Source organism: Serratia sp. B501, from assembly GCF_051172315.1.
Lineage (GTDB): Bacteria > Pseudomonadota > Gammaproteobacteria > Enterobacterales > Enterobacteriaceae > Serratia > Serratia ureilytica.
This window is the reverse complement of record NZ_JBPIZB010000003.1, coordinates 569,420-623,831: the sequence shown is the minus strand read 5'-3', so window position 1 is coordinate 623,831 and position 54,412 is coordinate 569,420. Positions and strand designations below refer to the sequence as shown.

Annotated in this window: 54 protein-coding genes and 1 pseudogene (1 of these 55 only partly in view); 35 read left to right on the top strand and 20 right to left on the bottom strand. The window is 60.9% G+C overall.

Annotated features, from left to right (window positions below):
* From ACSBQV_RS13570 to rpiB, 3 genes and pseudogenes are all read right to left on the bottom strand, one after another.
* Positions 1-253, bottom strand: a pseudogene (locus tag ACSBQV_RS13570) (transketolase); the annotation flags it as partial.
* A gap of 18 nt (positions 254-271) precedes the next feature.
* Entirely contained in the window at positions 272-1,222 is a 951-nt protein-coding gene (gene tal / locus ACSBQV_RS13565) for a transaldolase (protein WP_016926754.1), read from the bottom strand.
* 193 nt (positions 1,223-1,415) lie between these two features.
* Positions 1,416-1,874 carry a ribose 5-phosphate isomerase B gene (gene rpiB / locus ACSBQV_RS13560; RefSeq protein WP_033643988.1) on the bottom strand — a complete coding sequence of 153 codons (459 nt, stop codon included), beginning with the start codon at positions 1,872-1,874 and terminating at the stop codon, positions 1,416-1,418.
* A gap of 318 nt (positions 1,875-2,192) precedes the next feature.
* Here rpiB and ACSBQV_RS13555 point away from each other — a divergent pair, with 318 nt between their 5' ends.
* The 6 genes from ACSBQV_RS13555 to ACSBQV_RS13530 all read left to right on the top strand — a co-directional run bounded on the left by ACSBQV_RS13555 (position 2,193) and on the right by ACSBQV_RS13530 (position 8,195).
* Positions 2,193-3,305, top strand: coding sequence for an MDR/zinc-dependent alcohol dehydrogenase-like family protein (locus tag ACSBQV_RS13555; protein WP_033643987.1), 1,113 nt, complete (start codon positions 2,193-2,195; stop codon positions 3,303-3,305).
* A 66-nt stretch (positions 3,306-3,371) separates the two neighbouring features.
* Positions 3,372-4,640, top strand: a complete 1,269-nt coding sequence (locus ACSBQV_RS13550) for an MFS transporter (RefSeq protein WP_004936588.1) — start codon at positions 3,372-3,374, stop codon at positions 4,638-4,640.
* Between the two features lie 35 nt (positions 4,641-4,675).
* The gene (locus tag ACSBQV_RS13545) at positions 4,676-5,446 is read left to right on the top strand and encodes an SDR family oxidoreductase (protein WP_099782497.1); all 771 of its coding nucleotides are present in this window, start codon (positions 4,676-4,678) and stop codon (positions 5,444-5,446) included.
* 29 nt (positions 5,447-5,475) lie between these two features.
* Positions 5,476-6,477 carry a dihydroxyacetone kinase subunit DhaK gene (locus ACSBQV_RS13540; RefSeq protein ID WP_099782498.1) on the top strand — a complete coding sequence of 334 codons (1,002 nt, stop codon included), beginning with the start codon at positions 5,476-5,478 and terminating at the stop codon, positions 6,475-6,477.
* Positions 6,478-6,480: 3 nt separating this feature from the next.
* Positions 6,481-7,137: a dihydroxyacetone kinase subunit DhaL gene (dhaL, locus tag ACSBQV_RS13535; RefSeq protein ID WP_099782499.1), complete on the top strand. Its 657-nt coding sequence runs from the start codon at positions 6,481-6,483 to the stop codon at positions 7,135-7,137.
* 95 nt (positions 7,138-7,232) lie between these two features.
* Positions 7,233-8,195, top strand: a complete 963-nt coding sequence (locus tag ACSBQV_RS13530; protein WP_004936575.1) for a sugar-binding transcriptional regulator — start codon at positions 7,233-7,235, stop codon at positions 8,193-8,195.
* A 63-nt stretch (positions 8,196-8,258) separates the two neighbouring features.
* On the opposite strand, the gene ACSBQV_RS13525 is transcribed toward ACSBQV_RS13530, so the two are convergent.
* Positions 8,259-8,852, bottom strand: a complete 594-nt coding sequence (locus ACSBQV_RS13525) for a lytic polysaccharide monooxygenase (RefSeq protein WP_046896233.1) — start codon at positions 8,850-8,852, stop codon at positions 8,259-8,261.
* Positions 8,853-9,256: 404 nt separating this feature from the next.
* Between ACSBQV_RS13525 and ACSBQV_RS13520 the strand changes: the two genes are divergently transcribed.
* Positions 9,257-10,198 (top strand): LysR family transcriptional regulator, encoded by a 942-nt coding sequence (locus tag ACSBQV_RS13520; RefSeq protein ID WP_025303805.1) that lies wholly within the window; start codon positions 9,257-9,259, stop codon positions 10,196-10,198.
* 85 nt (positions 10,199-10,283) lie between these two features.
* Here the strand turns inward: ACSBQV_RS13520 and ACSBQV_RS13515 are convergent, their stop codons facing one another.
* On the bottom strand, positions 10,284-11,783 hold the full coding sequence (locus ACSBQV_RS13515) for a glycosyl hydrolase family 18 protein (RefSeq protein WP_099782500.1): 1,500 nt from the start codon (positions 11,781-11,783) through the stop codon (positions 10,284-10,286).
* A gap of 293 nt (positions 11,784-12,076) precedes the next feature.
* On the opposite strand from ACSBQV_RS13515, the gene ACSBQV_RS13510 reads away from it, so the two are divergent.
* The 5 genes from ACSBQV_RS13510 (at position 12,077) to maeB (ending at position 15,820) form a co-directional block, all read left to right on the top strand.
* On the top strand, positions 12,077-12,403 hold the full coding sequence (locus ACSBQV_RS13510) for a phage holin, lambda family (RefSeq protein ID WP_033643982.1): 327 nt from the start codon (positions 12,077-12,079) through the stop codon (positions 12,401-12,403).
* Positions 12,393-12,794 (top strand): M15 family metallopeptidase, encoded by a 402-nt coding sequence (locus ACSBQV_RS13505; protein WP_033643981.1) that lies wholly within the window; start codon positions 12,393-12,395, stop codon positions 12,792-12,794. Before ACSBQV_RS13510 ends, ACSBQV_RS13505 begins: the two co-directional genes overlap by 11 nt.
* The gene (locus ACSBQV_RS13500) at positions 12,791-13,171 is read left to right on the top strand and encodes a DUF2570 family protein (protein WP_099782501.1); all 381 of its coding nucleotides are present in this window, start codon (positions 12,791-12,793) and stop codon (positions 13,169-13,171) included. Before ACSBQV_RS13505 ends, ACSBQV_RS13500 begins: the two co-directional genes overlap by 4 nt.
* Complete coding sequence (gene lysC, locus ACSBQV_RS13495; RefSeq protein WP_004936544.1) at positions 13,152-13,325, top strand: Rz1-like lysis system protein LysC; 174 nt, start codon at positions 13,152-13,154, stop codon at positions 13,323-13,325. Before ACSBQV_RS13500 ends, lysC begins: the two co-directional genes overlap by 20 nt.
* 215 nt (positions 13,326-13,540) lie before the next feature.
* The gene (gene maeB, locus ACSBQV_RS13490; protein ID WP_016926766.1) at positions 13,541-15,820 is read left to right on the top strand and encodes an NADP-dependent oxaloacetate-decarboxylating malate dehydrogenase; all 2,280 of its coding nucleotides are present in this window, start codon (positions 13,541-13,543) and stop codon (positions 15,818-15,820) included.
* Positions 15,821-15,869: 49 nt separating this feature from the next.
* Here maeB and mmuM read toward each other — a convergent pair whose 3' ends face one another.
* Together mmuM and mmuP are read right to left on the bottom strand one after the other, a co-directional pair.
* Positions 15,870-16,808 (bottom strand): homocysteine S-methyltransferase, encoded by a 939-nt coding sequence (gene mmuM / locus ACSBQV_RS13485; protein ID WP_099782503.1) that lies wholly within the window; start codon positions 16,806-16,808, stop codon positions 15,870-15,872.
* Positions 16,798-18,207 carry an S-methylmethionine permease gene (gene mmuP / locus ACSBQV_RS13480; RefSeq protein WP_099782504.1) on the bottom strand — a complete coding sequence of 470 codons (1,410 nt, stop codon included), beginning with the start codon at positions 18,205-18,207 and terminating at the stop codon, positions 16,798-16,800. The genes mmuM and mmuP overlap by 11 nt, the downstream gene beginning before the upstream one ends.
* 177 nt (positions 18,208-18,384) lie before the next feature.
* On the opposite strand from mmuP, the gene ACSBQV_RS13475 reads away from it, so the two are divergent.
* The 4 genes from ACSBQV_RS13475 to ACSBQV_RS13460 all read left to right on the top strand — a co-directional run bounded on the left by ACSBQV_RS13475 (position 18,385) and on the right by ACSBQV_RS13460 (position 24,667).
* Positions 18,385-19,224 carry a ChaN family lipoprotein gene (locus ACSBQV_RS13475; RefSeq protein WP_099782505.1) on the top strand — a complete coding sequence of 280 codons (840 nt, stop codon included), beginning with the start codon at positions 18,385-18,387 and terminating at the stop codon, positions 19,222-19,224.
* Positions 19,225-19,326: 102 nt separating this feature from the next.
* Positions 19,327-20,124 carry an energy transducer TonB family protein gene (locus ACSBQV_RS13470; protein WP_099782506.1) on the top strand — a complete coding sequence of 266 codons (798 nt, stop codon included), beginning with the start codon at positions 19,327-19,329 and terminating at the stop codon, positions 20,122-20,124.
* Between the two features lie 54 nt (positions 20,125-20,178).
* Entirely contained in the window at positions 20,179-22,305 is a 2,127-nt protein-coding gene (locus ACSBQV_RS13465; RefSeq protein WP_099782507.1) for a S9 family peptidase, read from the top strand.
* A gap of 121 nt (positions 22,306-22,426) precedes the next feature.
* A complete protein-coding gene (locus ACSBQV_RS13460; RefSeq protein ID WP_089192101.1) occupies positions 22,427-24,667 on the top strand; it encodes a TonB-dependent receptor domain-containing protein in 2,241 nt (746 codons plus the stop codon).
* Positions 24,668-24,689: 22 nt separating this feature from the next.
* On the opposite strand, the gene ACSBQV_RS13455 is transcribed toward ACSBQV_RS13460, so the two are convergent.
* The 3 genes from ACSBQV_RS13455 to amiA all read right to left on the bottom strand — a co-directional run bounded on the left by ACSBQV_RS13455 (position 24,690) and on the right by amiA (position 27,012).
* The gene (locus ACSBQV_RS13455; protein ID WP_099782508.1) at positions 24,690-25,145 is read right to left on the bottom strand and encodes a YaiI/YqxD family protein; all 456 of its coding nucleotides are present in this window, start codon (positions 25,143-25,145) and stop codon (positions 24,690-24,692) included.
* The gene (hemF, locus tag ACSBQV_RS13450; protein ID WP_069100654.1) at positions 25,145-26,065 is read right to left on the bottom strand and encodes an oxygen-dependent coproporphyrinogen oxidase; all 921 of its coding nucleotides are present in this window, start codon (positions 26,063-26,065) and stop codon (positions 25,145-25,147) included. Before hemF ends, ACSBQV_RS13455 begins: the two co-directional genes overlap by 1 nt.
* Positions 26,066-26,130: 65 nt before the next feature.
* On the bottom strand, positions 26,131-27,012 hold the full coding sequence (gene amiA, locus ACSBQV_RS13445) for an N-acetylmuramoyl-L-alanine amidase AmiA (RefSeq protein WP_033652564.1): 882 nt from the start codon (positions 27,010-27,012) through the stop codon (positions 26,131-26,133).
* Positions 27,013-27,216: 204 nt separating this feature from the next.
* On the opposite strand from amiA, the gene ACSBQV_RS13440 reads away from it, so the two are divergent.
* Complete coding sequence (locus ACSBQV_RS13440; RefSeq protein WP_004936504.1) at positions 27,217-27,642, top strand: GNAT family acetyltransferase; 426 nt, start codon at positions 27,217-27,219, stop codon at positions 27,640-27,642.
* Positions 27,643-27,684: 42 nt separating this feature from the next.
* On the opposite strand, the gene ACSBQV_RS13435 is transcribed toward ACSBQV_RS13440, so the two are convergent.
* Positions 27,685-28,083: a YgiW/YdeI family stress tolerance OB fold protein gene (locus ACSBQV_RS13435; RefSeq protein WP_099782509.1), complete on the bottom strand. Its 399-nt coding sequence runs from the start codon at positions 28,081-28,083 to the stop codon at positions 27,685-27,687.
* Positions 28,084-28,257: 174 nt separating this feature from the next.
* On the opposite strand from ACSBQV_RS13435, the gene ACSBQV_RS13430 reads away from it, so the two are divergent.
* The 10 genes from ACSBQV_RS13430 to ACSBQV_RS13385 all read left to right on the top strand — a co-directional run bounded on the left by ACSBQV_RS13430 (position 28,258) and on the right by ACSBQV_RS13385 (position 37,790).
* Positions 28,258-28,722 (top strand): DUF2919 domain-containing protein, encoded by a 465-nt coding sequence (locus ACSBQV_RS13430; RefSeq protein WP_033652563.1) that lies wholly within the window; start codon positions 28,258-28,260, stop codon positions 28,720-28,722.
* Between the two features lie 157 nt (positions 28,723-28,879).
* Complete coding sequence (locus tag ACSBQV_RS13425) at positions 28,880-29,467, top strand: RpoE-regulated lipoprotein (protein WP_004936494.1); 588 nt, start codon at positions 28,880-28,882, stop codon at positions 29,465-29,467.
* A gap of 182 nt (positions 29,468-29,649) precedes the next feature.
* Complete coding sequence (locus tag ACSBQV_RS13420) at positions 29,650-30,549, top strand: Dyp-type peroxidase (RefSeq protein ID WP_033643968.1); 900 nt, start codon at positions 29,650-29,652, stop codon at positions 30,547-30,549.
* A gap of 200 nt (positions 30,550-30,749) precedes the next feature.
* On the top strand, positions 30,750-31,772 hold the full coding sequence (locus ACSBQV_RS13415; RefSeq protein WP_033652562.1) for a sulfate ABC transporter substrate-binding protein: 1,023 nt from the start codon (positions 30,750-30,752) through the stop codon (positions 31,770-31,772).
* Positions 31,773-32,612, top strand: coding sequence for a sulfate/thiosulfate ABC transporter permease CysT (cysT, locus tag ACSBQV_RS13410; RefSeq protein ID WP_033652561.1), 840 nt, complete (start codon positions 31,773-31,775; stop codon positions 32,610-32,612).
* Complete coding sequence (cysW, locus tag ACSBQV_RS13405) at positions 32,612-33,487, top strand: sulfate/thiosulfate ABC transporter permease CysW (RefSeq protein WP_099782510.1); 876 nt, start codon at positions 32,612-32,614, stop codon at positions 33,485-33,487. Before cysT ends, cysW begins: the two co-directional genes overlap by 1 nt.
* On the top strand, positions 33,477-34,565 hold the full coding sequence (cysA, locus tag ACSBQV_RS13400) for a sulfate/thiosulfate ABC transporter ATP-binding protein CysA (RefSeq protein WP_033643965.1): 1,089 nt from the start codon (positions 33,477-33,479) through the stop codon (positions 34,563-34,565). Before cysW ends, cysA begins: the two co-directional genes overlap by 11 nt.
* Positions 34,566-34,645: 80 nt before the next feature.
* Positions 34,646-35,527, top strand: coding sequence for a cysteine synthase CysM (cysM, locus tag ACSBQV_RS13395; protein ID WP_033644334.1), 882 nt, complete (start codon positions 34,646-34,648; stop codon positions 35,525-35,527).
* A 250-nt stretch (positions 35,528-35,777) separates the two neighbouring features.
* Entirely contained in the window at positions 35,778-36,458 is a 681-nt protein-coding gene (locus ACSBQV_RS13390; protein WP_033652557.1) for a response regulator transcription factor, read from the top strand.
* Positions 36,459-36,464: 6 nt separating this feature from the next.
* Positions 36,465-37,790 carry an ATP-binding protein gene (locus ACSBQV_RS13385; protein ID WP_099782511.1) on the top strand — a complete coding sequence of 442 codons (1,326 nt, stop codon included), beginning with the start codon at positions 36,465-36,467 and terminating at the stop codon, positions 37,788-37,790.
* A gap of 76 nt (positions 37,791-37,866) precedes the next feature.
* Here the strand turns inward: ACSBQV_RS13385 and crr are convergent, their stop codons facing one another.
* The 5 genes from crr to cysZ form a co-directional block, all read right to left on the bottom strand.
* Positions 37,867-38,376, bottom strand: coding sequence for a PTS glucose transporter subunit IIA (gene crr / locus ACSBQV_RS13380; RefSeq protein WP_004936467.1), 510 nt, complete (start codon positions 38,374-38,376; stop codon positions 37,867-37,869).
* A gap of 49 nt (positions 38,377-38,425) precedes the next feature.
* Positions 38,426-40,153, bottom strand: coding sequence for a phosphoenolpyruvate-protein phosphotransferase PtsI (ptsI, locus tag ACSBQV_RS13375; protein WP_099782512.1), 1,728 nt, complete (start codon positions 40,151-40,153; stop codon positions 38,426-38,428).
* A gap of 46 nt (positions 40,154-40,199) precedes the next feature.
* A complete protein-coding gene (ptsH, locus tag ACSBQV_RS13370) occupies positions 40,200-40,457 on the bottom strand; it encodes a phosphocarrier protein Hpr (RefSeq protein WP_004936458.1) in 258 nt (85 codons plus the stop codon).
* A gap of 399 nt (positions 40,458-40,856) precedes the next feature.
* Entirely contained in the window at positions 40,857-41,825 is a 969-nt protein-coding gene (gene cysK, locus ACSBQV_RS13365) for a cysteine synthase A (RefSeq protein ID WP_016926786.1), read from the bottom strand.
* 185 nt (positions 41,826-42,010) lie between these two features.
* Positions 42,011-42,769, bottom strand: a complete 759-nt coding sequence (gene cysZ / locus ACSBQV_RS13360; RefSeq protein ID WP_047574154.1) for a sulfate transporter CysZ — start codon at positions 42,767-42,769, stop codon at positions 42,011-42,013.
* Positions 42,770-42,990: 221 nt separating this feature from the next.
* Between cysZ and zipA the strand changes: the two genes are divergently transcribed.
* The 3 genes from zipA (at position 42,991) to ACSBQV_RS13345 (ending at position 46,326) form a co-directional block, all read left to right on the top strand.
* Positions 42,991-44,010 carry a cell division protein ZipA gene (gene zipA / locus ACSBQV_RS13355; RefSeq protein WP_099782514.1) on the top strand — a complete coding sequence of 340 codons (1,020 nt, stop codon included), beginning with the start codon at positions 42,991-42,993 and terminating at the stop codon, positions 44,008-44,010.
* Between the two features lie 79 nt (positions 44,011-44,089).
* Positions 44,090-46,111, top strand: a complete 2,022-nt coding sequence (ligA, locus tag ACSBQV_RS13350; protein WP_072627217.1) for an NAD-dependent DNA ligase LigA — start codon at positions 44,090-44,092, stop codon at positions 46,109-46,111.
* Entirely contained in the window at positions 46,111-46,326 is a 216-nt protein-coding gene (locus ACSBQV_RS13345) for a DUF3820 family protein (RefSeq protein ID WP_004936441.1), read from the top strand. Before ligA ends, ACSBQV_RS13345 begins: the two co-directional genes overlap by 1 nt.
* Before the next feature lie 27 nt (positions 46,327-46,353).
* On the opposite strand, the gene ACSBQV_RS13340 is transcribed toward ACSBQV_RS13345, so the two are convergent.
* Positions 46,354-47,346 (bottom strand): bile acid:sodium symporter family protein, encoded by a 993-nt coding sequence (locus tag ACSBQV_RS13340; protein ID WP_047574159.1) that lies wholly within the window; start codon positions 47,344-47,346, stop codon positions 46,354-46,356.
* Between the two features lie 97 nt (positions 47,347-47,443).
* On the opposite strand from ACSBQV_RS13340, the gene ACSBQV_RS13335 reads away from it, so the two are divergent.
* Positions 47,444-48,364 carry a LysR family transcriptional regulator gene (locus tag ACSBQV_RS13335; protein ID WP_117189037.1) on the top strand — a complete coding sequence of 307 codons (921 nt, stop codon included), beginning with the start codon at positions 47,444-47,446 and terminating at the stop codon, positions 48,362-48,364.
* 1 nt (position 48,365) lies between these two features.
* Here ACSBQV_RS13335 and ACSBQV_RS13330 read toward each other — a convergent pair whose 3' ends face one another.
* Both ACSBQV_RS13330 and ACSBQV_RS13325 read right to left on the bottom strand, forming a co-directional pair.
* Positions 48,366-48,833: a FlxA-like family protein gene (locus ACSBQV_RS13330; RefSeq protein WP_043140327.1), complete on the bottom strand. Its 468-nt coding sequence runs from the start codon at positions 48,831-48,833 to the stop codon at positions 48,366-48,368.
* A gap of 52 nt (positions 48,834-48,885) precedes the next feature.
* Positions 48,886-49,434 carry a nucleotidyltransferase family protein gene (locus tag ACSBQV_RS13325; protein WP_099782516.1) on the bottom strand — a complete coding sequence of 183 codons (549 nt, stop codon included), beginning with the start codon at positions 49,432-49,434 and terminating at the stop codon, positions 48,886-48,888.
* A gap of 159 nt (positions 49,435-49,593) precedes the next feature.
* Between ACSBQV_RS13325 and ACSBQV_RS13320 the strand changes: the two genes are divergently transcribed.
* Positions 49,594-50,979: an ethanolamine ammonia-lyase subunit EutB gene (locus ACSBQV_RS13320; protein WP_099782517.1), complete on the top strand. Its 1,386-nt coding sequence runs from the start codon at positions 49,594-49,596 to the stop codon at positions 50,977-50,979.
* Entirely contained in the window at positions 50,976-51,767 is a 792-nt protein-coding gene (gene eutC / locus ACSBQV_RS13315; protein ID WP_099782518.1) for an ethanolamine ammonia-lyase subunit EutC, read from the top strand. The genes ACSBQV_RS13320 and eutC overlap by 4 nt, the downstream gene beginning before the upstream one ends.
* Here eutC and ACSBQV_RS13310 read toward each other — a convergent pair.
* The gene (locus ACSBQV_RS13310) at positions 51,746-52,648 is read right to left on the bottom strand and encodes a LysR family transcriptional regulator (RefSeq protein WP_033652550.1); all 903 of its coding nucleotides are present in this window, start codon (positions 52,646-52,648) and stop codon (positions 51,746-51,748) included. The genes eutC and ACSBQV_RS13310 overlap by 22 nt on opposite strands.
* A 449-nt stretch (positions 52,649-53,097) precedes the next feature.
* Here ACSBQV_RS13310 and budA point away from each other — a divergent pair, with 449 nt between their 5' ends.
* Both budA and alsS read left to right on the top strand, forming a co-directional pair.
* Entirely contained in the window at positions 53,098-53,877 is a 780-nt protein-coding gene (gene budA / locus ACSBQV_RS13305; protein ID WP_033643951.1) for an acetolactate decarboxylase, read from the top strand.
* A 32-nt stretch (positions 53,878-53,909) separates the two neighbouring features.
* Positions 53,910-54,412: the 5' end (the start) of an acetolactate synthase AlsS gene (gene alsS / locus ACSBQV_RS13300; protein ID WP_033643950.1), read on the top strand. It continues 1,183 nt past the right edge of the window; 503 of the gene's 1,686 nt are visible here — the first part of the coding sequence; its start codon is at positions 53,910-53,912; its stop codon lies beyond the right edge, outside the window.

Sequence of the window (54,412 nt, the reverse complement as noted above, 5' to 3'; positions counted from 1 at the left end):
GCATCGGCAGGTCGTAGCCGGTGAGGTGCAGGAGGCTGTAAATCAACATGGAGCCGTGGCCGTTGGAGAGCACGAAACGGTCGCGGTCAGCCCAGTGCGGGTTAGTCGGGTTGTGGTTGAGGTAGTCACGCCACAGGACTTCGGCGATGTCCGCCATGCCCATAGGGGCCCCCGGGTGGCCGGAATTTGCTTTTTGTACGGCGTCCATGCTGAGTGCGCGGATGGCGTTGGCAAGCTCTTTACGAGAAGACATAACGAAACTCCAGTGCGATTACAGTTGAGCGGCCAACATGTCTTCCAGCTTCTGCTGGTCGACGGCGAACAGGCGGATGCCTTCGGCGAGTTTTTCTACCGCCATGGCGTCCTGATTGTGCAGCCAGCGGAATTCCGCTTCGGCCAGCGGAGCGGGTTGGTGGAAGCCCTCGGTCGACGGGGTCAGCTTGCGCTCGACCGGCTGTTCGCTGTTTTTCAGCTGCTCCAGCAGGTTCGGCGCGATGGTCAGGCGATCGCAGCCGGCCAGCGCCAGGATCTGCTCAACTTTGCGGAAGCTGGCGCCCATGATCACCGTCTGGTAACGATGACGCTTGTAGTATTCATAGATGGTGCGCACCGATTTCACGCCCGGATCCTGATCGGCGTCGTAGTCGGCGGCAGGCTGTTTAGCCTGGTACCAGTCATAGATGCGGCCGACGAACGGCGAGATCAGATACACGCCGGCTTCGGCGCAGGCGCGGGCCTGAGCGAAGGAGAACAGCAGCGTCAGGTTGGTGTTGATGCCTTCTTTTTCCAGCTCTTCGGCGGCTTTGATGCCTTCCCAGGTGGAAGCCAGCTTGATTAGGATGCGCGATTTGTCGATGCCCTGTTCCTGATACATGCCGATCAGTTTGCGCGCTTTGGCGACGCACATGCCGCGGTCGAACGACAGGCGGGCGTCCACTTCGGTGGAGATGCGGCCCGGCACGCTTTTGAGGATCTCGACGCCGATATTGACGGCCAGTTTATCGCTGGCGTTGATCAGCTGGGTTTCCTTGCTGCCGCCCTGGCGGCGGGCATACTCCAGCGCTTCGGTGATCAGCGCTTTGTACTGCGGCAGCGCGGCGGCTTTCAGGATCAGCGAAGGGTTGGTGGTGGCGTCCTGGGGTTCGAACTGGCGGATGGATTCGATATCGCCGCTGTCGGCGACCACCGTGGTCAGCTGCTTGAGTGCGTCTAATTGATTCATTGATAAGCTCCTTGACCAAGCTCAACGTAGGGAAATGAGAACCTTTTTCATCATAGGGGGAACACACTGCATCATCGGATCGAGAATGAAAATGCGCTTTTTCTGATTGTTGCGATGGATAATAACAATGAATGACGAATAAACCCAGGCGGAGCGCGGCTTGCGCGCGACCGCCATCGAGACTGCAGGCGGTTTAACGCCGACCGACCGCGTTTTCGTAATAGCCGATCCGCTCGACTTTCGGCGCCGAACCTCCCCCTTCAAACTCCGATTCCAGCCAGGCATCGACGATGGTTTTCGCCAGTTCGGCGCCGATGACCCGCGCGCCCAGCGTGATGATCTGCGCATCATTGCTTTTGCGCGCCCGTTGGGCGGAGTAGGTATCGTGACATTGCGCCGCGCGAATGCCGGGCACTTTATTGGCCACGATGCTCATACCGATGCCGGTGCCGCACAGCAGGATCCCCCGCCGATGTTTTTCCTCCCGTATCGCCTGCGCGACGCGATAGGCGATATCGGGATAGATCCCCGTTTCTGCGGTGCGATCCGTCGTGTAGTCAATGACGGGAATGTCCCGTCGTTGCAGGTGGGCGACGATCAGATCCTTCAGTTCAATGGCGGCATCGTCGGCGCCGATGGCGATAGGCAGCATAGCGGTCTCCTGATTGGTAACGAAAAGGGCGGCGATCCTCGGTGGCGCCACGTTCATTACCGTATCCCTGTTTAATCAAATGTTCAATTGATGTTCTTTTGTTTTTTGCCTGATTTTTCTGTTCCTCCCTTTAAAAGGTGACATTCGTCACTAAAAAAGAGGTTTTAATCGTTATTTATCCTCATGTAGACGGGTTTTTGAGCGATATCACAGTTTGGCAAGTTCTCTGTGGGCAAATTGAACGCGTGACGTTAGTGTTCATTTGTTCTTTGTTTGTGTTATTGATCATAAAGAGTCACCCTACCAGAGGAGAGTGCTATGTGTCAGACCTGCATGACAGAGGCGAAAATGGCGGACGGTATCCCCGAGATCATGAAGGCGGTTGTGGCGTACGCCCCGAAAGATTACCGCCTGGAACAGGTGCCGGTACCGAAGATCGGCCCGAAAGAGATCCTGGTGAAGATCGAGGCCTGCGGCATCTGCGCCGGCGATGTTAAAGCGTTCGAAGGGGCGCCCAGCTTCTGGGGAGATGAAAAACAACCGGCATACATCAAGGCGCCGATGATCCCCGGTCATGAGTTTATCGGCCACGTGGTGGGATACGGCGAAGGCGTCGAGGGCTTCAATCTCGGCGATCGGGTGATATCAGAACAGATCGTTCCCTGTTGGCAATGCCGCTTCTGCAACCGCGGCCAGTATTGGATGTGCGAAAAGCATGACCTGTACGGTTTCCAGAAAAACGTCAATGGCGGCATGGCCGAGTACATGAAGTTCACCAAAGAGGCGATTAACTATCATGTACCGGCCGATCTGCCGATCGAAAAAGCCATTCTGATCGAACCCTATGCTTGCTCCTTCCATGCGGTGCAACGCGCCAATATCAAACTGGGCGATGTCGTGGTGCTGGCCGGCGCCGGCACCCTGGGGCTGGGCATGATCGGGGCGATCAAAAAGTCCGGGCCCTCGAAGCTGGTGGTGCTGGATCTGTCCGACGAGCGTCTGGCGCTGGCGAAGCGCTTCGGCGCGGATGTGACGCTGAACCCGACCCGTGACGACGTGCCCGCGGCGGTTAAAGCGATGACCGACGGCTACGGCTGCGACATCTACATCGAGGCGACCGGCGCCCAAAAGTCCGTGGAACAGGGCCTGACGCTGATCCGCAAGCTCGGCACCTTCGTGGAATTTTCCGTGTTCAAGGATCCGGTGACCGTCGACTGGAGCATCATCAGCGACCGCAAGGAGCTGGACGTGCTCGGTTCGCACCTCGGCCCTTACTGCTACCCGCTGGTGATCGAAGGCATCGCCAATGGCGATCTGCCGACCGAAGGCGTGGTGACGCATACGCTGCCGCTGGAACAGTTCGCCGAGGGCTTCGAGCTGATGAAGCGCGGCATCGGTTCAATCAAAGTGGTGCTTAATCCAAACCTCTGAAACCTGCATCGTTCTTCGGGTGCGGGCGAGCCTGCGCCTCCATAATCACATGTGCTGGGGTGTTCTATGTTGCATGGACTGATTCATCGCATTGGTCTGTCACCGAAACTGCTGCTGGGCTATGCCGGCGTGTTGGTGTTCATGATGGGCGAAGGGCTGGAACAAGGATGGCTGTCGCCTTATTTGATCGGCAAGGGGCTGAGCATTCAGGAATCGGCGCTGCTGTTCAGCGTTTATGGCTTTGCGGCCGCGATCGCCGCCTGGTTTTCCGGCGTGCTGGCGGAAATCTTTACCGCCCGGCGGGTGATGTTGGCCGGCCTGCTGCTGTTTCTGTTCGGTTCGGTGTGCTTTTTGACGTTCGGCCTGCCGAGCAACAACCTGGCGATCATGGTGCCGACCTATGCGCTGCGCGGCTTGGGTTATCCGTTGTTCGCCTACGGTTTTCTGGTGTGGGTGGCGTATGAGGCGCCGCCGGAAAGGCTGGGGTCGGCGGTGGGGATTTTCTGGTTCGTCTACAGCGGCGGGCTCAGCGTGCTGGGCGTGTTGTATTCCAGCATCATGCTGCCTTATCTCGGCGAGATCCACACGCTGTGGAGCGCGCTGATTTTCGTCGTGCTGGGCGCGGTGATTGCGCTGATGCTCAATCGCGACGACGGCGCGGCACAGAGCGGCAACCGGGAAAAAGCGTCGCTGGGTTACGTCTTGAAGGGCATCACCATCGCGTTTGAAAACCCGAAGATCGGCCTGGGCGGCATCGTGCGCACCATTAATACCTCCGCGGCATACGGCTTCGTCGTATTCATGCCCATGTACATGATGGATATGGGATTCACCCGCACGCATTGGCTGCAGATGTACGCCGCGCTGTGGACGGTCAACATCATTTTCAACCTGATTTTCGGCGTGATCAGCGACGGGCTCGGCTGGCGCAATGTGGTGATGTGGTTTGGCTGCGTCGGCTGTGCCTTGACCACGCTGATGTTCTACTACGTGCCGCAATTCTTCGGCGCCAACTACCTGCTGACCGTTTGCGCCGCCGGTTTGTTCGGCGCCTGCCTGGCGGCGTTCGTGCCGCTGTCGGCCATCATGCCGTCGCTGGCGCCGGACAATAAGGGCGCGGCGATGTCGATTCTCAATCTGGGCGCCGGCCTGAGCACCTTTGTCGGCCCGGCGGTGGTGGGGCTGTTTATCGGCAGCCTCGGCACCGTTGGCGTGATCTGGATCTTTACCGGTTTGTACCTGTTCAGCGGCGTGCTGATGAAATTTGTCACGCTGCCGAAAGAAAGCGCGACGGCGCAGGAAGAACGCGGCGCGAGTTTGGCGAAAATATCCTGACCGAGGGTGAAGTTCACAGTTTTAAGGGGAAATTTATGATTAATCATCAAACTACGGCGCCGCGCGAGCTCTCGCTAAAGGGCAAGGTGGCGCTGATTACCGGCGGTGCTGCGGGGATCGGCCTCGCTATCGCCGAACGCTATCTGCAAAACGGCGCGCGCGTGGCGCTGCTCGATCGTGCGCCGCAGGTTGCTGAAGTGGCGCGACAGCTGGACGCCGAGGCGGCGGTGGGCGTCGTGGCCGACGTCACCGATGCCGCGTCGGTGGAGCGGGCGGTGGCGCAGATTGAGGCGCATTTCGGGCAGCTGGACGTGCTGGTCAACAGCGCCGGCATCGTCGCGCTGCATCCCGCTGAGGAACTGCCGGAAGCGGCGTGGGATGCAACCCTGGCGGTCAATCTGAAAGGCGTGTTTCTTACCTGCCAGGCGGTGGGCCGCCGTTTCATTAGTCAGCGCGGCGGCAGCATCATCAATCTCGCCTCGCAGGCCGGGGTGGTGGCATTGCCGAATCACCTGGCCTATTGCGCCAGCAAAGCGGGCGTGATCGGGTTGACTCAGGTGCTGGCGCTGGAGTGGGGGCCGCACAACGTGCGGGTCAACGCCATTTCACCCACCGTCGTTTTGACGGAGCTGGGCCGTAAGGCCTGGTCTGGCGAGGTGGCTGAGCAGATGAAGCAGAAAATCCCGCTGCGGCGCTTCGCCGAGCCGCAAGATATCGCCGCCAGCGCCCTGTTTTTGGCCGGCGACGCGGCGGCGATGATCACCGGCGCCAACCTGGTGGTCGACGGCGGTTACACCATTCAATAATTTCTTATTCAGGCGACAGAGAGGCCGCGATGAACAGAATCATTAACGATCCCGATCACGTAGTGGAAGACGCCATTCAGGGCTATAGGCTGGCCCACCCGGACTATTACGCCGCCACCGACAATGCGCGGGTGTTGAAATATCCGCCGGCGCCGATCGCCGGCAAAGTGGGCATCGTCACCGGCGGCGGTTCCGGCCATGAGCCGGCGTTCCTGGGCTATGTCGGCAAAAACATGCTGGATGCCGTCGCGATTGGCGAGATTTTTTCATCGCCTACGGCGGGGGCTTTTCTCGATGCCTTCAAGGCGGCGGACAGCGGTGCGGGCGTCGCTTGCCTGTACGGCAACTACGCCGGCGACAACATGAACGTCAAGATGGCGATCAAGAAGGCCACGGCGGCCGGCATACGGGTGAAAACCGTGGTGGCCAACGATGACGTCGCCTCGGCGCCGGCCAGTGAGATCGATAAACGGCGCGGCGTGGCCGGAGAAATTCTGATGTGGAAGGTCGGCGCGGCGGCGGCGGCCAAGGGATACGATCTGGACGGCGTGATCGGCGCGGCGCAAAAAGCCATCGACCGGTGTCGTTCGATCGGCGTCGGCCTCAGTTCCTGCACCATTCCCGCGGTCGGCAAACCCAATTTTCATATCGAAGACGGCAAGATGGAGATCGGCATTGGCCATCACGGCGAACCGGGCATTGAGGTGTCGCCGATCCAGTCGGCGTCGGCGATGGCCGGCACCATGCTCGATTTCGTGCTCAACGACATGCCGCTGGAACAGGGGCAGGAGGTGGCGTTGCTGATCTCCGGGCTTGGCGCCACGCCGGTGATGGAGCTGTATATCTATTATGCCGAAATAGAGCGTCGGTTGACGGCGAAAGGCGTGCGGGTGCATCGGCGCTACGTCGGCAATTACTTCACGTCGCTGGAAATGATGGGCGTGACGCTGACGCTGATGACGCTGGATGACGAACTGAAAACGCTGCTGGACATGCCGGCGCAATCTTTAGGCTTAACCAAGGTGGAGTGAATCATGACGGAACAAATTTCAACCCGGTACGGCAGTGAGATCGTTACGGGGCTGATAGAAACCATTGTCAGCAACCGCGAATACCTGAGCGAAATCGACGGCGCCATCGGCGACGGCGACCACGGCATTAACATGTCGAAGGGATTCGCGATGTGCGGCGATGCCATTCGCGGCCGCGAGCTCACGTTGGCGCAGGCGTTCGATGCGGTTTCCGATGCGCTGATGGAGGGCATCGGCGGTTCGATGGGGCCGTTGTACGGCAGCCTGTTCATGGGCATGGCGGAGAGCGTGCGCGAGCGCAGCGTGCTGGATAAGCAGGCATTTTTGGCGATGTTGCACGGCGGATTGCGCGAACTGCAGGACATCAGCAGCGCGGGCGTGGGGGACAAGTGTCTGATGGATACGCTGATACCGGCGGTAGCGGCGTTTGAGCAGGCGGCGGGGCGCGGTGACGACTTCGCCGCTGCGCTGGAACAGATGAGGAGCGCCGCGGCGCGCGGGCGCGATTCCACGCGCGAGCTGGTGGCGAAAATCGGCCGCGCCAGCCGCCTGGGCGAGCGTTCGCGCGGCGTATTGGATGCCGGCGCGGTATCTTGCTGTCTGCTCTTGACCCGATTGGCGGACGAGGTGGAGCAACGACTGAATACCGTTGCCGCCTGATCGCGTTATACTAGCGGGCATTCAGCATTGTCGGAGGGGCGTGTATCGTCCCTCCGCCATGATTAACCGGCCTGCCGTGGGGAAACGTCTAACGGATGGAAAAACAAACTGTGTCCCAGGATAACGAACTGCTGACCGAAATCGCCGTTGCTTATTATCAGGATGAGATCACGCAGGAAGAGATCGCCAAAAAGTTCGGCATCTCACGGATCAAAGTCGGTCGTTTGCTCAAGCGCGCCAAGGAAGAAGGCATCGTCGAGATCAACGTGCGTTATCACCCGGTGTTCAGCACCCGGCTGGAACAGCAGATGATGGAACGTTTTCCCATCAGCCGCGCGCTGATCGCGCTCGATCATCAGGACGAAGAGGAACAGCGTCGGCAAGTGGCGGCGCTGGTGTCCAACTACCTGGCGATGTCGCTGAAAGACGATATGGTGTTGGCGGTCGGGCAGGGGCGCAACGTGGCGGCGATCGCCGATCACGTCGGCAGCGTGACGGAGCGCAACTGCAAGTTCATCTGCGGCATCGGCGGCACTCACCGTCCGGGCGATGCGATCAACGCCGACCATATCAGCCGGCGTCTGGCGAAGAAGTTCGGCGGCAGCAGCGAGACGCTTTACGCGCCGGCCTACGTCGAAAATCGCGCGCTGAAAGACGCCTTCATGCAGAATGGCACGATCAAGGAAACGTTGGATCGCGCGCGTAAGGCCGATGTGGCGTTAGTCGGCATTGGCGACATGAATGAAAACAGTTATATGGTGAAATTGGGGTGGTTTACGCCGCACGAGATTATCGACGCCAGCCTTAATCAGGGCGTGATCGGCGACATCGCCGGCTATGACTTTTTCAATGCCCAAGGGCAGCATGTCGATACGGTGATGAATGACCGTGTGATTGGGCTGAGCATTGATGAGCTGCGCAAAATTCCGTGCGTGATCGCCATTGCCTCCGAGAATACCAAGGCGCTGGCGATTTTGGGCGCGTTGCGCACCGGCGCCATCGACATTATCGCCACCAGCGCGCTCAATGTGCGCACTATCCTCAATATGTCGCAATAGCGACACCCGCAAAAAAGGGTTCAGCGCCAGGCTGAACCCTCAACGATCTCCTCATTTGACCGATTATTTGCTCAGGTTGACGTCGATCGCCTGATAGAAGGCGTTGGCGGTGTCGGCTATGTCCCACACGGCAAGGATCACGTGCGAACCGCTGCGATCTGCCGGTATGTTGCACTGGTGGGTGACCTGCGCGGCAGGGATGGCGCCGCCGTCGTTGAACTGGCAGAACGGCGTCAGGTCAAAGGAAGCGCGGGTCAGCGGTTGAGAAGCGTCCCAGTTCGGCTTGGTGATGAAATAGCGCCAGCTGGTGGTGCTGTGACGCGCGGTCAGCTTCCAGGTAAAGGAGTTCGGGCCGGTTTTCAGGTTGAGCTTGTTCCAGCGCGTCGGCGTTTGCTGATCCAGTTCGAAGAAGGTGGACTTGTTGGCGCTGGCGATATGGCCGTCAACCGGGCCGGCCTGCGGGAAGCCTTTCAGGCCTTCGACGCTCTGCGGTTCGTACTGCACGCTGCCGCACTGGGTGTTGAGCTGCAGTTTGCACTGGTAGGCGCGGCTGGCCGGTGACTCGACATAACCGTGAGCATTCGCCTGTTGCGAAACGCCGAACATCGCCGCGCTCAGCAGGCCCAGAGAGAGCAGGGTACGGGAAGTTTTGTTCATAAGTCACTCCTGACTGAAATTATGTTGTAAGTTGAGCGTATTTCACCGACAAAATGAGAGACTAATAACGCAATTAGAAATAACCCTTCTTGTCGGCTTGTTTTATTTTTATCATTCTGGTCGTGCGATAGAGCGGAATGTTTTAACGGCTATTAACGAAAATTATTATGATGACGATCTTTGATCGTTAGGCTGAATTTATTTAACTGTCGCTGTGTAAAAGTAGGGCGCTATGATGAATTTTATATCAGGTCGTGATGAATAGTATTTAAGATAGCGCTCTCATTTATGAAGTATATTGCTTGTTGCTATGAGTACCCTTGTTCGATTTGATCGATTTTTGTGCGCCACCACCTTGGGAATTTAGTGTCATTTTTCTTATTTTATTTTAAAGAGGAATTTGTATGACTAGATTATCCCTGGACGCGATTAAAATAATCAGCACCATCAAGAGCACCGGTTCTTTCTCTATGGCGGCGGAGGCGCTGCATAAAACGCCTTCGGCGATCTCTTATCGGGTTTCCAATATTGAAAGCAAACTCTGCGTGAAACTTTTTCATCGCAATGGCCCCATGATTACCCTGACGGATGAAGGGGAATTTCTCCTGCAGGAAGGCAGCTGGATATTAAATGCGGTGCAGGATCTGGAAAGCCGGGTGCGCAACATCCCCAAGCTGGACAATAATATCCGCCTGGCGGTAGACACCTTCTTCCCGTTGGAAACCCTGACGCAGGATATCCGCGACTATATTCAGCATTGCCCGAACGCCAGTATCTCGGTGCAGCGAGAAGCGTTGAACGGCACCTGGGATGCGCTGAAGAACAACCGGGCGGATCTGATCATCGCCATCGGCCAAATTCCCGACAGCGTGCAGGCCAAAACCCTGATGCTCGGCAAGCTCAACTTTGTGCTGTGCGTGTCGCCTTCGCACCCGTTCGCGGCGCAGAGAAAGCCGGTGTGCAAGAAACAGCGGTTGAACGACATCGTGGTGGTGATCGCCGACAGCAGCCATGAGCTGCCCAAACGCAATCACGGCACGCTGCCCTTGCAGCGTCAGTTGGTGGTATGCGATGTGGAAAGCAATCTGGCGCTGCTCAAGCGCGGCATCGGCCACGCTTTTCTGCCGCCTGCGCTGATTGAAAAGGAACTGGCCAGCGGTGAACTGGTGACGGTGCCGGTGGAGATGCAAAAGGGGGACGAAATGATTTGGCTGGCGTGGCACCCGGCCAGCAAGGGCGCCGGGTTTAACTGGTGGCATGAGCGGCTGACGCGCAAAAGCGATGTCTACAGCCTGATGGGCCGCGAAGTGGTGCGGGATGGCGGTTATCCTTGGTGCCACAACTGAAGGAATAGAGACGAAGGGACGCGAAAATCAAACGGTTAGCTCAATGAAAACCCCGCAGCATTCGGCTACGGGGTTTTTTTACGGCTTACGCCACGCGGCCCACCTTCAGCCAGGCGCCGTCAGAACCGGGCGCCGAGGTGATGTAACCCCATTTGGTTTGCCAGACGTAACCCTGGTAGGACACCAGCGCGCCCTGCGCGTAAGTGGTGCCCGGCACATAAGCCGGCGCGGTCATGATCGGCAGGTTGCCGGGGCCGACGCCGGTGTAGCGCAGCCCGGTGCCCATATCCAGCTGGCTGTCGTCGTAGTCCGCGGCGTTGAAATAGCGATCCAGCGAGGCCAGCAGGTCGCCGTTGCGGTTGTCTTGCCCCAGATGCCAGAACATCACGCCGCCCAACTGCTGCTGCTTGATGTATTTCGCTTTGTATTTGAAGCTCTCGGTATCGTCATAGGTGACGAACAGCCCTTTCTGCGCATGATACAGGTAAGGCGTTTTGGTCTTGTCGTTCCACAGCCGCTGATAGCCGTAGTTGCCCAGCAGCATCTGCTCCAGCTGGCGATAGGAGGCGATGCGCGGATCCTTGTCGCGCACGCACTCTTCGCAGCCCACCAGCCAGTAATCGGTGTTCGGATACGGATCTTCGCCCGGCGTGCTGTGGCTGCTGTATTGCCCGCCGTTGCCGCCGCTGACGCCCTTGAAGGCGCGGCCGTAGAAGGGCACGCCCATCACGATTTTGGCGCTCGGTACGCCTTCCATCATCAGGTGTTGCTGCACCGCGGCGTCAACCGTCAGGCTGAACGGGCTGGGGAAGGCGCGGGTCAGCTCTTCCCAGCTCCAGCCCAGGTTGGCTTCGCGCAGCGCATTGTAGAAGGTCGGCCCGGCCGCATCGCCGAACAGCGCCGCCTGGTGGTTGGTTATCTTCTCCCAGGGGCCGGCCAGATCGTAGGTCATCAGGTTGATGTAATCGAGCGGCGCGACGATCTGCGCCAGCTTGCTGTAATAGCGCGACAGGAAGAAGGCGCCGCCGGCGCCGGCGATGGTCAACTGGTACGGCAACGCCTGGCGGCCGTCGGCGACGGTTTGCTGGTTCAGCAGGGTGCGGATCTCCTGCAGCGCGGCGATGAAACCGTCCACTTCCGAGGCTTGCGGGTACTCCCAGTCGATGTCTACGCCGTCGAAGCCGTAATCCTTCATGATGCGCACGCAGGATTGTGCGAACTTGGCGCGCGACGCCGGGGTTTTCACCGCGTTGACGTAGTTGGCGTGCGACACCCCCAGATCGTTGGAGTAGTACCAGCCGCCGATGGAGAACATGATGCGCAGGCTGGGGTTGTGCGCTTTGAGCGCGGTCAGGCGGTTGACCACATCGCGCGCCTTGGCGTCGTTGGTGGCCGGATCCCAGGCGCATTCCAGATTGCTGTTGATATCCAGGAACGAGAAGTTAATGTGCGTCAGCTGTTTGGCTTTGGCCGGCGTGATGTTGGAAACCGGGAACGGCACGACAGACGTATCGGTCTCGGTGTAATTATTGATTTGGTTGGTCGGAATAAAATAATACCCAATAACGGCTTTACGTGTGGACATGGCATTTCTCCAGAGTGGATGTTTTTGAATGGGGAAATATTTCCCGTTGCCATTAATGTTTATTTTTCGCAGAAATAACAGTCGAAACAAATCACGATAAGAATAAATTTTTTATTCACTGCCGCCTGCCTTGGCGTTTATGTGTTGTGCCAGCATTCAGCATGAATGAATTCGACCATAGGGCCTGTATTTATTCATTTGCTTTGTAATAGCATCCTTAACTAGATTCTGAGTATCCGATGTCCCACCGGCCGTGATTGGCATTTAATTAAAAATAAAAAAGGAGATGAGCTATGTCCAGCATAGAGCCTGACGCTGTTGGCTTAATAGTCCAGCGAGTATGTGAATATCTTCAGCCGGTATTGAACGCCATTCTGGCCGGCGTGATGGCGCTATTACACGGCGCCTATCGCAACGTGGGTATTCGGCGACGTTTATTGAATGCGGCGATGTGCGCGTTATTGGCCTGGACGGTGCGCGATGCGCTGGCGTTGATGGGCCTGGAATTAAACTGGGCGAATTTGGCCAGCGTATTGATTGGCTTTATGGGGGCGGATTACATCAACGCCTTAATTAAAAAATTCATCGGCAAAAAAACGGGGTTTAAAAATGTTAAATGACATCGAAGAGATTCGCTTTACCGCCCGCAGCGAAGAGAACCTGCGCGGCGTGCATCCGGATCTGGTGCGCGTTATTCGTCTGGCGCTGCGCTATTCCCTGGTGCCATTTTCCGTCAGCGAGGGGCTGCGCAGCATGGCGCGCCAGCGGGAAATGGTGCGCGCCGGCAACAGCCAAACGCTGCGCAGCCGCCATCTGACCGGACACGCGGTGGACGTGGTGGCGATGCCGGCGGGCGTGGTCTCCTGGGAGTGGGATTACTACGCGCAAATTGCGGTGGCGGTGCGGCGCGCGGCGCGTGAATGCGGCATCAACGTCGAATGGGGTGGCGAGTGGAAAACCCTCAAGGATGGCCCGCACTTCCAACTGCCGTTCCGGGACTATCCGGCATGAGCGGCTGGCTGCAAAAACTGATGCAGGGCGGGTTGCTGCTGTTGTTGCTGGCGGCCATCTGCCTCGGCGGCTACAGCTCGCTGTTGTCGCACCAGTTGGCGTCCGCGCGACAACAGGCGGCGGAACTGCAAAAAAGCCTGGCGCAGCAGGCGGGGCTTATCGCCACCTTGCAGACACAGGACGCGCAAAACCGCGCGCTGATGGCGGCGCAGCAGCAGCAGGAACAGCAGCTGCGCCAGCAACACGAGGCTTATCAGAGGAAATACCGTGAAGCGATTAAAAACGATCCCTGCGCCGCTCGGCCTCTGCCTGGCACTGTGCTTGAGCTCCTGCGCCCGGCCACCGGCGCCGCAGGCCATGCCGCTGTTGCCCCCTGAGTCGGTATTCGCTCCCTGTGAGCAGCCGCAGTTGCAGGGGGAGACCTGGGGCGATGCGGTGAGCTATGCCCTGGCATTACAAACCTCGTTACACATTTGCGCCGGCCAGGTGGAGACGCTCAACGCCTGGCGCGCCACGCTGCCGCCGCGCTGACGGCGGCGCTTGTCTGACTTGTCCCGCAGGCCTTCTTTTTTTACTTTTAAAACGGTCTTTCGACCAAGGTTATGGCGCGCTTCAAAGTTTGTGATGTTTCTCTCACTATACTTCAAGGCTGTGCCCTGTCATTGTACCTGGGCGCCATGGCCCACGGCAGGGCGCAGCCTCAAAGCCTTACCTCAACATAAAAGCAAAAAACAAAGGAATCCATAATGGACGAACAGCTCAAACAGAGTGCCCTTGATTTCCATCAGTTTCCTGTCCCAGGGAAGATCCAGGTTTCCCCAACCAAACCGTTGGCGACCCAGCGCGATCTGGCGCTGGCCTATTCGCCGGGCGTCGCCGCGCCTTGCCTCGAGATCGCCGAAGATCCGCTGGCGGCCTACAAATACACCGCGCGCGGCAACCTGGTGGCGGTAATTTCCAACGGCACGGCGGTACTGGGTCTGGGCAATATCGGCGCGTTGGCCGGTAAGCCGGTGATGGAAGGCAAGGGCGTTTTGTTCAAGAAGTTTTCCGGTATCGATGTATTTGATATCGAAGTGGATGAGCATAACCCTGACAAATTAATCGACATTATCGCCGCGCTGGAACCGACCTTCGGCGGCATCAACCTGGAAGACATCAAGGCGCCGGAGTGTTTCTACATCGAACAGAAACTGCGTGAGCGCATGAAGATCCCGGTGTTCCACGACGACCAGCACGGCACGGCGATCATTACCACCGCCGCGGTGCTCAACGGCCTGCGCGTGGTGAAGAAGAACATCTCCGACGTGCGGCTGGTGGTGTCCGGCGCCGGCGCGGCGTCCATCGCCTGCCTGAACTTGCTGGTGGCGCTGGGGCTGCGTCAACAGAACATCACCGTCTGCGACTCCAAGGGCGTCATCTATAAAGGCCGCGACGCCAATATGGAACAGACCAAAGCCGCCTACGCCATCGAGGATAACGGCCAACGCACGCTGGGCGACGCCATCCCGAACGCCGACATCTTCCTCGGCTGCTCCGGCCCGGGCGTGCTGACGCAGGATATGGTGAAAACCATGGCGCGCGATCCGCTGATCATGGCGCTGGCCAACCCGGAACCGGAAATTCTGCCGCCGCTGGCCAAAGCGGTGCGCCCGGACGCCATCATCTGTACCGGCCGTTCCGACTACCCGAACCAGGTGAACAACGTCCTGTGCTTCCCGTTCATTTTCCGCGGCGCGCTGGACGTGGGCGCCACCACCATCAACGAAGAGATGAAGCTCGCCTGCGTGCATGCCATCGCCGATCTGGCGCTGGCGGAACAGAGCGACGTGGTGGCCTCCGCGTATGACGATCAGGATCTCTCCTTCGGGCCGGAATACATCATTCCGAAACCGTTCGATCCGCGTCTGATCGTCAAGATCGCGCCGGCGGTGGCCAAGGCGGCGATGGACTCCGGCGTGGCGACGCGCCCGATCGAAGACTTCGACGCCTACGTGGAGAAGCTGGCGGAGTTCGTCTACAAAACCAATCTGTTCATGAAACCGATCTTCTCCCAGGCGCGCAAAGAGGTGAAGCGGGTGGTGCTGGCGGAAGGCGAGGAAGAGCGCGTGCTGCACGCCACGCAAGAGCTGGTGTCGCAGGGGCTGGCCTTCCCGATCCTGGTCGGCCGTCCGAGCGTGATCGAGATGCGCCTGAAAAAGCTGGGCCTGCAATTGACGCCGGGCAAAGATTTCGAAGTGGTGAACAACGAGTCGGATCCGCGCTTCAACGAATACTGGGGCGAGTACTACCAGATCATGAAACGCCGCGGCGTTTCGCAAGAGCAGGCGCGCCGCGCGGTGATCGGCAACCCGACGCTGATCGCCGCCATCATGCTGCACCGCGGTGAAGCGGATGCGATGATCTGCGGTACCATCGGCAGCTACCACGAGCATTACGACGTAGTGAAGAACGTGTTCGGCTTCCGTGAAGGCGCGCACGTCGCCGGCGCGATGAACGCGCTGCTGCTGCCGAGCGGCAACACCTTCATCGCCGACACCTACGTCAACGACGATCCGACGCCGGAACAGCTGGCGGAGATCACCCTGATGGCGGCGGAAACCGTGCGCCGTTTCGGCATCGAGCCGAAGGTGGCGCTGCTGTCTCACTCCAGCTTCGGCTCGTCTGATTGCCCGGCGGCGCGCAAGATGCGTAAAACGCTGGAGCTGGTGAACGAGCTGGCGCCGGAGCTGGAGATCGACGGTGAAATGCACGGCGACGCCGCGCTGGTGGAAAGCATCCGTCACGATCTGATGCCGGACAGCCCGCTGAAAGGCTCGGCCAACCTACTGATCATGCCGAACATGGAAGCGGCGCGCATCAGCTACAACCTGCTGCGCGTCTCTTGCTCGGAAGGGGTGACCGTCGGGCCGGTGCTGATGGGGGTGGCTAAACCGGTGCACATCCTGACGCCGATCGCCTCGGTGCGCCGCATCGTCAACATGGTGGCGCTGGCGGTGGTGGAAGCCCAGACCGAACCGCTGTAAGCCCGGGTTGAATGACTGGCCCCCTGTGCCGTTGGCGCCGGGGGCTTTTTTATGCCTTGCAGCGCGCGGCGATGGCGCGAATATCCTGCGGCGTAGTGCGACAACAGCCGCCAATCAATTGTGCGCCGAGCGTGCGCCACGCCGTCGCCTGATCGGCCAGGCTGCCGTGTTCGCCGCCGCAGGCGTGCCAGGTTTTGCTCACCGCATCGTAGTGCTCGCCGGAGTTCGGGTAGACCAGCAGCGGTTTGTCGGCCAGCGCGCTCAGCTGACGCAGCGCCGGGGCGACCTTGTCCAGCGCGATGCAGTTGATGCCGATGGCCAACACCTGCGGATTGCCGCGCAGCGCGGACAGGACCTCCGTCAGCGGCGTGCCGTCGCTGAGGTGTTGGCTGTCGCGCAGGGTGAAGGCGAACCAGGCGCCGAGCGTCGGGAATTCCTGCAGCAGCGTTAGCAGCGCCTGCAGTTCAGCAAACGACGGCAGCGTTTCGCAGGCCAGCAGATCGACGCCGGCGGTGGCCAGCGCGGCGATGCGCGGGCGGTGGAAGGCAATGAAGTCATCCTGCGCCAGCCGGTAGTCGCCGCGGTATTCCGAGCCGTCGGCCAGATAGGCGCCGTACGGGCCCACCGAACCGGCGATTAACAGCGGCGCCGCCTGCGGGTGCGTGGCCAGATAATCGCGGCGCGCGCGCTGCGCCAGCTGCACGCTTTTGGCGATCAACGCCAGCGACTGAGCCTGATCCAGGCCGCGGCGCAAGAAGCCCTGCGGCGTGGCCTGATAGCTGGCGGTGATAGCGCACTGGGCGCCGGCGTTGAAATAATCGAGGTGTACCTGATAGATAAGCTCGGGATTTTCAATCAGCACCTTGGCCGACCACAGCGGATCGGCCAGATCGCAGCCGCGCGCTTCCAGTTCGGTAGCCAGCGCACCGTCCAGGATCAGCGTGGGGTGTTCGGCCAGCAGGCGGGCGACGGGGTTATTAACCGACATGTTGTTCTCCCAAAGCGGTTTTTTGCCCGGCGCGCCGGGTCAGGAAATAGGTGAGGTAGCACAAGGCGACGAACGGCAGGCCGCAGTAGAGCGCGATGCGCTGCTCCGGATCGAACGCCAGCCCGATGCAGGCCAGCAGGCACAGCGCAAAGCCGAGGATCGGTGTCAATGGGTAGCCGGGCGCGCGGTATTTCAGGCCGTTTATCGGCTGGCCGCTGCGCAGATAGGCGCGGCGGAAAGCATAGTGGGCGGCGCAGATGCTCAGCCACACCGCCACCACCGCAAAGCCGGAGATCGCCGACAGGGCGACAAACACCGTATCCGGCGCGATCACGCTGGTCAGCAGCGCCAGCACGCCGCCGAGCATGCTGAAGGTCAGGGCGTTGATCGGAATGCCGCGCGCATTGACGCGCGCAAAGTAGGCCGGCAGGGTGCGCTGGTGGGCCAGCGACCACAGCATGCGCCCCGAGGCGTACAGGCCGGAGTTGGCCGCCGACAGGATGGCGGTCAGGATCACGAAGTTGAAGATATCGGCGGCGTAAGGCACGCCTATGCGTTCAAACACCAGCACGAACGGGCTTTTGACGATCCCCGCCTGATCCATGGGGATCAGCGCCGCCAGCACAAACACCGTGCCGATAAAGAACAGCATCAGGCGGATCACCGTGGTGCGGATCGCCAGCGGCACGACTTTCTCCGGGTTCTCGGTTTCACCGGCGGCGATGCCGATCAGCTCCGTGCCGGAGAAGGCGAAGTTCACCGCCACCATGGTCATCAGGATCGGCAGCGTGCCGTGCGGCAGCCAGCCGGAAGCGGTCAGGTTATGCAGGAACGGCGCCGGCGTGCCGTCTTTCATCGGCAGAAGACCGAACATGGCGGCGCCGCCCAGTATGATGAACGCCAGAATGGTCACCACTTTGATCAGCGAAAACCAGAATTCGCTTTCGGCGAAAAAGCGGGTGGTCACCACGTTAAGCAGGAAAATGGCCGCGCAGAAGATCAGGCACCACAGCCACACCGGCGACTGCGGGAACCAGTACTGCATGCAGAATCCGGCGGCGGTGAGGCTGGAGCCGAGCGCCACCGTCCAGGTGAGCCAATACAGCCAGGCGACGGCATAGCCGGTGGCCGGCCCCAGATAGCGCGAAGCATAGACGTGAAAGGCGCCGGTTTCCGGCATCGCCACCGACAGCTCGCCCAGGCACAGCATCACCAGATACACCACCAGCGCGCCGATCAGGTAGGCCAGCAGCGTGCCGAGCGCGCCGGTGGTGGAGATGATGTAGCCGGTGTTGAAAAACAGCCCGGTGCCGATCACGCCGCCCAGCGACAGCATCACCAGGTGCCGGGCCTTCATGCTGCGTTTGAACTGCCCTGCGGCGGGCGCCGATGAGTGCATAATAATCTATCCGTATAGACGTCTAAATATCTGAATGGCTATTGGTTATACCCGCAATGCCGTTTCAACGCAATGCGTCACCGGCGATCGCCGCGTAAAAAAATCGTCAGGCCAGATCTATATGCAAATGATAATTATTATCTATAATGTCGCCATTTTCGCTAATGGGGCAACATGATGAGATATCTGATTTTATTGGCGGCGTTGGCGCTCGGCGCCTGCAGCCAAACGCCGGTGAAGACGCCGGCCAGCGACGTCGCGAGCATGGGGAATATCACCGATCTGCACACCGGCGCGACCCTGACGCCCGAGCAGCTGTTGACGCGGTTGGCTCAGCAGCCGCGGGTGATCGTCGGGGAAAAGCATGACAATCCTTACCACCATCAGATTGAGCAATGGCTGGTGCAGCAGCTGCCGCAACGGCGGCCGCAGGGCAGCGTGCTGATGGAGATGATCAACCCGAACCAGCAGGCGCAGGTCGACAAAGTCAAGCAGTGGCTGCAGAGCGATCCCACGGTGCGTGACGGCCGCGTGGCGGAGCTGATCGCCTGGCAGCCGGGCTGGAAATGGGCGCTGTATGGCGGGGTGACGATGGCGGCGATGCGCGCGCCTTACCCGCTGTGGTCGGCCAACCTGGATCGCAGCGAGATCGCGGCGTTCTATCAGCAGCCGCAGTTCCCGGCGGGGCAGCTCTCGTCGCAGCCGGCGGTGCGCAAGGCGCTGGAAGAGACTATCCGCACTTCGCACGGCGGCCAGATTGAGGCCGCGCAGCTGCATGCGATGTTGGCAATCCAGCAGCAGCGCGATAGGCGCATGGCGGAGCGCCTGCTGGCGGCGCCGACGCCCGCGCTGTTGATCGCCGGCGGTTATCACGCCGCCAAATCGGTGGGCGTGCCGCTGCACGTGCGGGATCTGCAACCGGCGGCGGCGCCGACGGTGCTGATGCTGGCGGAACCGGGCGTACAGGTTGACGCGCACACGGCGGACTACCTGTGGATCACACCATCAGTGAAATGAATACGTTAAGGCAGTGAAAAGGGGTGTTAATTATAATTGCAAATGATTATCATTAGTAAATGTGATCTGCAATCATTCGCAATTAAGTAAGCTAATGCCCCTATGTTAAGTCAGTCTTATCCCCCTCCGGCCTTTGCGCTGCCGCAGCCGCGCTGGGCGCGCGGCTTGCTGCTCGCCCTGGCGGCGCACGCGGCGTTGGTGCTGCTGTTTTATTGGCCGCAGACGGCGCTCGAGCCGGTCGAGCTGCCGCCGCCGGCGGTGATGATGAGCTGGGCGGCGCAGATTGAAGCACCGGAAAGCAAACCGTTGCCGCTGGGCGTGCAGCAGGCGGAATCCGCTGCGGCGCAGCCGGCGGAGCAGCAGCAACAACCGGATCTGCCCAAGCTGGCGCGCGCCGATAAAGCAAAAATCGTGACGGCGCAGAAGAAGCGCGCCGAACACCGTCCCCCGCAAAAAGCGCAGCCGAAGCCGCAAGAACAGGCCAAAGAGACGCGCAACGCCGCCGCGTCCAGCGCCGCCGCGCCGCAGGCGCAGACGATCTCCCACCAGACCGCCGCCCCGATCAACAGCGACGCCAACAGCAATGCGCAGGCCAAACTGTCGTGGGAGAGCCTGGTGAAAGGCAAACTGAACCGCATCAAGGATTACCCTTTGGATGCCCGCAGCCGGCGGCGCAGCGGCATGCCGCAGGTCAGTTTCAGCGTTGACGCGCAGGGACGGGTCTCGAACGTCATGCTGCAGGTGCGTTCCGGCACCGCGTCGCTGGATCGGGAAGCGGTGGCGGTGGTGTCGCGCGCCCAGCCGTTGCCGCCGCCGCCGCCGGATATGCTGCAGCAGGGGGCCGTCAAGGTGACGATGCCGATCGATTTCAATCTGGCGGAGCTGAATGCCCGCCGTTAATGCCCGCAGGCGCCGCATCGCCGTCGTGCGCCTCTTCAAACTTCGTGAGGGATTATGAATCCGCTGTTATTTACTCCGCGTCGTCGCATCGCGGCCGCGCTCTGGCTTTCTTTAGGCATCGCCGGCGCCGCGCTGGCGCAACCGCAGCCGCCGTTGGCGGAACGGGCGCCGAAAGCGCTGACGGCCCACGGCGAGACGCGTACCGACGATTACTACTGGCTGCGCGACGACAGCCGAAAAGAACAGAAGGTGCTGGACTACCTGAAGGCGGAGAACCGCTACACCGAGCAGATGATGGCGCCGTACCAGAAGCTGCGCGCCACGCTGTATCAGGAGATGCTGGGCCGCATGAACCCTGACGATCGTTCGGTGCCGTATCAGCTCAACGGCTATCGCTATCAGGAAAGCTATGCCGCCGGTAAAGATTTCGCGCGGTATCAGCGCCAGGCGCTCACCGCCGACGCGCCGTGGCAAACCCTGTTGGACGCCAATCAGCGCGCGGCCGGCCATGCCTATTATCGCCTGGGGGCGCTGGACGTCAGCCTGGACAACCGCCGCCTGGCGGTGGCCGAAGATATGCAGGGCCGCCGCCAATACCGCATCTCCCTGCGCGAGATAGACAGCGAACGCTGGTCGCCGGAAACGCTGGAAAACACCTCCGGCAACATGGTATGGGCCAACGACAGCCAAACCCTGTTCTACGTGCGCAATCACCCGCAAACGCTGCTGCCGTACCAGGTCTACCGCCATCAGTACGGCACGCCGCCGGCGGAAGATAAACTGGTGTATCAGGAAAACGATCCGGCTTTCTACCTCAGCCTCGGCCGTTCTTCTTCGCGCGATTACCTGATTCTGACCATCAGCGGCAACACCACGTCCGAAGTGCGCCTGATCGACGCCAACCAGCCGCAGTGCGAGCCGCAGCTGTTCGCCGCCCGGCAGAACGGCCGCGAGTATTACCTCGATCACTACCGCGGCGAATTCTACCTGCGCTCCAACCATCAGGATCCGAACTTTGGCCTGTACCGCACGGCGGCGGCGGGCAACCCCTGGCAGACGCTGATTGCGCCGCAGGCGCAGCACGAGGTGGAAAGCTTCAGCCTGTTCCGCGACTGGCTGGTGGTGCAGGAGCGCGCCAACGGGCTGGTGCAGCTGCGGCAAATTAGCTGGGACGGCAAAACCGAACGTGCCATCCCGTTCGACGACGCCAGCTACATGGCCTGGCTGGGCTATAACCCGGAGCCGGACAGCGATCGTTTGCGTTACGGCTATTCGGCGATGACCACGCCGACCCGCACCTATGAGTGGGACCTGAACAAGGGCGAGCGCACTCTGCTCAAGCAGCAGGAAGTGAAAGGCGTCGATCCGAGCCTGTATCACAGCGAGCGCATCTGGGTCGCGGCGCGCGACGGCGTGAAGGTGCCGGTATCGCTGGTGTATCGCAAGTCGCTGTTCAAGAACGGCCATAACCCGCTGCTGGTCTACGGCTATGGCGCTTACGGCATGAGCATGGATCCGGCGTTTAGCGCCAACCGCATCAGCCTGCTGGATCGCGGCTTCGTCTATGCGCTGATCCACGTGCGCGGCGGCGGCGAACTGGGGCAGAGCTGGTACAAACAGGGCAAGCTGACGCACAAACCGAACAGTTTCAACGATTTCATCGACGCCACCCAGGCGCTGATCAACGGCGGCTACGGCCAGCCGGGACGCGTCTACGCCATGGGCGGCAGCGCCGGCGGATTGCTGATGGGGGCGGTGATCAATCAGGCGCCGCAGCTGTACAACGCGGTGGTGGCGCAGGTGCCGTTCGTCGACGTGGTGACCACCATGCTGGACGACAGCATTCCGCTCACTACCGGCGAATACGAGGAGTGGGGCAACCCGCACCAGCCGGCCGCCTATGCGCTGATGAAGTCCTACAGCCCGTATGACAATGTGCGCAAACAGCGTTACCCGAACCTGCTGGTCACCAGCGGTTTATACGATTCGCAGGTGCAGTATTGGGAACCGGCCAAATGGGTGGCGAAGCTGCGGCGTTTCAAACAGGGCGATTCGCTGTTGCTGCTCGCCACTGACATGACCGCCGGCCACGGTGGCAAATCGGGCCGCCTGGCGCGGCTGGAAAACGGCGCGCTGGAGTACGCCTTTATTTTGGCGGCGGATCGGCAGGCGCAGAAATAACCTTCAGCGCCGCGGCACGCTGCGGCGCAATAAAACAATAACAATCTTTTACCGCGCTTTCGGCGGGCTTTTTGCTGGGCATTGTCGGCCATCAAACCTTATTGGCTATTTCTGGGGATATATGAAAATTAAAATGATAGCGAGCCTGATCGGCGCGGGACTGGTGCTGCACGGGCAGGCTGTGGCCGCGCAGGAACAGGCGGAAAACAATAAAGGCAGCGTGGCGTTCAGCCCGCTCAACGTCTCGGCCGCCGACGGCGGCAAAAGCAGCGAAAAAGACGCGTTGGCGAGGCCAGGCGCGTTCAGCTCGCGCGACGAGAACCAAAATCTGGAGTCGGTGGACAGCATTCTGCGCAGCATGCCGGGCACCTATACCCAGATCGACCCCGGCCAGGGATCGGTCAGCGTCAATATTCGCGGCCTGAGCGGCTTCGGCCGAGTCAACACCATGGTCGACGGCATCACGCAAAACTACTACGGCAACTCGCCGAGCGACGCGGCGCACGGCGGCATGCCCACCAGCCAGTTCGGGGCGCTGATCGATCCTAACTTTATCGTCGGCGTCGACGTGGCGCGCGGCAACGCCACCGGTTCCGACGGGGTGAATGCCTTGGCGGGCAGCGCCAATTTCCGCACCATCGGCGTCGATGACGTGGTGTTTTCCGACAACCCCTTCGGCGTGCGCACCAAGTTCTCGGTGGGCAATAACGGCATCGGCCGCAGCGGCATGATCGCCGTGGGCGCCAAAACCGCCGCCTTTGCCGACGGCGGCAGCCTGGGGGCGATGGCGGCGATCAGCGGCAGCTCCATCACCTCCAACTACAAAAACGGCGCCGGTTTCGACAGCGAGATGTTCAACGTCGATAAAACCTACCGCCAGAACCCGAAATCCCAGCTGTTCAAAGTGGACATCAAGCCCGATGCCTTCAACAGCATCGAACTGTCGGCGCGCAGCTACCAGAATAAAATCACCCGCCGCCACATCGACAGCGACGATTTTTACCTCAAATATCACTACGCGCCGTTCTCGGAACTGATCGATTTCAAATTGACCGCCAGCACCAGCCGCGGTGAGCAGAAGTTCATGTCCAACAACATGGCGGGGTTCAGCGACAGCACGGCGAAAAACATTTCCGATGCGCTGGATATCAACAACACCAGCCGTTTCAGCCTGCGGGATATTGATTTCGCCTTCAGCTACGGCGGCAAGCTGGTGCGCAACGAGTATAAGAAAAAGGCATCCGGGCTGGTGACGGATCAGGATCAGGCGGAAAGCATGCCGGTGGGCATTGCCGGCAAACAAGATATTTCCAGCCTGTACAGTGGCCTGCAGGCCAACTACGGCATCTGGCAGGGAAATTTCGATCTGAACTACACCGCCTATCGCCTCTCCGGCTACAAGCCGGCCTGTGATGAGCGCGTAGAGTGCTTCCCTCAGGGCGCCGGCACTATCAACCGCAACGAACACGGCTTCAACCCGTCGGTCATGCTGTCGGCGCAGGTGACGCCGTGGCTGCAGCCGTTCGTCAGCTACAGCAAGTCGATGCGCGGGCCGAATATCCAGGAAGTGTTCTTCGCCAACAGCGGCGGCCAGTCGATGAACCCGTTCCTGAAGGGTGAAAAAGCGGAGACCTGGCAGGGCGGGTTCAACGCCAATGCCCACGATCTGTTGTTCAAGCAGGACAGCTTCCAACTGAAAGCGGTCTATTTCGAAACCAAGATCAAAAACTACATATCCAGCCAAACCTACCTGGTGTGTAAAAACCGTCAGAAGTGCAACCGTTCGCAGGCGACGCAGGAAGAGTGGGATAACGCGGACATCAACGTCAGCATGACCATGTACAGCAATGCTCCCGATCCGGTCAAAACGCGCGGGGTGGAGCTTGAAGCGCTGTACGACGCCGGTTTCGCCTTCACCAAACTGTCGTTAAGCAAGGAGCATACCTCCCAGCCGACCAACCAGGCCAGCAACGTATTCGGCGCGGGCGATATCAGCGAACTGCCGGAATTCTACTTCACGCTGGACAGCGGGGTGCGCCTGCTGGACGAAAAACTGACGCTGGGCGGGGTGGTGAAATACACCGGCAAGTCGGTGCGCCTGTCGCCGGACTCTGATTACGATGAGAATGAGCAGTTGCTGAAGGAGCCGGCGCCGCATATTCCGACCATTATCGATCTGTACGGCACCTATCAGGTGAATCGCAATCTGCTGCTGAAGCTCAGCGTGCAAAACCTGATGGACAGAGACTATTCGGACGCGCTGAACAAGATGAACTCGCTGCCGTCGCAGTCGCAGTATGAGACGCCGACCAACACCGCCCGTGGGCGGACTTATATCTTCGGCGGGGAGGTGCGCTTCTAAACCGCAGCAGAGCAGGGCGCAGTCACTGCGCCCGTTTCGCCTGCAGCAGCCATTTGTCCAGCTCGTTGGCGAACTGCTGGCGGTCGCGCTGGTTCAGGGCGTTCGGGCCGCCGGTCTGAATGCCGCTGGCGCGCAGGGTATCCATAAAATCGCGCATGTTGAGGCGCTCGCGAATGGTGTCCGGCGTATAGCGTTCGCCGCGCGGGTTCAGCGCCACCGCGCCTTTCTCAATCACCTCCGCCGCCAGCGGAATGTCGGCGGTGATCACCAGATCGCCCGCTTCGCAGCGGCGCACGATCTCGTTATCGGCCACGTCGAAGCCGGCCGCCACCTGCAGCGAACGGATGTATTTCGACGGCGGCGTGCGCAGCGGTTGGTTCGCCACCAGCGTCACGGTGATGGTGGTGCGATCGGCGGCGCGGAACAGCACTTCCTTGATCACGTTCGGACAGGCGTCTGCATCGACCCAAATCTGCATTATTTCGTCTCCCGCAGCCAGTCGCGCACCGGCAGGAAATCGCGCGCCAGCGCCGCTTCCGGGCTGTCGGCGTCCGGCTGGTAGTTATATTCCCAACGCACCAACGGCGGCATCGACATCAGGATGGACTCGGTGCGCCCGCCGGTTTGCAGCCCGAACAGCGTGCCGCGATCCCACACCAGGTTGAACTCCACATAGCGGCCGCGGCGATACAGCTGGAACTGGCGCTCGCGCTCGCCCCAGGTCAAGGCCTTGCGTTTTTCGACGATCGGCAGGTAGGCGTCGAGGAAGCCCTGGCCCACCGCGCGGGTGAAGGCGAAACAATGGTCGAAATCCGGGGTGTTAAGATCGTCGTAGAACAGGCCGCCGATGCCGCGCGCTTCGTTGCGATGCTTGATGAAAAAGTAATCGTCGCACCACTGTTTATATTTGGGGTAGACCTCGTCGCCGAACGGCGCGCACAGCTCGGCCGCGGTGCGGTGCCAGTGCACGGCATCCTCTGCGAAACCGTAGAACGGCGTCAGGTCAAAGCCGCCGCCGAACCACCACACCGGCGCTTCGCCCGGCTTTTCAGCGATGAAAAAGCGTACGTTGGCGTGGCTGGTGGGCACGTAGGGGCTGAGCGGATGGATAACCAGGGAGACGCCCATCGCCTGGAAGCTGCGCCCGGCCAGTTCCGGACGGTGCGCGGTCGCCGAGGCCGGCAGGGTGGCGCCGGAGACGTGCGAGAAGTTGACCCCCGCCTGTTCGAACACCGCGCCGTTGGTCAGCACGCGGCTGCGGCCACCGCCGCCTTCTTCACGCGTCCATTGGTCTTCGGTGAACACGGCGCCGCCATCGGCCTGGGCGAGCTGCGCGCAGATATGATCCTGCAGCGCCAGCAGGAAGGATTTTACTTCAGCGATGTTAGGTAAACTCATGCGGGGTCTTTATAGCGTCTGGCTGAACAAGGCGCTGAGTATACTCTTATTCGCCGCCCGCGGCATCAGCGGGGTTTGCGTTGGTGTGCGTCGAAGTAGTCGAAGAAGTTGACGATGCCGTCCGCGATGGCGCGGGCGATTTTCTCGCGAAACGCGGTGGTGCCCAGCAGCCGTTCTTCGTTCGGGTTGGTGATGAACGAGGTTTCTACCAGCACCGAGGGGATGGACGGGGATTTCAGCACCGCGAACGCCGCCTGTTCGGTGCTGTCGCTGTGCAGATGGTGTACCGGACGAATTTGGCCGAGCACGTGGCGGCCGAGCGTCAGGCTGTTGTTGATGGTGTCGGTTTGCACCAGATCGAACAGCACCTGCTGCAGGTAGTTGTCCTGATCCTTGTATTTGCCGCCCGCTACGTCGTCGGCGGCGTTTTCACGGTTGGACAGGTAGCGCGCCATGGCGCTGCTGGCGCCGCGGTTGGAGAGGGCGAATACCGAAGCGCCGGAGGCCGACGGGCTGGTAAAACCGTCGGCGTGAATGGAAATGAACAGATCGGCCTGGTGCTGGTGGGCGATCTCCACCCGCTGGAACAGCGGAATGAATTCGTCTTCTTCGCGCGTCAGGCGCGCCTCGATGTGATCGTGCTCATGCAGGAAACGGCGCACGTGGTTGGCGATTTCCAGCACAATGTGTTTTTCCTGCGAACCTTCGTGGCCGACTGCGCCGGAGTCGATGCCGCCGTGGCCGGGATCGATCATCACCCGCTTTTTGCCGCCCGCCGGTTTCGCCGCCGGTTTGCTGTGCTGATTGCGCAGCATGCCTTCCGCCTTGGCGCTTGGGTTTTTCACGCCGAACAGCGCTACCGCCAGGCCGGAAAGCAACAGTTGGCGTCGCGTCGGGGAAACGGCAAGCGGCTTAAAATTGAGGAATTGTTTACCCTGCTTTTTCATTACGCAACGCTCCATCGACGATTCTATTTCGCGACGTTATATCGTATTGATAATCATTAATCGACCCGATAACTATTTCCATTTATTACGCCTGTTACCGGCGATTTCGGGGCAAATAGCGCGGTAAATCGCAGTTTGATATTGCGTAAGTGAATAATCACGCGATAATCAGATAAACACCTTAATTAACAGCGGCCAACATCGATGGAAATTCGCGTATTTCGACAAGACGACTTTGAAGAAGTCATTACCCTGTGGGAGCGCTGTGATCTGCTGCGGCCCTGGAACGATCCGGAAATGGACATCGAGCGCAAGCTGAACCACGATCCTGAGCTGTTCCTGGTGGCGGAAGTCGGCGGCGAAGTGGTCGGTTCGGTGATGGGCGGCTATGACGGCCACCGCGGCTCGGCGTATTACCTCGGGGTGCATCCCGACTATCGCGGGCGCGGCATCGCCAATGCGTTGATCAATCGTCTGGAGAAGAAGCTGATCGCCCGCGGCTGCCCGAAGATCCAGATTATGGTGCGCGAAGACAACGACACGGTGGTCGAGATGTACGAGAAGCTCGGCTACGAGATCCAGGGCATCACCAGCCTGGGCAAGCGGTTGATCGAAGATCAGGAATATTGAACGAGCGGCGGGCGGCGGCGTTGCCCCGCCCGCCGCAACGCATTACGGCAGCTTTTTGACGGTTTTCACGTCCACTTCGACGCTGCTCCAGTCTTTATCCACTTTGCCTTCCAGCTGCACTTTGTCTTTCGGCGTGATGGTTTGGCCGTTCCAGCGTTTGCGATCGATCTCGACCGTCAGCGTGCCGGTGGCGTCGCGGAAGGTGTAGGTATCGTCGCCGATGCGCTGCTCGATGTTGCCTTGCAGCATCACCCAGGTGTCGTCGCTCAGCGATTTCACCTTGTCCACGGTGGTCAGCGCCGCGCTGGGGCCGGAGAAACCACCTTGTGCGGTGGTTTGCGTTTGAGCCTGCGGCGCGGCCGGATCGAGGAACCCGCCTTGTTGCGCCAGTACCGGTGCGCTGCACAGCGCGATCAGAGCGGCCAGAGTCAGTTTTTTCATGTTGCGCTTCCTTATCGTTATCGAAAATCACATCCCGCTGATATCGGGTGCTTGCTAAGTGATAAGGATTAAAACACACCGATCTTAAGAGCTTCTTAAGCCGACGCATTGAAATTCCCATCGCCGGCGCCCATCTGTAGCCATAGTCTTTATTCTGTTGGCAAGGAACGAGCGTTGAAGCCATTCTCACCCCGGTTTTCCCCGGACGATTACGATCAGCACGGCGCGCTGCGGCTGCCGCTGGGATTTTGGGCCGTGCTGATTTTGCAGGCGCGCACCTGGCTGTTGTTCGTGATGGCCGGCGCTTCGCGCGAGCAGGGCGAAAGCTTGTTGGCGTTGTTTTATCCGGATACCCAACGCTTTTGGTACGGCATGCTGCTCGGTCTGCCGGCGGCGCTGGCGTTTTTGCTGAGCGGCCGTCGCCACCAATGGCCGCGGCTGTGGCGCGGTTGGCGCTGGGGGCTGGCTGTCTCGCTGCTGGCGTCGTTCGGCGGCTCGCTGTTCAGCCTGTGGCGCCAGGACGGCGATGCGCCGGGGCTGGAGCTGACGTTGGCGCTGCTCGACGCGCTGGCGCTGAGCTATCTGCTGCTGAACGCGCGTCTGAAAGCCTGTTTCGCGCCGGCGGAGCGCGCCGACTAATTGCCGAGAAGTGCGGCACTTTTCGCATTTTCCGCACTCCAAGCTGGCAACCGTTGGCGTAGTGCGGGCCGTTGTGAGAGGCTGGCACGCAGCAAAACGCCGAATGCGGCAGGAGCGGGTGACCCGCCCCGTGCCATTGATGTCTAAGGAGCTAGAGATGAATATTCGCCCCCTGTTGTTAGGGCTTCCGCTGTTACTGACCGGCTGTTCGAGCATGTCCAATTTCTCCTGGTCCAGCCTGTCGCCGTTCAACTGGTTCGGCAGCAGCCTGGAAGTCGGCGCCAAGGGCGTCGGCAAGCTCAACGCCGGCACGCCGATGTCGGAAAGCGCCATCAACGACGGGCTGGACGGCAACTACCGCCTGCGTGGCGGCATGGCGACCAACAACGGCCAGATCGTCTCTTATTATCAGGCGCTGTCCGGCGACGAGGTGAAGCTGGTGATCACCGGCGAACCGAAAGGGCGCCTGCAGCGGGTGGACGTGCTGGATCCGAAAGTGGCGACGGAGTGGGGCAACAAGCTCGGCACGCCGTTCGGCGACATGTACAGCAAGGCGTTCGGCTCCTGTAAGCCGGGCAGCGGCGAAGACGCCGGTAAAGTGGAGTGCGTGGCGGAGCAGAGCAAATACGTCACCTACATCTTCAGCGGCAAGTGGGCCGGCGCGCAGGATATCATCCCGCCGGACGACACCCTGAAAAGCTGGACGGTCAGCAAAATCATTTGGCACGCCAAGCCGCAGCAGTAACGCGTTCAACGGGCGCCGGTTCCCGGCGCCTGCTTGTCCAAATCATTACCCCTATTTTCTTTGCGCTGCTGCAAGGCAATCGCCTGTGCTTGCGGTATGATAGCGCGCGTTTGTAACAGGGACCCCGCGCGTCAACCGCCATACCTTACCTGTTGCCGGATTCTGGTATTGAGGATAACAACATGACACAGGTTCAGAGCGGCATTCTGCTGGAGCACTGCCGTTTCGCCATTTTTATGGAAGCCAGCGTACAGGGCGAATTCGCCGATTTGCGCCAGGGCTGCAAACAGTTTTGTCAGACGCTGAGCGAGCTGCAGCAGCAGTTCCCCGATGCGCGCCTCGGCGCGGTGATCGCTTTCGGCTACGACGTCTGGCACGATCTCTCCAGCGGCCAGGGCGCGAAAGAGCTGAAGCCGTTCACGCCGCTCGGCAAAGGGCTGGCGCCGGCCACCCAGCGCGATATGCTGATCCACATCCAGTCGCTGCGCCACGACGTCAACTTCACGCTGGCGCAGGCCGCGCTGGCGGCGTTCGGCAACGTCATCAAGATTGAGGAAGAAACCCACGGTTTCCGCTGGGTGGAAGAGCGCGATCTGAGCGGCTTCATCGACGGCACCGAAAACCCGCAGGGCGACCAACGCCCGGCAGTGGCGACGATCGCCGAAGGTGAAGAGGACGCTGGTGGCAGCTACGTGCTGGTGCAACGCTACGAGCACAACCTGCGCCAGTGGCAGCGCTTTACCACCGAACAGCAGGAGCAGATCATCGGCCGCACCAAGCACGACAGCGAAGAGCTGCCGGCGGATCGGCGCCCGGATACCTCCCACGTCAGCCGCGTCGATCTGAAAGAGAACGGCAAAGGCCTGAAAATTCTGCGCCAGAGCCTGCCTTACGGCACCGCCAGCGGCAAGCACGGCCTGTTCTTCATCGCCTATTGCGCGCGCCTGCACAATATCGAGCAGCAACTGCTGAGCATGTTCGGCGATCTGGACGGCAAACGCGACGCGATGTTGCGCTTCAGCCGTGCGGTCACCGGCAGCTACTACTTTGCGCCATCGCTGACGCGCTTGCTGTCACTTTGACGCCGTTGCCGAAGCCGGCGCGTCCGGCTTCGGTCTGTTTTCCCGCCCCAAAACGCCTCGCATTTCCTGCCTTATAGCGTTTGATGCTTGTAAATCACTAAACGGTATATAAAAGCGTTACAGCTCCGCACCGAGTTATAAATACACTGGTCGTCAATAAGGCGAAAGCCTGAAGGAATGACTCAGTGATAAGGTGCAGAATGAAACAAAACCGGGTTAAAAATCTCGTGCTGAAAGGTTGGCTGGCGGCTGCGCTGTTGGCGAGCGGCGCCGCGTCGGCGGCGGAATTGCTGAACAGCTCTTATGACGTTTCCCGTGAATTGTTCGTCGCGCTGAATCCCGGCTTTGAACAGCAGTGGAATCAGCAGCATCCGAATGACAAGCTGACCATCAAACAATCGCACGCCGGCTCGTCGAAGCAGGCGTTGGCGATCCTGCAGGGCCTGCGCGCCGACGTGGTGACCTACAACCAGGTCACCGACGTGCAGATCCTGCACGATCGCGGGCAGCTGATCCCGGCGGACTGGCAGTCGCGTCTGCCGAACAACAGCTCGCCGTTCTATTCCACCATGGCGTTTCTGGTGCGCAAGGACAACCCGAAGGGCATCCACACCTGGAACGATCTGGTGCGTGACGACGTGAAGCTGGTGTTCCCGAACCCGAAAACCTCCGGCAACGGCCGTTACACCTATCTGGCCGCCTGGGGCGCCGCCAGCCAGGCCGACGGCAACGATGCGGCCAAGACCCGCGCCTTCATGACCCGTTTCCTGAAAAACGTGTTGGTGTTCGATACCGGCGGCCGCGGCGCGACCACCACCTTCGTCGAGCGCGGTTTGGGCGACGTGCTGATCAGCTTCGAGTCCGAAGTGAACAACATCCGCAAGCAATACGGTGAAGACAAATACGAAGTGATCGTGCCGCCGGTCGATATTCTGGCGGAGTTCCCGGTGGCCTGGGTCGACAAAAACGTCGCGCGCAACGGCACCGAACAGGCGGCCAAAGCCTATCTGAACTATCTCTACAGCCCGGCGGCGCAGCAGGTGATCACCAGTTTCTACTACCGCGTGTATGACCAGAAAGCGATGGCGGCGGCCAAAGGGCAATTCCCGGACACCCAACTGTTCCGCGTGGAAGATCAATTCGGCGGCTGGCCGCAGGTGATGAAAACCCACTTCGCCACCGGCGGCGAGCTGGATCAGCTGTTAGCGGCAGGGCGCAAGTAAATGTTGGCGTTGTCGTCCAGTAAGCGGGTGCTGCCCGGATTTGGCCTCAGCCTCGGCAGCAGCCTGTTTTATACCTGTTTGATCCTGCTGCTGCCGCTCAGTGCGCTGGTGATGCAGCTGGCGCAGATGAGCCTGGCGCAATATTGGGAAGTGATTTCCAACCCGCAGGTGGTGGCGGCGTATAAAGTGACGCTGCTGGCGGCCGCTGTCGCCAGCCTGTTCAATGCGGTGTTCGGCATGCTGATGGCCTGGATCCTGACGCGCTACCGCTTTCCCGGCCGTTCGCTGCTGGATGGCCTGATCGACCTGCCGTTCGCGCTGCCGACGGCGGTAGCCGGCCTGACGCTGGCCGGTCTGTTTTCCACCACGGGCTGGTACGGGCAGTGGCTGGCGCACTTCGACATCAAGGTCACCTTCACCTGGCTTGGGATCGCGGTGGCGATGGCGTTCACCAGCCTGCCGTTTGTGGTGCGTACCGTGCAGCCGGTGCTGGAAGAGTTAGGGCCGGAGTACGAAGAGGCGGCCGAGACGCTGGGCGCCACGCGCTGGCAGAGTTTTCGCCGCGTCGTGCTGCCTGAAGTGGCGCCGGCGCTGCTGGCCGGCACCGCCATTTCCTTTACCCGCAGTCTGGGCGAGTTCGGGGCGGTGATTTTCATCGCCGGCAATATCGCCTGGAAGACGGAAGTGACCTCGCTGATGATTTTTGTGCGTTTGCAGGAGTTCGATTACCCGGCGGCCAGCGCCATCGCCTCGGTGATCCTGGCGGCGTCGCTGCTGCTGCTGTTCAGCATTAACGTATTGCAAAGCCGCTTCGGCAGACGTTTGGGAGGAGGGCACTGATGGCTGATATTTCCGCCTTCAACGGCGCAGAGCGCCCGCGTGTCAACTGGGGCAAGTGGACGCTGATCGGCATCGGTATGCTGTTTTCGGTGCTGCTGCTGGTGGTGCCGATGATATCGATTTTCGCCGAGGCCTTCTCCAAAGGATTCGGCGCGATGTGGAGCAATTTGCTCGAGCCGGACATGCTGCACGCCATTTGGCTGACGGTCCTGATCGCGCTGATCACCGTGCCGTTCAACCTGGTGTTCGGCACGTTGCTGGCGTGGCTGGTGACGCGTTTTACCTTCCCCGGCCGCCAGCTGCTGCTGACGCTGATCGATATCCCGTTCGCCGTTTCACCGGTGGTGGCGGGGCTGATTTATCTGCTGTTTTACGGCAGCAACGGCCTGCTGGGCGGCTGGCTGGATGCGCATAACATTCAGGTGATGTTCTCCTGGCCGGGCATGGTGCTGGTGACCATTTTCGTCACCTGTCCCTTCGTGGTGCGCGAGCTGGTGCCGATGATGCTCAGCCAGGGCAGCCAGGAAGATGAGGCCGCCATTCTGCTGGGGGCGTCCGGCTGGCAAATGTTCCGCCGCGTGACGCTGCCCAACATTCGCTGGGCGCTGCTGTACGGCGTGGTGCTGACCAACGCGCGCGCCATCGGCGAGTTCGGCGCGGTGTCGGTGGTGTCCGGTTCGATTCGCGGCGAAACCTACAGCCTGCCGCTGCAGGTCGAGCTGTTGCAGCAGGATTACAACACCGTCGGGGCCTTTACCGCCGCCGCCCTGTTGACCCTGATGGCGATCGTTACCCTATTTTTGAAGAGTGCGCTGCAGTGGCGTCTGGAACGTCAAAACGCGCGTCTCGAGCGGGAGGAAAATCATGAGCATTGAGATTAACGGCATCAACAAGTCCTTCGGTCGCACCAAGGTATTGAACGATATCTCGCTCGATATTGCTTCCGGCGAAATGGTGGCGCTGCTCGGGCCGTCCGGTTCCGGCAAGACCACGCTGCTGCGCATCATCGCCGGGCTGGAAAGCCAGAGCGGCGGCAAGCTGGGCTTCCACGGCACCGACGTCAGCCACATGCACGCGCGCGACAGGCGCGTGGGCTTCGTATTTCAGCACTATGCGCTGTTCCGCCACATGACGGTGTTCGATAACATCGCCTTCGGCCTGACCGTGCTGCCGCGCCGCGAGCGCCCGAACGCCGCGGCGATCAAACAGAAAGTCACTCAGCTGCTGGAAATGGTGCAGCTGGGCCACCTGGCTACCCGCTATCCGTCGCAACTGTCCGGCGGCCAGAAACAGCGCGTGGCGCTGGCGCGCGCCCTGGCGGTGGAACCGCAGATTCTGCTGCTGGATGAACCGTTCGGTGCGCTGGATGCGCAGGTGCGCAAAGAGCTGCGCCGCTGGCTGCGTCAGCTGCATGAAGAGCTGAAATTCACCAGCGTGTTCGTCACCCACGATCAGGAAGAGGCGATGGAAGTGGCCGACCGCATCGTGGTGATGAGCCAGGGCAATATCGAACAGGTCGGGTCGCCGGTCGACATCATGCGCGAACCGGCGAGCCGCTTTGTGCTGGAATTCATGGGGGAAGTGAACCGCCTGAACGGCGAAATTCGCGGCTCCCAGCTGTTCGTCGGCGCACATCAGTGGCCGTTGTCGTTCCAGCCGATGCACCAGGGCAGCGTCGATCTGTTCCTGCGCCCGTGGGAAATGGAAGTGGCGACCGAAAGCAGCGAACGTTGCCCGCTGCCGGTTCAGGTGCTGGAAGTCAGTCCGCGCGGCCATTTCTGGCAGCTGACGGTGCAGCCGATCGGCTGGCACCAGGAACCGATCAGCGTGGTGCTGCCGGAAGGCAACGCCACGCCGGTGCGCGGCGGCCGTTATTACGTCGGCAGCCTCAATGCGCGGCTGTATGCTGGCGATCAACTGCTGCAACCTGTTGCGTTAGCCAAAAGCGCCTGATAGGTTTTAGCAGCCCTTTATTCAAGGCAACCCCAGGGTTGCCTTTTTACTTTACGCACACCAACACACAGGCAAAGATCGTGACAACGCTCGAACAATGCATCGGGAATACCCCGCTGGTAAAACTGCAACGGCTGGCCGCCCAGGCGGGCAGCGAGGTATGGGTCAAACTGGAAGGCAACAATCCGGCGGGATCGGTGAAGGATCGCGCTGCGTTGGCGATGATCCAGCAGGCGGAGCTGCGCGGTGAGATCAGGCCCGGCGACGTGCTGATTGAGGCCACCAGCGGCAACACCGGCATTGCGCTGGCGATGATCGCTGCATTGAAAGGCTATACGCTGAAGCTGCTGATGCCGGAGAACATGAGCCTGGAGCGACAGGCGGCGATGCGCGCCTACGGCGCCGAGCTGATCCTGGTCAGCCGTGAGCAGGGCATGGAAGGGGCGCGCGATCTGGCGCTGGAGATGCAGCGTCAGGGGCAGGGCAAGGTACTGGATCAGTTCAACAACCTGGACAATCCCTACGCCCATTTCACCACCACCGGCCCGGAGATTTGGCGCCAAACCGAAGGGCGCATCACGCATTTCGTTTCCAGCATGGGCACCACCGGCACCATTACCGGCGTGGGCGGTTACCTGAAAAGCCAGAATCCGCAGGTGCAGATCATCGGCCTGCAGCCGGCGGAGGGCAGCAGCATCCCCGGCATTCGCCGCTGGGCGCCCGCTTACCTGCCGGGTATTTTCCGCCCGGAGCTGGTGGATCAGGTGCTGGATATCGAACAGGGCGATGCCGAGCAGACCATGCGCCAGCTGGCGCAGCGTGAAGGCATCTTCTGCGGCGTCAGCTCCGGCGGCGCGGTGGTCGGCGCCTTGCGCGTCGCCGCGGCTCACCCCGGCAGCGTGGTGGTGGCGATTGTCTGCGATCGCGGCGATCGCTACCTTTCTACCGGCGTGTTCGGCTGAGCGTGCCCTCCCGGCGGTGTGTTCCGTCGGGAAAACCTTTCCTCCTTTCCTTTCGACAGACGGCAGCCCCGCTTGCGGCGGCTGCCGCTTGCCCGTGCGCCAATGCCATGACTGAAGTAGAGAAATCGCGCGGCAGCGACCACAATAACGGTGGCGAGACGCCAAGAGCAATGTGTAAGGATTGAGTAAAACCGGCTGCGGACCGGCGAAATTGGCGGGAAAATAACGAAAATCGGTGAAGGAGCAAGGCATGAAAATTTTACTGGTCGACGATGACCTGGAGCTTGGCACCATGCTGAGCGAATACCTGACGGGCGAAGGTTTCGACGCCACGCTGGTGCTGACCGGCAAGGCGGGGGTAGAGGGCGCGCTGTCGGGCGACTATACCGCGATGATCCTCGACATCATGCTGCCGGATATGAGCGGCATCGACGTGCTGCGCGACGTGCGCAAAAAGAGCCGGCTGCCGATCATCATGCTGACCGCCAAAGGTGACAACATCGATCGGGTGATTGGTCTGGAGATGGGCGCTGACGATTACATGCCCAAACCCTGCTATCCGCGCGAATTGGTGGCGCGTTTGCGCGCGGTGCTGCGCCGTTTCGAAGAACGGCCGCAAGAAGCGGACGACGAGGCCGCCATCAGCGTTGGCGAGCTGACGTTAAACCCTTCAACCCGCAGCAGCGAATGGCGCGGCAAGGCGTTCGATCTGACCGCTTCGGAATTCAATCTGTTGGAGCTGTTGCTGCGCGCGCCGGACCGCGTGGTGTCGAAGGACGAATTGTCCGAGAAGGGGCTGGGGCGCCCGCGTGAAGCCTATGACCGCAGCGTGGATGTGCATATCAGCAATATCCGCCAGAAGCTGAGCGCGTTGGCCGGCAATACGCTGAGCATCGAAACGGTGCGCAGCATCGGCTATCGCATCCGGTAACCTGACATGCGCGGAAGACTGTTCTGGAAAATTTTGCTCGGCTTTTGGCTGACCTTTCTCATCATGACGCAGGCCCTGTGGGTGGCGTTTTCTCTTTATGGCGATCGCTATGTGCCGCCGGAGAACGCCATGGCGCGGCGGGCGATCGGCCTGCAGCTGACCTCCGCCGCCACCCAATTGCGCAGCGGCGGCATGCCGGCGCTGGAAGCGCTGATGCGCGACTGGCCCGAGGACGACAGGCGTCTGCTGTCGGTAACGCCGATGACCCAACCGCCGCCGCCCGCGCCGGAAGAACCGCTGTTTGAAGGGCGGCGGATGCCGAAAGCGATTTCCACCTGGGTGCAGACCGGGGAAGGGCAGGGATACTGGCTGAGTTATAACGTGCGCGGGCTGCGGGAAGAGTATCGGCCGGAGCGGCGTTCCCATTTCTTCAACATTCCTGCGCCGATGTTGTGGGTCGGCGGGCTGGGCGGTTTGCTGTTCAGCGCCGTGCTGGCCTGGAACCTGACCCGGCCGATGCGTCAGCTGCGCGGCGGCCTGGATCGGGTGGCGCAGGGCGATCTGTCGGTGCGGCTGTTCCCGAAAATGCGGCGCCGTCATGACGAGCTGTCCGACGTGGCGCGCGATTTCGACACCATGGCCGAGCGGCTGGAACTGCTGGTCAGCGCCCGCGAGCAGCTGTTGCACGATGTCTCGCACGAACTGCGTTCGCCGCTGGCTCGCCTGCAGTTGGCGATCGGGTTGGCGCGGCAGAATGCCGGCAACGTCGAAACCTCGCTCAAGCGCATCGAACATGAGTCGGGGCGGCTGGATAAAATGATCGGCGAGCTGCTGGCGCTGTCGCGCACCGAACACAGCAGCCTGCCGGACGAGGAGTACTTCGATCTGTACGGCCTGGTGGACGCGGTGGTGAGCGATGCGCGCTACGAGGCGCAGGTGCCCGGCGTGGAGATCGTGCTGCAGGCCGAGTCGGACGTGGAGTATACCGTCAAGGGCAATGCGGAGCTGATGCGGCGCGCGGTGGACAACATCGTGCGCAATGCGCTGCGCTTCTCCAGCCAGGGCCAGCGGGTGACGGTGGCGCTGTCGCGCATCGACAACCAGTTCCAGCTCGCCGTCAGCGATCAGGGGCCGGGCGTGGAGGAGTCGAAACTGTCGAGCATCTTCGATCCATTCGTGCGCGTGAAGTCGGCGCAGTCGGGCAAGGGCTACGGCCTGGGGCTGGCGATTACCCGCAAGGTGGTATTGGCGCACGGCGGCCAGGTTGAGGCGCGCAACGGCGACAGAGAGGGGCTGGTCATTACCCTGCGTATCCCGCGCTGGTCGTCATAACGTAGCGAGATTGGGATACGACGAAGGAGATAAAAAAAACGGCGCCGAGGGCGCCGTTTATCTTGCTCATTCGCGATTACTTCTTGATGCGGATGATCGGGGTTTCGCCAACGGTCACGCTGCCGGACAGTTTGATCAGCTCTTTGATCTCGTCCATGTTGGAGATAACGACCGGCGTCAGGGTAGACTTGGCTTTCTCTTCCAGCAGTGGCAGGTTGAACTCGATAACGACGTCACCTTTCTTGACGCGCTGACCTTCTTCGGCGATGCGTTTGAAGCCTTCGCCTTTCAGTTCTACGGTATCGATGCCGAAGTGGACGAACAGCTCAATGCCGCTGTCGGATTCGATAGAGAATGCATGGTTGGTTTCGAAAATCTTACCGATGGTGCCGTCAACCGGAGCAACCATTTTGTTGCCGGCCGGTTTGATGGCGATACCGTCGCCAACGATTTTTTCAGCGAACACTACGTCCGGCACATCTTCGATATTGACGATTTCGCCAGAAAGGGGAGCGACGATCTCGATAGTGCCCGTGTCTTTCTTGTCATCAGAAACCAGAGATTTCAGTTTATCGAACAAACCCATGATCTTCTCCTAAGCATTAAATTGGGCGGCGTTCCAGTGTCGTGGAAGTTTAGCAGAGCGTTTTTTCTTCGATGAATTTATTGACGCAATTCATCAGGTCTTGTGCCGTTGGCTGTGCCAAGGCTTGCGCTGCCAACGCCTTCACATCTTCGAAATTCGTGTTGCGAATAATTTTCTTGATGCGCGGGATTGAAATCGCACTCATGCTGAACTCATCCAGCCCCATGCCCAATAACAACAGTGTAGCACGCTCATCGCCAGCCAGTTCGCCGCACATGCCGGTCCACTTGCCTTCCGCGTGAGATGCATCAATAACCTGTTTGATCAGGCCAAGCACTGATGGGGACATCGGGTTATAGAGATGAGAAATCAGCTCGTTGCCGCGATCTACCGCCAGAGTATACTGGGTTAGATCGTTTGTCCCAATACTAAAGAAGTCGACTTCTTTCGCCAGGTGGTGAGCGATGACCGCCGCAGCCGGTGTTTCCACCATCACGCCCACTTCGATGCTCTCGTCAAACGCCTTGCCTTCTTCGCGCAGCTGCGCCTTCAGCGTCTCGATTTCGCCTTTCAGATCGCGCACTTCTTCCACGGAGATGATCATCGGGAACATGATGCGCAGTTTGCCGAACGCCGAGGCGCGCAGGATGGCGCGCAGCTGGGCGTGCAGGATTTCACGGCGGTCCATCGCGATGCGGATGGCGCGCCAGCCGAGGAACGGGTTCTCTTCCTTCGGCAGGTTCATGTACGGCAGGTCTTTGTCGCCGCCGATGTCCATGGTGCGGACGATCACGGCCTGCGAGCCCATGGCTTCTGCCACGGCTTTATAAGCCTGGAACTGCTCGTCTTCGGTTGGCAGCGAGTCGCGGTCCATGAACAGGAATTCGGTACGATACAGGCCGACGCCTTCCGCGCCGTTGCGCTCTGCACCCGCGACGTCACGCACGGTGCCGATGTTGGCGCAGACTTCAACCTGATGGCCGTCCAGCGTAATCGCGGGCAGGTCCTTCAGCTTGGCCAGATCGTTTTTCTCAGTGATGTATTGGTTCTGGGCGGCTTTCAGCTGATCGATAACGTCAGCGGTCGGGTTAACGTAAATCTGGTTGTTAACCGCGTCCAGAATCAGGTAGTCGTCGTTCTTCACCTGCTTGGTCACGTCGCTGGTGCCGACGATCGCCGGTAGCTCCAGGGAGCGCGCCATGATAGAGGTGTGGGAGGTGCGGCCGCCGAGATCGGTAATGAAGCCCAGCACTTTGTCCAGGTTCAGCTGCGCGGTCTCGGACGGGGTCAGATCGGTGGCCACCAGGATCACTTCGTCCTGAATGGAGCCCAGATCGACGATAGGCATGCCCAGAATGTTCCGCAGCAGGCGTTTGCCGATGTCGCGCACGTCGGCGGCGCGTTCTTTCAGGTATTCGTCGTCCAGCTCTTCCAACGCTTTCGCCTGGCCTTCGATCACGGTGTAGGCGGCGGCGTCTGCGGAGGCCAGATCGTCTTTGATTAGGGCTATGATTTCCTGCTCAAGCTCTTCGTCTTCCAGCAACATGATGTGGCCTTCGAAGATAGCTTCCTTCTCTTCGCCGAAGGTTTCGCCAGCTTTGGTCTTGATCGCTTCCAGCTGTTCGGACGCTTTCGCGCGGCCGGCCAGAAAACGCGAGACTTCCTGCTCTACTTGATCAGCAGAGATTTTCTTCCGGTTGATGACAATGTCGTCTTCTTTCAGCAAGAGAGCCTTACCAAAAGCGATGCCCGGTGATACTAAAATGCCTGAAATCATAACCCTACCTTACTCTTGACTGGTGTTAACTAAAAAGACGGGCCGATTACTCAAGCTCTGCCATCAGTTTTACCAAGTGCTCAACGGCTTTCTGCTCGTCTTCACCTTCAGCGGAGATGGTCACTACGGTCCCTTGAGTCAGCCCCAGAGTTTGCAGTTTGAACAGGCTTTTGGCGCTGGCGCTTTTGCCGTTGGAGGTTACGGTGATGTCAGACGTGAAGCCTTTTGCTTCTTTAACGAACTGAGCGGCAGGGCGAGTATGCAGACCATTCGGAGCGGTAATAGTAACTTCTTGCTGGAACATTGATGTTTCCCCAACTTATTGGATTAATGTTGTGGAGCTAAAGTTTAGCCCAGGGGCCTGACTTTAGCTTGTCTGGTTATAGCGCCTGACTATGGACAGGGGCGAACGTTGATGCAACAGAAAACGACGCGTTAGGCACTTCAGATCAAAAAACTCGGCTTTTGACGTCGTTCCAATCCGCTCCCCATTATGCCCGATTCGCCGCGTCGGCGACAGATGAGTAAATCGATTCAGCCTTGACCGGGCTCGGAGAGTGATTAATTTTGCGCATCGAAATAATGCACCGTTAAATACTAAAGGCGACGGGCAAAAGCAATCTTGGACTGCTATAAAGTTTGATCCAGTCCACAAAAAAGCACCCCGTGGGGTGCTTTTTTAGCGATTTGTGCAGTGCCGGAATTACTGCTGCAATTCCTGCTCGGTGAACAGATCGGCAAACAGCGCGGTGCTGAGATAACGTTCGCCGGAAGAGGGCAGGATAACCACAATGGTCTTGTCGGCGAACGCCGGTTCTTCGGCCAGTTTCACCGCCGCCGCGACCGCTGCGCCGGAGGAGATGCCCGCCAGGATGCCTTCTTCGTCCATCAGACGGCGCGCCATGCTGATGGCTTCGTCGTTGGAGATTTTTTCGACGCGATCCACCAGGTCCAGATCGAGGTTGCCTGGAATGAAGCCGGCGCCGATGCCCTGAATTTTGTGCGGGCCCGGCTTCAGCTCTTCACCGGCCAGCGCCTGGCTGATGACCGGCGAGTCGGTCGGCTCGACCGCCACGGTGGTGATGGCTTTGCCTTTGGTGTTCTTGATGTAGCGGCTGACGCCGGTCAGCGTGCCGCCGGTGCCGACGCCGGAGATGAACACGTCGACTTCCCCGTCAGTGTCTTCCCAGATTTCCGGACCGGTGGTTTTTTCATGGATGGCCGGGTTGGCCGGGTTGCTGAACTGCTGCAGGATCAGGTAGCGGTTCGGATCGGTAGCGACGATCTCTTCCGCTTTGGCGATGGCGCCTTTCATGCCTTTCGCCCCTTCGGTCAGCACCAGATTGGCGCCCAGCGCCTTGAGCAGCTTGCGGCGCTCGATGCTCATGGTTTCCGGCATGGTCAGCGTCAGCTTGTAGCCGCGCGCGGCGGCCACGAAGGCCAGCGCGATGCCGGTGTTGCCGCTGGTCGGCTCCACCAGTTCCTTGCCGGCGGTCAGCACGCCGCGTTGCTCCGCATCCCAAATCATATTGGCACCGATGCGGCATTTGACGCTGAAGCTCGGGTTGCGTGATTCAACCTTGGCCAGAATGCGTCCGTTGCCGATACGGTTCAGACGAACCAGCGGCGTATGGCCGATTGTTAATGAGTTGTCTTCATATATCTTGCTCATAGCCCGTCCTTTAACTCTATGAAAATGTGGGGAACATCGAAAGCATACGCTAACAGTACCGGCAGGGAAGTAAAGAATTGGTATATCTATATGTTATTAGGAAATAAGTTTTAAGCACAATGATAAGGGCGCGAAATGCGCGCCCTGTCGAAAATTCCCGCGCTGTCGGCGGTAAAAAACGGCGATTATCGGACGAATTGCGTGCGATAACGATCGACCCACATCGCGGTGGCGCCGCAGACGGCGACCGGCAGGATCACCAGGTTGAGGATGGGGATCATGGTGAAGAGGCTGACCAGCGCGCCGAACTGCAGATTGTCGGTTTTGTGCTGGCGCAGTGCGCGGCGCATATCGGCAAAGCTCACCTTGTGGTTGTCGAACGGATAGTCGCAATACTGGATCGCCAGCATCCAGGCGCTGAACAGGAACCACAGCACCGGCGCCACCGTCTGGCCGATGCCGGGCACGAAGTACAGCGCCAGCAGCAGCAGCGCGCGCGGCAGGTAATACATCAGCTTGCGCCATTCGCGCGCCATGATGCGCGGCAGGTCTTTGGCGATGCCGAGCAGGCCGGTGTCCGGCAGCGGTTTGCCGGTCAGGCTGCCTTCGAGCTGTTCGGCCAGCAGGCCGCAGAACGGGGCGGCGATCAGGTTGGTGAGGGTGCTGAACAGATAGCTGAACACCAGCAGCACCGAAATGACCGCCAGCGGCCACAGCAGGTAGCTCAACCATTGCAGCCAATCGGGAACGTGGCTCATCATCGCCGGGATCCAGTCGCCGAGGCGGCTGAACAGCCACCAGAAAGCGGAGCCCATCAGCAGCACGTTGACCAGCAACGGCAGGACCACATAGCGTTTAATCCCCGGGCGCGAAATCAGGCGCCAGCCTTCGGCGAAATAATGAATGCCGCTGGTGGAACGGGAAGGGGGCTGCGTATAGGACATATCTTAAGTTATCTCGTTGTCTGAACAGGCATCATTATCATATAGGGATGATTTTCCACTGGCTAGGGTAGGGTTGGCTGAAAAACCAGCAGAAAAAGGCAGTATAATCATCTTTATTGGCATAAAGTTCAGCACGGACTTGCACTTGTGTGCGCGGGCAAATAGAGTTAAAGAGTGAATGTTTGCCGCGGTGGCAATGTATTGGAACAACAGAGATAGCAATGATGCAGGATTTGCGTCTGATATTAATCGTTGTTGGCGCGATCGCCATAATAGCGCTGTTATTGCACGGTCTGTGGACCAGTCGCAAAGAACGGTCAGCGCTCTTCCGCGATCGCCCAGCCAAACGTTCCCAAAAGGAACGTGAACAAACTCCGATCGACGATCTCGAAGAAGGCGTCGGTGAGGTGCGCGTACGCGCCGCTCACCCGCAAGACGAGCCGTCATTCGGCCATTTCGATGCCGCACGCGAAGAACCCGTGGCCGCGCCGAAGCCCGCTCCGGCGGCTGCGCCTGCGCCCCGCGCCGTTCAGCCGGCTGCTCATCAGACGCCGCCTCCGCTGTCTCAGCGGCCGGAGTACGATGACATCCTGCTGAACAACTACGCGCCGGACGAAGAACCGGCCGAGCCGCAGCAACCGCAACCGGCCGCGCGCCGCGAGCCGCGCGTTGACGATCTGCCGCATGAACATGAGGCGCCGCTGGCGGCGGAACCGGCCTTCCACGCCGAACCCGCCCCGGTGCAGCAAGCGCCGGAAGTGAAGCCTGCGTCGGAACCTGCACCGCAACAGCCGGCCGCTGCGCCAGTACAGGCTAAACTGAAAGAGACCGTGCTGGTGCTGCACGTCGCGGCCCATCAGGGCGGCGTGATCGGCGGCGAAGTGCTGCTGCAGAGCGTGTTGCAGGCGGGCTTCCAGTTTGGCGAGATGGGCATCTTCCACCGCCATATCAGCCCGGCCGGCAGCGGCCCGGTGCTGTTCAGCCTGGCGAACATGGTCAAGCCGGGGTCGTTCGATCCTGACATGATGTCCGATTTCTCCACGCCGGGCGTGTCGATGTTCATGATGGTGCCGTCTTACGGCGACGCCAATCAGAACTTCAAGCTGATGCTGCAGTCGGCGCAGCGCATCGCCGACGATGTGGGCGGTGTGGTGCTGGACGACGAGCGCCGCATGATGACGCCGCAGAAGCTGGAAACCTACAAAGCGCGTATCCGTGAAGTGTTGGAAAACAACGCCTGACCGGGTTGCCGCGCGCACTGAACATCCGTAACAACAAAGCCCCCGCTAGCCGGGGGTTTTTTATCTTTGATGGTGAGCCATGGAATCGATAATCCAACAAATCAATCAACTACGAGCCACATTGCGCCATCATGAATACCAGTATCATGTGCTGGATGCGCCCGAAGTGCCGGATGCGGAATATGACCGCCTGATGCGCGAGCTGCGCGAGCTCGAGAGCGCGCATCCGGAGCTGATCACCGCCGATTCGCCGACCCAGCGCGTGGGCGCGGCGCCGCTGGCGGCGTTTGACCAGGTGCGTCACGAAGTGCCGATGCTGTCGCTGGACAACGTGTTCGACGAAGAGAGCTTCCTGGCGTTTTACAAGCGCGTGCAGGACAGGCTCAAGAGCAGCGATCCGCTGACCTTCTGCTGCGAGCTGAAGCTGGACGGCCTGGCGGTCAGCCTGCTGTACGAAGACGGCGAGCTGGTGCGTGCGGCGACGCGCGGCGACGGCACCACCGGCGAGAACATCACCTCCAACGTGCGCACCATTCGCGCCATCCCGCTGCGCCTGACCGGCGACAACATCCCGCGCCGGCTGGAAGTGCGCGGCGAAGTGTTCATGCCGCAGGCCGGGTTTGAACAGATGAACGAAGAGGCGCGGCGCAAAGACGGTAAGGTGTTCGCCAATCCGCGCAACGCCGCCGCCGGTTCGCTGCGCCAGCTCGATCCGCGCATTACCGCCAAACGCCCGCTGACCTTCTTCTGCTATGGCGTCGGGCTGCTGGAAGGCGGCGAGCTGCCGCGCAGCCACTTTGAACGCCTGATGCAGTTCAAGGCCTGGGGCCTGCCGGTCAGCGATCGCGCCCAGCGCCGCACCGGCAGCGAGGAAGTGCTGGCGTTCTATCGCCAGGTCGAGCGGGACCGCGCACAGCTCGGTTTCGATATCGACGGCGTGGTGATCAAGATTGACGACATCGATCTGCAGGAAACGCTGGGCTTCGTGGCGCGTGCGCCGCGCTGGGCGACGGCGTTCAAATTCCCGGCGCAGGAGCAGATCACCGTGGTGCGCGAAGTGGAGTTTCAGGTTGGCCGCACCGGCGCGATTACGCCGGTGGCGCGCCTTGAACCGGTGCTGGTGGCCGGGGTGACCGTCAGCAACGCCACCTTGCACAACGCCGATGAAATTGAGCGGTTGGGGCTGCGTATCGGCGATACGGTGATCGTGCGCCGCGCCGGCGACGTGATCCCGCAGGTGGTGGGCGTGCTGGAAGACCGTCGGCCGCAGGATGCGCGCGAAGTGGTGTTCCCGCTGCACTGCCCGGTGTGCGGTTCCGACGTTGAGCGCGTGGAAGGCGAGGCCGTGGCGCGTTGCACCGGCGGTCTTATCTGCGGCGCGCAGCGCAAAGAGGCGTTGAAGCATTTCGTTTCCCGCCGCGCGCTGGACGTTGAAGGCATGGGCGACAAGATCATCGAGCAGCTGGTGGACAAGGAGTACGTGAAGAACCCGGCCGATCTGTTCCGGCTGTCCGCCGGCATTCTGACCGGCCTGGATCGCATGGGGCCGAAATCGGCGCAGAATCTGGTCAACGCGCTGGAGAAATCCAAGCAGACCACCTTCGCTCGCTTCCTGTATGCGCTCGGCATTCGCGAGGTCGGCGAAGCGACCGCCGCCAACCTGGCGGCGCATTTCGGATCGCTCGAGAAGCTGTTCGCCGCCGACATCGAGGCGCTGAAAGAGGTGCCGGACGTCGGCGAAGTGGTGGCCAAACACACGCGCAACTTCCTCGATGAAGCGCTCAATCAGCAGGTGATCAACGAGTTGGTGGGCGCCGAGATCGGCATCCGCTGGCCGGCGCCGGTGGTGGTGGCGGCGGAAGAGATAGACAGCCCGTTCGCCGGCAAAACCGTGGTGCTGACCGGCTCGCTGAGCCAGCTGTCGCGCGACGAGGCCAAAGATCGCCTGACGGCGCTGGGCGCCAAGGTCAGCGGCAGCGTGTCGAAGAAAACCGATCTGGTGATCGCCGGCGAGGCGGCCGGCTCCAAGCTGGCGAAGGCTCAGGAGCTGGGTATCGCCGTGATCGACGAAGCGGAGATGATCCGCTTGCTGGGTGAGTGATGGAAAAAGAAAACCTGCTGGAGATCGCCAATACCGTGATGCCGTTCGGCAAGTACCAGGGGCGGGTGCTGATCGATCTGCCCGAAGAGTACCTGCTGTGGTTCGCCCGCAAGGGTGAATTCCCCAAAGGCAAGCTCGGCATGCTGATGGAGATGACGCTGGCGATTAAAATCGAAGGGCTTGACCACCTGGTCAAGCCGCTGAAGAAAAGCTGAACTGACGGGCCTTGGCCCGTCTTTTTTTTACCCGCGCGACGCCTGCGCGTTGGGCACCGCCTGTTGCGCCTGCTGCTTGCGCTGATACCTTTTCGCCAATACCGCGCAGGTCATCAGTTGCACCTGATGGAACACCATCAGCGGCAGCACCATGATCCCCACCGTCGCCGCCGGGAACAGGATATTGGCCATCGGAATGCCGTTCGCCAGGCTCTTCTTCGAACCGCAGAATACGATGGTGATCTCGTCCGCTTTGCTGAACCCCAGCCAGCGCGCCATGTAAGTGTTCACCACCAGCACGATCGCCAGCAGCACGATGCTGCCACCGACGATAAACGCCAGTGAGCCCATCCCTACCTGATGCCAGATGCCGTGCGTCACCGCCTCGCTGAAGGCGGCGTACACCACCAGCAGAATCGAGGTCTGATCGGTTTTACCGATAAGCGGCCGATGGCGTTCGATCCAGCCGCCGATCAGCGGCCGCAGCAGGTGACCGGCGACGAACGGCACCAGCAGCTGCAGCACGATCGAACCGACCTGCCGCAGGCCGCCGGTATCGCCGTGCACATTCATCAACAAGCCGACCAGCAGTGGCGACACGAAGATCCCGAGCAGGCTGGAGGCGGAAGCGCTGCATACCGCCGCCGCGACGTTGCCGCCCGCCAGCGAGGTGAAGGCGATGGCCGATTGCACGGTGGCCGGCAGGATGCACAGGTAGATGAAACCGGCGTACAGCTCGGGGCTGACGTCGATCGGCGCCCACCAGGCAAACAGCACGCCCAGCGCCGGAAAAATGATGAAGGTGCTGCACATCACCCACAGATGCAGCCGCCAGTTGTTGCTGCCGGCCAGGATGGCCTCGCGCGACAGCTTGGCGCCGTGCATGAAGAACAGCAGGGCGATGGCGGCGATGGTCAGGGCGTTGAGCCAGCCGACGAACTCGCCGCGCGCCGGCAGGAACGACGCCAGCAGCACGGTAGCGATCAGCGTCAGGGTAAAACGATCGGGCAGAAATCTCATGGCGGTGCGCTCAGGGTCGAAAATCGATAGGGCTATTCTCCCGCGCGGACATATAATAATTAAATTGATTTATTTAATTCATATATGAATAAAACACATGAATTACTCACTCAAACAGCTGCGGGTGTTCGTCGCCATCGCCCGCCACGGCAGCTTCAGCCGCGCCGGTGAGGCGATCGGCCTGACGCAATCGGCGATCAGCCACAGCGTGAAAGAGCTGGAAACGGAGGTCGGCGTGCGGCTGCTGGATCGCACCACGCGTGAAGTGGTGTTGACCGACGCCGGTCTGCGGTTGGCCAACCGGGTCGAGCGGCTGCTGGATGAACTGCAGGCCGCTTTGCTGGATGCGCGCAGCTTTGGCGTACAGCGCAGCGGCACGGTGCGGGTGGCGACGAGCCAAACCATTTCCGCCCATCTGATGCCGCAGTGCATCGCCGCCGGCGAGCGTGAATACCCGGAGATCCGCATCATGCTGCGCGATCAGGCGCAGCAGCAGGTGCTGCACAGCGTGCGCAACGCCGAGGTGGATTTCGGCATCGTGGTCGATCCGGTACAGGCGGTAGATCTGGAGTGCGAAGCGGTGCTGCACGAGCCTTTCCTGTTGCTGTGCCGCGACGATCACCCGTTTGCTGCGCAACAGGCGGTGCGTTGGTCGGCGTTGAACGGTTGCCGCCTGGTGTTGCAGGATTATGCGTCGGGCAGCCGACCGCTGATCGACAGTGCGCTGAGACAGCAGGGCGTGGAGGCGCAGGTGGTGCAGGAAATCGGCCATCCGGCCACGCTGTTCCCGATGGTGGCGGAGGGGATTGGCATCAGCATTTTCCCGGCGTTGGCGCTGCCGTTGCCGGAAGGGGGACGGCTTAGGGTGCGGCGGCTGGTGCCGGAAATTAACCGCGCGCTGATGCTGGTGCGGCGCAAGAACCGCTCACTGACGCCGGCGGCGGAGGCCATCTGGCAGGTGGCGCGTCAGCAGGCGGCGCTGCTGCAACAGCGCCGGCGGGAAAACGCGGCATATTGACTCAGATATAGACGTCCACCGCGTTGAGCGGCGTTGGGCGGTTTACGCCGTCGCCGGATTGCGCCGCGGCTTTTTCCATTTGCTCCTGCTGCTGCTTTTCCATTTCTTCTTTCTGGATGCGCGCGATCTCGGCCTGCAACATCTTGATCTGCGCTTCGATCAGCTGTTTCTGCTTTTCGATCTCTTTGGGATCGGCGTCGGAATCCTTCAGTTCCACCAGCTTTTGCTGCAGCGCCTGAATCTGCCGGTTCAGCGCCTTGATGCGCGCCGAAGCGCGGCTTTCATTGAGGTTAACCGGTTCGTCATTGCCGTTGGCGCGTTCGTTTTTCTCCATCTTGCCGCCTTGCGGCTGGTTGTTGACCGGTTTGGCCATCAGCAATTCGCCCTGATGGCCCGGCGCGCTGAAGACGTTGCTGACGCCGGGGACGGTATTCTTGATCGGTACGATCATGGTGATGGTGGTCGACATGGTTGCTCTCCCTGAGTCTGGATCTCGCTGTTCAGGGTATCGGCAGCGGCGGCTAAATCTTTACCTGCCGAAGACGCGGCCAGCGCAGCAGCCAGCCTTTGTCGACCACGCGCTGGGCATAGGCCGTGCGATCGCCATTTTTCACGTTGAAGGTAATGGTGTCGTTGAACAGCGCCGCGAGCCCGAAAGGGGCGACCAGCGTGATGCTGTCGTCGGCGTTCAGGCGCGCGCCGATCGCCGTTTCCACTTCGGTCCAGAAGCTGATGGCCTCTTCGCTGTTGCGGTAGGGCGCGCGGCCGCTGCGCAGGTGCATGCGCGCCTGGTTCTTGACCGACCACGGCTGCGGCAGCCACTGCTGCAGCCGCGCCTCCAGCATGCGATCGCGTTCGGCGCCCGCCCGCTCCGCATCGAAGTGGATCACGTCGATATCGTTGAGCGGCGTGGGCTCCGCATAGCCGTGGCGCCGATCCCACACCAGGTTGCGCACAAAGCCGGCGCCGAGGCACCAGTCATTCAGGCCGAGCCGGCGCACGGTGCGCAGGGCGGCCATGCGCGCGCTATCTTGTTGCAGCCAGTCGATAATTTGCCGTTGCGGATCCATCACCCCTCCTGTTTTCGCGGCTACTGTAACCCGAAGCGGCGGCGGGTGAAATGGGGGGATGCGCGATGGCGGCGATAGCAGGCAAATTAATTTTCTTGCTTCACTGACTACACTTGGTGCAGGGCTTTTATCTCGTCACTCAGGGCAAGGGAGGGGGCTATGTATCAGGCAACGTTGGGCCAACGCGGCTATCGCTTCGGCGGCCTGCGCCAGCTGATGGCGAAAGCTTCGCCGGCGCGTTCCGGCGATTATCTGGCGGAGGTGGCGGCGCAAAGCGCCGAAGAGCGCATGGCGGCGCGCATCGCGCTGGCGGATGTGCCGCTCAAGGCGTTCCTGCAGCAGCCGCTGGTGCCGTACGAGCAGGACGAGGTGACGCGCCTGATCATCGATAGCCACGACGCCGCCGCCTTTGAGCCCATCTCGCACCTCACGATCGGCGATTTTCGCGACTGGTTGCTGAGCGAGCAGGCGGACAGCGCCATGCTGGCGCAGGTGGCCGCCGGCATTACGCCGGAGATGGCGGCGGCGGTAAGCAAGATCATGCGCAATCAGGATCTGATCCTGGTGGCGAAGAAATGCCGGGTGGTGACGCGCTTTCGCAATACGATTGGCCTGCCGGGCCACCTCAGCGTGCGGCTGCAGCCCAATCATCCGACCGACAGCCTGCAAGGCATCGCCGCCAGCATGCTGGACGGTTTGCTGTACGGCAGCGGCGACGCGGTGGTCGGCATCAATCCGGCCAGCGACAGCCTGCCACTGCTGGAAAAACTCAACTACATGCTGGACGACGTGATCCAGCGCTTCGCCATACCCACCCAATCCTGCGTGCTGACCCACGTGACCAACACGCTGCGGCTGATGGAGCGCGGCGCGCCGGTGGATCTGGTGTTTCAGTCGATCGCCGGTACCGAAGCGGCCAATCGCGGCTTCGGCATCAGTCTGGCGCTGCTGGCGGAGGCGCAGCAGGCGGCGCTGAGCCTCAAGCGCGGCACGTTGGGCGATAACGTGATGTACTTCGAAACCGGGCAGGGCAGTTGCCTGTCGGCTAACGCGCATCACGGCGTCGATCAGCAGACCTGCGAGGCGCGCGCCTATGCGGTGGCGCGGCATTTCTCACCGCTGCTGATCAACACCGTGGTGGGGTTTATCGGCCCTGAATACCTGTATGACGGCAAACAAATTATCCGCGCCGGGCTGGAGGATCACTTCTGCGGCAAGCTGCTCGGCCTGCCGCTGGGCTGCGATGTCTGTTACACCAACCATGCCGAGGCCGATCAGGATGATATGGACACGCTGCTGACGCTGTTGGCCGCCGCCGGGCTGACGTTCCTGATCGGCGTGCCGGGCGCGGACGACATCATGCTCAATTACCAAAGCACCTCGTTCCACGACGCGCTCTATATCCGTGAACTGCTGGGGCTGAAGCACGCGCCGGAGTTCGCCGCCTGGCTGGCGGCGATGAACATCACCGATGAACGCGGACGGCTGCGCGACGCCGCCGCCAATCACCCGCTGTTGCTGGCGCTGCAGGGAGAACGGACATGAGCAAACCGGTTCACGTCAACAGTTGGGACACGCTGCGCGCCTTTACCGATGCGCGCATCGCGCTGGGGCGCACCGGCGCCAGTCTGCCGACCGACGAGCTGCTGCGCTTCGGCCTGGCCCATGCCCAGGCGCGCGACGCGGTGCATCAGCCATTCGAGAGCGAACGGCTGGCGGCGGATCTGCACGATGCCGGTTGGCCCACGCTGGCGGTGCACAGCCAGGCCGTTGACCGCGCCGCCTATCTGCGCCGTCCGGATCTGGGGCGGCGATTGGCGCCGGACAGCCGCAGCCTGCTGCTCGGCGTGCCGCCGCGCCGGACCGATCTGCTGCTGGTGGTGGCGGATGGCCTCTCTTCCAAGGCGGTGCACCGCCAGGCATTGCCGCTGCTGCAGGCGCTGCGGCCCTATCTCGATACGTTGGGGCTGGCGATCGCGCCGGTGGTGTTGGCGCATCAGGCGCGAGTGGCGCTGGGGGATGAGATCGGCGAGTGCCTGCAGGCTCGGGCGGTGGCGGTGCTGATCGGCGAACGGCCGGGGCTGTCGTCGCCGGACAGCCTGGGGGTTTACCTGACCTGGGAGCCGAACGCGCGCAGAAGGGACTCAGAGCGCAACTGCATCTCCAATGTGCGGCCGGAGGGGCTGGATTATCCGCAGGCGGCGTTCAAATTGGCCTGGCTGCTGGAACAGGCGTGTCGGCGAAGGCTGACCGGCGTCGAACTGAAAGACGAGAGCGACAACCCGGCGCTGCGCGGCCGCGTCACCCCGCTTTACGCCCAGTTGGGCGGTTGACCGATGGTTTGCTGCAGCAGGGCGGTGAAGGCCGCCAGGCGGGCGGACACTTTCGCCACCGGCCGCAGCAGATAGATGCCTTGCTGTTCATGGCGCGGATCTTCCAGCATCTGCACCAGCCGCCCATGCTGCACGTCCGGCCCCACCACCCAGTTGGGCAGAAAGGCGATGCCGAGGCCGAGCAGCGCCGCCTGACGCTGCGCGGTGAAGTCATCGCAACGCAGCGCCATGGTGCAGCGGTTCATCAACGCCGCGTCGAGGATCTGCGCCCAGCAGGCCGGCTGTTGTTTGTGGTAGCGGGCGATCAGCCGGTGCTGCGGCAGCGCCTCCAGATCGCTCGGCAGGCCATAGCGGGCGACGTAGCCGGGGCTGGCGCACATCACCCAGCGTTGGGTGGCGATGCGGCTGGCGTACAGCGCGCTGTCCTTCTGCTCGCCGATGCGGATGGCGGCGTCCAGCCGTTCCTGGGTCGGATCGGTCTGGCGTTCGGTCAGATCGAGATCGACCCACAGCTGAGGGTAGCGTTCCGCCAGCGTCGGCAGCAGCGGCAGCACATAGGTTTTGCCGAAGGTCGGCAGGCAGCTGATGCGCAGCGTGCCCTGCGGCGTTTCGTTCAGCGCGTTCAGCTCGGCGCGAATGCCGGTAATGTCCGTCATCAGCGCGGCGGCGCGTGCCAGCAGCAGCTCGCCGGCGTCGGTCAGCAACAGGCCGCGGGTGGAGCGTACGAACAGCGTCGCGCCGAGCGCGCTTTCCAGCGCATCGATATGGCGCACCAGCGAAGAAGGCACCATACCCAGCTGGCGTGCGGCGGCGGAAAAGCTGCCCAGGCGGGCCACGTCGAGAAAGATTGGCAGATGTTCTACATAGCGGGCGTCATTCATTTTTGCATTATATGCAAAAGCGTTTCTTATGAATACCCGCTTCTCTGTTGGCGATGCTGCGGCTACTCTGATTGCGGGTTGACGACGGGCTTCAGCGCCGCCGCATCCCGGCCGCATAGAGAGAAAACGCATAAACCTCGCGGCGTTTAGCACCAAATAGCAGATGTTTTTCCCAGGCTGCGTCAGCCGCCTGTGGCGTTGATTGTCGCTCCAACACCAGATTAACCGTTCAATTTGATATCCGACTCAACCTCAATGATTAGTGAGTCTTTACTTTCACTTATCTTCTTGTTGTTTCTGGATATCGGCCGGCCAGCCGTGCCGGTTTTTTTGTCGCCTCAGGCTGAATCGTTCCAACTGATGAACGCGCCTGAGGGGCATCTTGGCCCGCCGTCGACGGGTCTTTTGAACGCGTGGAACCGCAGTTCCGCGCTGGTGGAGGAGTCAGCATGAACGAAAAACACGGGTGTTCCTGTGCGCGCCATTTGGCGCAGGGTTTCGCCAGGCAGTCGATCAACGCCGGGGAGGGCGAAATCTATCAAATCTCGCTGATGAGCGCGCTCATCGACGGGGTTTATGAAGGGGAGACCACCATCGCCGAATTGCTGAAACACGGCGATTTCGGCCTCGGCACCTTCAATCATCTGGATGGCGAACTGATCGCGTTCGATCAGGAAATACACCAGCTGCGCGCCGACGGCAGCGCCCGCCCGGCCGGTTTGCAACAGAAAACCCCTTTCGCCGTCGTCACCTTTTTCCAGCCCAGCGTCAGCCAGCAATTCGATCGGCCGATCACCAAGGCGCAACTGCACCAATGCATCGATGAACAGGTCGCCTCGCCGAACCTGTTCTGCGCGGTGCGGGTCGACGGTGAGTTCAGCCATGTAGAAACCCGCACCGTGCCGCGTCAGGAACGGCCTTACCGCCCAATGCTGGAAGCGATAGAAGAGCAACCGACCTTCTCGTTCCATCAGCGGCGCGGCACGCTGGTCGGCTTCCGCTCGCCCGATTACATGCAGGGCATCGGCGTGGCCGGCTATCACGAACACTTCGTTACCGACGACCGCAGCGGCGGCGGCCACGTGCTGGATTACCAGCTCGATCATGGCCGCCTGCAGTTCGGCGTCATCACCCGTCTCAATCTTCAGTTGCCGCATGATGCGGATTTCTTGCGCGCCAACCTCTGTCCAGAGGATTTGGATCGCGCGATTCGTTCCGCCGAGGGCTAATCCCGGCGATCGTTTTCTTAGGAGGTGGAACCATGGCACAGGAAAAAACAGGCAATGACTGGCAATGCGGCGCCGACTTGGTGGTGAAAAACCTGGAAGCGCAGGGCGTCAAACACGTTTTCGGCATTCCGGGCGCCAAGATCGACCGGGTGTTCGATTCGCTGGAAGATGCGCCGTCGATCGAAACGGTGGTGGTGCGCCATGAGGCCAACGCGGCCTTTATGGCGGCGGCGGTCGGCCGCCTGACCGGCAAGGCGGGGGTGGCGCTGGTCACCTCCGGGCCGGGCAGCTCCAACCTGATCACCGGGCTGGCGACCGCCACCTCGGAAGGGGATGCGGTGGTGGCCTTCGGCGGCGCGGTGAAGCGCGCCGACAGCCTGAAGCAGACGCACCAGAGCATGGATACCGTCAGCATGTTCCGGCCGGTGACCAAGTACTGCGCCGAAGTGCATGCCGGTTCGGCGATTTCCGAGGTGATCGCCAACGCCTTCCGCCGCGCCGAGTTCGGCCGGCCGGGGGCGTCGTTCGTCAGCCT

Bases quoted from the DNA above. Each gene is read 5' to 3' on its own strand.
- tal (WP_016926754.1), bottom strand. From the start codon at position 1,222: ATGAATCAATTAGACGCACTCAAGCAGCTGACCACGGTGGTCGCCGAC.
- rpiB (WP_033643988.1), bottom strand. From the start codon at position 1,874: ATGCTGCCTATCGCCATCGGCGCCGACGATGCCGCCATTGAACTGAAG.
- ACSBQV_RS13555 (WP_033643987.1), top strand. From the start codon at position 2,193: ATGTGTCAGACCTGCATGACAGAGGCGAAAATGGCGGACGGTATCCCC.
- ACSBQV_RS13550 (WP_004936588.1), top strand. From the start codon at position 3,372: ATGTTGCATGGACTGATTCATCGCATTGGTCTGTCACCGAAACTGCTG.
- ACSBQV_RS13545 (WP_099782497.1), top strand. From the start codon at position 4,676: ATGATTAATCATCAAACTACGGCGCCGCGCGAGCTCTCGCTAAAGGGC.
- ACSBQV_RS13540 (WP_099782498.1), top strand. From the start codon at position 5,476: ATGAACAGAATCATTAACGATCCCGATCACGTAGTGGAAGACGCCATT.
- dhaL (WP_099782499.1), top strand. From the start codon at position 6,481: ATGACGGAACAAATTTCAACCCGGTACGGCAGTGAGATCGTTACGGGG.
- ACSBQV_RS13530 (WP_004936575.1), top strand. From the start codon at position 7,233: ATGGAAAAACAAACTGTGTCCCAGGATAACGAACTGCTGACCGAAATC.
- ACSBQV_RS13525 (WP_046896233.1), bottom strand. From the start codon at position 8,852: ATGAACAAAACTTCCCGTACCCTGCTCTCTCTGGGCCTGCTGAGCGCG.
- ACSBQV_RS13520 (WP_025303805.1), top strand. From the start codon at position 9,257: ATGACTAGATTATCCCTGGACGCGATTAAAATAATCAGCACCATCAAG.
- ACSBQV_RS13515 (WP_099782500.1), bottom strand. From the start codon at position 11,783: ATGTCCACACGTAAAGCCGTTATTGGGTATTATTTTATTCCGACCAAC.
- ACSBQV_RS13510 (WP_033643982.1), top strand. From the start codon at position 12,077: ATGTCCAGCATAGAGCCTGACGCTGTTGGCTTAATAGTCCAGCGAGTA.
- ACSBQV_RS13505 (WP_033643981.1), top strand. From the start codon at position 12,393: ATGTTAAATGACATCGAAGAGATTCGCTTTACCGCCCGCAGCGAAGAG.
- ACSBQV_RS13500 (WP_099782501.1), top strand. From the start codon at position 12,791: ATGAGCGGCTGGCTGCAAAAACTGATGCAGGGCGGGTTGCTGCTGTTG.
- lysC (WP_004936544.1), top strand. From the start codon at position 13,152: ATGCCGCTGTTGCCCCCTGAGTCGGTATTCGCTCCCTGTGAGCAGCCG.
- maeB (WP_016926766.1), top strand. From the start codon at position 13,541: ATGGACGAACAGCTCAAACAGAGTGCCCTTGATTTCCATCAGTTTCCT.
- mmuM (WP_099782503.1), bottom strand. From the start codon at position 16,808: ATGTCGGTTAATAACCCCGTCGCCCGCCTGCTGGCCGAACACCCCACG.
- mmuP (WP_099782504.1), bottom strand. From the start codon at position 18,207: ATGCACTCATCGGCGCCCGCCGCAGGGCAGTTCAAACGCAGCATGAAG.
- ACSBQV_RS13475 (WP_099782505.1), top strand. From the start codon at position 18,385: ATGAGATATCTGATTTTATTGGCGGCGTTGGCGCTCGGCGCCTGCAGC.
- ACSBQV_RS13470 (WP_099782506.1), top strand. From the start codon at position 19,327: ATGTTAAGTCAGTCTTATCCCCCTCCGGCCTTTGCGCTGCCGCAGCCG.
- ACSBQV_RS13465 (WP_099782507.1), top strand. From the start codon at position 20,179: ATGAATCCGCTGTTATTTACTCCGCGTCGTCGCATCGCGGCCGCGCTC.
- ACSBQV_RS13460 (WP_089192101.1), top strand. From the start codon at position 22,427: ATGAAAATTAAAATGATAGCGAGCCTGATCGGCGCGGGACTGGTGCTG.
- ACSBQV_RS13455 (WP_099782508.1), bottom strand. From the start codon at position 25,145: ATGCAGATTTGGGTCGATGCAGACGCCTGTCCGAACGTGATCAAGGAA.
- hemF (WP_069100654.1), bottom strand. From the start codon at position 26,065: ATGAGTTTACCTAACATCGCTGAAGTAAAATCCTTCCTGCTGGCGCTG.
- amiA (WP_033652564.1), bottom strand. From the start codon at position 27,012: ATGAAAAAGCAGGGTAAACAATTCCTCAATTTTAAGCCGCTTGCCGTT.
- ACSBQV_RS13440 (WP_004936504.1), top strand. From the start codon at position 27,217: ATGGAAATTCGCGTATTTCGACAAGACGACTTTGAAGAAGTCATTACC.
- ACSBQV_RS13435 (WP_099782509.1), bottom strand. From the start codon at position 28,083: ATGAAAAAACTGACTCTGGCCGCTCTGATCGCGCTGTGCAGCGCACCG.
- ACSBQV_RS13425 (WP_004936494.1), top strand. From the start codon at position 28,880: ATGAATATTCGCCCCCTGTTGTTAGGGCTTCCGCTGTTACTGACCGGC.
- ACSBQV_RS13420 (WP_033643968.1), top strand. From the start codon at position 29,650: ATGACACAGGTTCAGAGCGGCATTCTGCTGGAGCACTGCCGTTTCGCC.
- ACSBQV_RS13415 (WP_033652562.1), top strand. From the start codon at position 30,750: ATGAAACAAAACCGGGTTAAAAATCTCGTGCTGAAAGGTTGGCTGGCG.
- cysT (WP_033652561.1), top strand. From the start codon at position 31,773: ATGTTGGCGTTGTCGTCCAGTAAGCGGGTGCTGCCCGGATTTGGCCTC.
- cysW (WP_099782510.1), top strand. From the start codon at position 32,612: ATGGCTGATATTTCCGCCTTCAACGGCGCAGAGCGCCCGCGTGTCAAC.
- cysA (WP_033643965.1), top strand. From the start codon at position 33,477: ATGAGCATTGAGATTAACGGCATCAACAAGTCCTTCGGTCGCACCAAG.
- ACSBQV_RS13390 (WP_033652557.1), top strand. From the start codon at position 35,778: ATGAAAATTTTACTGGTCGACGATGACCTGGAGCTTGGCACCATGCTG.
- ACSBQV_RS13385 (WP_099782511.1), top strand. From the start codon at position 36,465: ATGCGCGGAAGACTGTTCTGGAAAATTTTGCTCGGCTTTTGGCTGACC.
- crr (WP_004936467.1), bottom strand. From the start codon at position 38,376: ATGGGTTTGTTCGATAAACTGAAATCTCTGGTTTCTGATGACAAGAAA.
- ptsI (WP_099782512.1), bottom strand. From the start codon at position 40,153: ATGATTTCAGGCATTTTAGTATCACCGGGCATCGCTTTTGGTAAGGCT.
- ptsH (WP_004936458.1), bottom strand. From the start codon at position 40,457: ATGTTCCAGCAAGAAGTTACTATTACCGCTCCGAATGGTCTGCATACT.
- cysK (WP_016926786.1), bottom strand. From the start codon at position 41,825: ATGAGCAAGATATATGAAGACAACTCATTAACAATCGGCCATACGCCG.
- cysZ (WP_047574154.1), bottom strand. From the start codon at position 42,769: ATGTCCTATACGCAGCCCCCTTCCCGTTCCACCAGCGGCATTCATTAT.
- zipA (WP_099782514.1), top strand. From the start codon at position 42,991: ATGATGCAGGATTTGCGTCTGATATTAATCGTTGTTGGCGCGATCGCC.
- ligA (WP_072627217.1), top strand. From the start codon at position 44,090: ATGGAATCGATAATCCAACAAATCAATCAACTACGAGCCACATTGCGC.
- ACSBQV_RS13345 (WP_004936441.1), top strand. From the start codon at position 46,111: ATGGAAAAAGAAAACCTGCTGGAGATCGCCAATACCGTGATGCCGTTC.
- ACSBQV_RS13340 (WP_047574159.1), bottom strand. From the start codon at position 47,346: ATGAGATTTCTGCCCGATCGTTTTACCCTGACGCTGATCGCTACCGTG.
- ACSBQV_RS13335 (WP_117189037.1), top strand. From the start codon at position 47,444: ATGAATTACTCACTCAAACAGCTGCGGGTGTTCGTCGCCATCGCCCGC.
- ACSBQV_RS13330 (WP_043140327.1), bottom strand. From the start codon at position 48,833: ATGTCGACCACCATCACCATGATCGTACCGATCAAGAATACCGTCCCC.
- ACSBQV_RS13325 (WP_099782516.1), bottom strand. From the start codon at position 49,434: ATGGATCCGCAACGGCAAATTATCGACTGGCTGCAACAAGATAGCGCG.
- ACSBQV_RS13320 (WP_099782517.1), top strand. From the start codon at position 49,594: ATGTATCAGGCAACGTTGGGCCAACGCGGCTATCGCTTCGGCGGCCTG.
- eutC (WP_099782518.1), top strand. From the start codon at position 50,976: ATGAGCAAACCGGTTCACGTCAACAGTTGGGACACGCTGCGCGCCTTT.
- ACSBQV_RS13310 (WP_033652550.1), bottom strand. From the start codon at position 52,648: ATGAATGACGCCCGCTATGTAGAACATCTGCCAATCTTTCTCGACGTG.
- budA (WP_033643951.1), top strand. From the start codon at position 53,098: ATGAACGAAAAACACGGGTGTTCCTGTGCGCGCCATTTGGCGCAGGGT.